The following is a 56946-nucleotide window of genomic DNA, read 5'->3' on the forward strand; positions in this document are numbered from 1 at the left end:
GCCGCCCTGGCCTTCAGTCGGGAACAGGCCCTGCTCCGCCGCCACGGGCCGGGCCGCTGGCTGGCCCGGAGCCAGGCGTGGCTGTTCTTCCCGATGCTGCTTCTGGAGGCCTTCCACCTGCACGTCGCCTCGGTGCGCTGGGTCGTGAAGGGCACCGGTCCATCCGTGAGGACCCGGATCGTGGAGGGGGTGCTGCTGGCGCTGCACCTCGGCGGCTACCTGACGATCGTCCTGATGACCCTCACCCCGCTTCAGGCGCTGTGCTTCGTGCTGGTGCACCAGGGGGTGTTCGGCCTGTACATGGGATGCTCCTTCGCCCCGAACCACAAGGGCATGCCGGTGTTGGCGGAGGAGGCCAAGGCGGGGTTCCTTCAACGTCAGGTCCTCACGTCCCGCAACGTGCGGGGCGGGCCGGCGGTCGACCTGCTGCTGGGCGGACTGAACTACCAGATCGAGCACCACCTGTTCCCCTCGATGCCCCGCCCCAACCTGCGGCACGCCCAGCCGCTGGTGCGGGCCGCGTGCGAGCGGGTCGGGCTGGCGTACTACGAGACGGGGTTGCTGCGGTCCTACGCCGAGGTGCTGGGTCACCTGCACCGGGTGGGCGGACCACTGCGCCCGGAACTCGAATACTGAGGCACTGAGGCCCGGCGACCCCCTCAGCCGACGCGCCTGGCGAGGACCTGACCGTGCCAGTCGCCGACGGTGAAGGTCTCGGTGGGGGTGAAGCCCTGGCGGGTGTAGTAGGCGACCAGGCGGCCCTCGTTCCCGGCGAAACAGTCCACGCGGAGCAGATCGACGTTTCGGCGGCGGACCTCCTCGGCGGCGTGCGCCAGGAGGGCCGCCCCCACGCCGTGGCCGGCGAAGCGGCGGTCGGTGACCAGCAGGCGCACGTACACCTCGGGTTCGTCGACGGGCGGGATCCCGGGGCCGGGGGCGGTGTCGAGGACGAGGGCACCGACGGGCTCGCCGTCGAGTTCCGCGACCCAGGGCTCCGAGTCGGTGAGCAGCTTCTCGACCCGTGCGACGGCCTTGGGTCGAGAGGACCAGGATTCGGTGCCCCACTGTCCGGTGCGGCCGTGGGACACGAGCCATTCGACGGCGGAGTCGAGCATGCCGAGGACGGTGGAGAGGTCGTCGGGGCCGCCTGGTCTGATCTTCATCCCGGAACCCTAGACGGGGCCGGACACGGCGATCAACGCCGTTTCGCTCTCCGACGAGCAGTCGCCCCGGCCCCGGATGAATGCGGGAGGCCCCGACCAGTTGAACTGCTCCCTGGTCGATGGAACTGGATTTCCAGTCCAACTTCCAGGGAGCAGTTCACGCAGTCGGGGCCTTTCTGTTCGTTCTATCCGTCTCTGCGGACAGATGAGATCAGGCCGGCCCACTCGCCCTGCGCGAACATCAGGTGCCCTGCCTCGCGGTTCTGGGTGTCTCGAATGGCCGATCCACCTGGCAGGTCGGCGACCTCAACGCAGTTCTGAGGCTGTGAGTGGCTGCTCTTGCGGAACAGCTCGTCGGAAATCGTGGGAACTGAACGGGCGTCCATGTCAGATGGTCATTTCTCGTAGGTGGACAAGAGTCTCCTCGGGCAGGAGCGCCGCGAGGCGTAGGTGGTCGAACAAGCGGCGGTAGCGAGCGACTTCTTCGGCCTCTTCCAGGTAGAGGCCATCGGTGTCGGTCTCCAGGTAGACCACCGAGGGGTCGACTGTGTTCGGGAAATCCATGATCACGAAGGGGCCACCGGTACCAGGGTGGAGACGGTCGTACGGGACGATCTGGATGGTGATCCTCGGATCGTCGGCAGCCTCAATGAGGTTCGCGATCTGCGCGCGCAGCACCTCGGGGTGGTGGCGCAGGCGGACCAGCGCGATTTCGTCGAACACGAACCAGATGTCCGGGGGCTGCGGGTCCTCGAACATCACACGCTGTCGTTTGATCCGGGCATCGACCACTCGGGCCACGTCCTTGGGGTTGCGGACGAGCGCGGTCTGGGTGATCAGTTCGGTGTACGCCGGTACCTGGAGCAGGCCCGGCACCACGGCCAACTCCCAGTTGTAGATGGTGCTGGCCTCTGCCTCGAAGCCGACGAACTTGCTGGACAGCACGTCGCGGTAGCGCACCCACCAGCCGCGCTCGCGGGATTGGCGGCACAGGTCGAGGACGGCTTCGCGGGTGTCGTGGTCGGTCACGCCGTAGGTGTCGAGGAGGGTGCGGATCTCTGTGACCTGGGGCCGTTGTCTCTCTCCGCTCTCGATATTGCCCAGCTTCCCGCGCGACCACTCGGTGGCTTTGACGACGTCATCGAGGGTCATGCGTGCGTCGTGGCGCAGTCGGCGCAGCTCTTCGGAGAGTCGCCGTCGGCGCACGGTGGGAGAGTATCGCTCGCTCATCTGATGCTCCTGGTGTGCCGGTGCCCCCTGATCGTACGGCTGAGGCCAGGGAAACAGACAAATATGGAATACATGGACTGGATTCCTTGAAAGACTTGAAAACATGGAATACATGTTTGAGGATAGGGGCACGTTCAACTCCCCGCTGGGCCTCCCACCCGGCACCCTGACCGGAGGTGTGCGCTTATGGCGCGATACCGCTACCTGAACTGCTCCGAACTGGTCGCCGCCCGCCGGCCGGCCACCGAAGTCCTTCGCCGGCGGCGACCCCGCCGAGCGTCCCGGGCCCGCATGTACGTCACCCACCCGGGGCGCGACCTGGCCCCGCTCGCCCTGGCGGTGCGGCAACTGCTCGGTCACACCACCACCCCGGACCCGGCACCGATGCCGGCCGCCGTTCCGGCACCGGCCGCGAACCCGCCCCAGGCCCCGGCCGCAGCCTCGGACCAGGCCCCGCACCCGGTCGTGGCTCCGACCTCGGCACCGACCCCGGTCCCGGCCTCCGGTTCGGGGTTCGCCGCAGCGGTGGCGTCCCGGCCGCGCATCCAGGCCCTTCGTGAGGGGACCCGCTCCCGTAGGGAGCCCGTCCCGACCACGGGCAAGGCCCCCGCGCGGTTGCGGGCCCGGACGGCCGCGTTCCAGAGCACCGCCCACCTGGTGGCCGACCGCTCCGCTCTGTGGCGCGACGAGCTGGCGGCCTCGCGGATCGTGGCCTGGAATCTCGGGAGGGCGGCGTGATGCGGCGCATCTGCGATATCCGCGAGTTCCCCTCGATCCAGACCCTGGGGTTCTGGGCCAACGTCCACCGGGTTCCGCTGCGCTACCTCGGACCCACCCTGGAAGGTCGCGCGGTCTACGCGGCCACGCACGGCACGGCGACCCGGGTCGCGGTCACCTCCGGACGCGACCCCCACCCGCTGCCGCTGGTGTGGCGCAGCCCGTTGGAGGTGCTGTGACCAACGATGTTCCGGATCCGATGGTGCGGGTGCTGGACGACCTCATTCAAGGACGCTGGGTCCTCACCCTCGAACCCACCCCGAACGGCGGCACGGAGGTCGTCGCCTACCGGCCGATCGGCTGGACCGGCCCGGGAGATCCGCACGAGCGCCTGGCCGCACCCGACCACGCCGCCATGCGCGACCTCCTGGCCCGCCACCACACCACAGAAACGGCCACGGAGCAGGACATGGGCGAGAAACACCGGTGCACCGACCCGGCCGCCGACCCGATCCCGGACGATCTCACCCCCGAGGAGCGGGCAGCGGTGATCCGCCAGGGCGAGGTCATCGTCGACCAGCGCGCGGCAGGCGCCCCGCTGATCGGCGAGCAGCGCCGCAGATACGCCCACGGCGACTGACCGCCCACTCCGCTTCCAAAGCCCCCGCGCGCCCGGACCCCATCCTCTTCCCCGGGCGCGCGGGCCACGGCCAGGCCGCATCCATGCTTCGACGCACCGGTCGTCGGCGAGAACCGGACAGGGGGTGATGCCGATGGGAGAACCAGAGCACGTTTCCCAGATCGAGTCCAGGTACGACGGGGCGGTGGAGCGCACCGCCCATGTCCAGGAGAACGGTTTCACCGTGGACCGGCCCCTGCGGGACCGCGATGCCGCCAAGTGCACCTCGTGCGCCTCAGGGCCGAACGGTCACTGACCAACCGGACGGCTGAACCACGAGGCCGACACCTGTGAAGGTGTCGGCCTTTTCCGTTGTTCCCCTGCCGTCCCGCCGCCGCGTGGCTACCGTGGTGCGGGTCCTGTCAGACGAAGCCACAAGGACCAAACCATGGCCGATCCGACCACGGACATCCCCAGCTACTGGGACCGGTACATCCAGGGCATCACCCCGCAGGAGCCGGAGGAAGTATCGCCCCCGGCTCTGGAGTGGACCCAGTACCCGGGGCACGGGCCCGGCCCCGAACTCCTCGGTGAACCCTCCACAGCCCTGGAGTTGGGATTCGGTCGGGGCAGCGCGGTTGCCGCGCTGGCCTGCCGCGGGATAAATGCCACGGGGGTGGACGTGTCCCCGGTGGCGGTGCGCACCGCACGGGAGCGGTGGGAGCATCTGGGCGCGGAGTTCCATCACGCGGACGTCGTCGAGTTCCTGGCGAGCACCACACGGCGGTGGGAGGCGATCCACTCGATCTGGGGGGCGGCGTGGTTCACCGATCCGGCAGTGTTGTTCCCGCTGGTGTACGACCGGTTGGAGCCCGGGGGGCGGTTCGTGTTCTCCCACGCCCCTGCGGTTCCGGGATCGTACGGGGTGCAGGGCATGTACGGGGCCGGGTTCAACGGCCGCCGGGTGTGGGTGTACCGGTGGGCCCACGAACCCGAGGAGTGGGAGGACATCCTGATCGGGCACGGGTTCGCCCGGGTGCGGGTGTGGGAAGAGGCGGCACCGGAGCCCGATCATGTGGGAACGGTGATCGGGGTCGCCGGCAGGTAGGTGCGGGTGTCCGCGTGCGCTGGGTTCAGGCCGGCCGCCCTTCGGTCCATACCCGCGTGCGCGGGGCTCAGGGAGACGCTTGGGGCGGAACCCCCGCCTACGGCTTCTTCTGCCCGCACGACCAGCAGTTCGGGCGGCCCCGCGCGTTGTTGTCCGCGCCGCACCGGTCGCACATCCACCGCAGAACCGGGTCTACGACCCGCCGCAGCCAGCTACGGTGGGTTTCATGGCCGATCATGATCTCGCCTCCAAGCACCCCGACGTGTCATTCACTCCCTTGCGTCCCGGCGAGCACAGCGGGGGCGCGATATGGCGCCTGCGGCCCAGGTCGGGCGGGACGCCCATCATGTGGGCCCGCACCGATGAGGACGCCGACCGGTACGCCGAGACCATCGCCAGGATCGCACGACGGTAGTCGGCCTACACGGGGAACGCTGGAGGTGTCCGTTTCCGGACACGAGGAAGGCCCCGCAACGGGGCCTTCTCGGTTTCCCGGAGGGGTCAGGCCGGGGTGATCTTCACGGTGTACGCGGTCTGGTGGTCCTCGTGGATCCAGTAGTCGTCCAGGGTCTCCTCCTGCACGACCTCGGCCGGTCCATCCCCGCGTGCGCGGGGCTCAGGGGCACCTGGACCGCGCCGACCTGCCCCCGGTCGGTCCATCCCCGCGTGCGCGGGGCTCAGGGTCTCTTCGACGGACGCAATCTCGGTGTCGGCGGTCCATCCCCGCGTGCGCGGGGCTCAGGGACCGCTGGTAGGCGGCGACGAGCCCGTCGTCGGTCCATCCCCGCGTGCGCGGGGCTCAGGCTTAACGACCTGGGCGAACGCGGAGTGTTATCTCCGCGTTATGTGCTCTCGGCGGTGTGAAGGACTTCCGCCTTCGGCCACTCTGGCACGAGGATCGGCACGGTTTCAAGGCTTGCTTCCACCGGTGCCCCCGCGACCGGGAGTGCTCGGCAGGAGTGCGGCTTTCACCCCCTTCGCCCCCGGGACGGGGTCGCGGTGCCCCGTCCCGTCACGGGCCTCAGACCGGGGTGACGCCGCGCGGCGGCTCGAAGGCGCGGACCGGGGGCGGCGTCCCGTCGAACCGTTCGACGCGCACCCGGGTGAGCTGCCCCGTGCAGCCCTGGCTCAGCGACGACGTGCCCTCGTCGACCGTCAGCGCGTTCGGATTGCCGTGTACGCACGTCGCCTCCGCCGCCGACGGGTCGTACCAGGCGCCCGTCGACAGCTGTGCCACCCCCGGCCGCAGCGACTCGTCGACCACCGCGCCCGCCAGGCACGAACCCCGCTCGCCGACCACGCGCACGATGTCGCCGTCGGTCACGCCGTGGGCCGCCGCGTCGTCCGGGTGCAGGCGCAACGGCGCTCGGCCGTGGACCTTCTGCCGCATGCTGTGCGCGCCCATGTCCTGCTGGCCGTGCAACCGCCCCGTCGGCTGGTTGGCCACCAGCACCAGTGGGAACTCCCCCTCGTGGTCCGACAGCACCGGCCCCGCCAGCCACACCGGGTGCCCCGGGCAGTCCTCGTACCCGAACGACGCGATCGTCTCCGAGAACAGCTCGATCCGCCCGCTCGGCGTCCGCAGCGCGTGCCCCTCGGGGTCGGCGCGGAACTCGCCGAGCAGCGCCTCGTCCTCGACCCGACCCGGCATCTCCACCCGGCCGGCGGCCCAGAACTCCTCGAACCCCGGCACTTCCAGCCCGCGCCGCGCCACCAGCGACCACCACCGGTGGTAGATGACCCGCATCCACTCACCGCTCGTGCGTCCCTCGGTGAACTCCTCCCGCACCCCCAGGCGTTCCGCCAGGTCGGCGTAGGTGTCGTACTCGTCGCGGGCCTCGCCGTGCGGCGACACCGCCCGGGGCATCGCCCGTACGCTCAGGTCCCCCTGGCTCGCCGTCAGGTCGTCCCGCTCCAGCACGGTCGTGGACGGGATGACGATGTCGGCGTGCCTGGCCGTCGCGGTCCAGTGCGTCTCGTGTACCACCACGGTCTCCGGTCGGCCGAACGCCCTGGTCAGCCGGGCCAGGTCCTGATGGTGGTGGAACGGGTTGCCGCCCGCCCAATAGACGAGCCGGATGTCCGGGTAACGCCGTTCCCCACCGTCGTAGTGGTAGGCCTCGCCCGGGTGCAGCAGCATGTCGGCGACCCGCGCCACCGGGATGAAGTCCTTCACGGCGTTGTCGCCCTGCGGCAGTCGCGGCAGCCCCAGCGGGGTGGAACCGCCGCCGTAGTTGCCCATCGACCCGTACCCCGACGCGAACCCGCCGCCGGGCAGGCCCACCTGTCCCAGGCAGCACGCCAGCGCCAGCCCCGCCCACAACGGCTGCTCACCGTACCGGGCCCGCTGCACCGACCAGCCCACGTTGACCAGGGTCCGCCCCCGCGCCATCCGCCGCGCCAGCGCGCGCAGTTCGGCGGCGGGCACCCCGCTGATCCGCTCCGCCCACTCCGGGGTGCGCGCCGTCCCCGGCCGCCGCCCGCCCTCGTCGTGCTCGCCCAGCACGTAGGAGCGCACCGTGTCGGCGCCCACCGTGTACCGGTCCAGGAAGTCCGTGTCGGCCAGGCCCTCGGTGAACAGCACGTGCATGAGCGCCAGCAGCACCGCCGTGTCCGTGCCCGGCCTCAGGGAGAGCCACTCGGCCTTGACGTCGTCGGGGGTGTCGTCGCGCAACGGTGACACCGACACGAACTCCACCCCCTCGTCGGAGGCCGCCCGCATCGCCGGCCCGGCGGTCTGCGCGGCCCGACCGCCCGAGGCCGTCCACGTGTTGGACACCCGCAGCCCGCCGAACGTCACCAGCAGGTCGGTGTGCTGGCGGACCGCCTCCCACGACGGGGCCCGGTGCAGCAGCCGGTTCGTCGCCGGGGTGCCGATGAGGCGCGGGAACAGCGTCTCGACCGCTCCGTGACTGTAGGTCGTGCGCGAGCGCGTGTAACCGCCGATGGTGTTGAGGAACCGGTGCAGCTGGCTCTGCGCGTGGTGCACCCGCCCGGCACTGCCCCAACCGTACGAACCGCCGTAGATCGCGGCGTTCCCGTGGGCGGTGCGCACCCGGTCCAGCTCCCCGGCGAGCAGGTCCAGTGCCCGCGACCACTCCACCTCGACGTACTCGTCGTCCGGGGCGCCCCGCCGCGGATCCGGTCCCGGACCCCGCTCCAACCACCGCCGCCGCACCGCCGGCCGCGCCACCCGCGAGGCGTGGTGCTGGGCGATCGGCGTGTTCTCCATGATGGGGGACGGCGCCGGGTCCTCGGGGTCCGGCCGCACCCCCACCACCCGGTCGTCGCGGACCAGGACCCGGTAACCGCCCCAGTGGGCGCTGGTCGGGTACGACGTGGTGGACATCGGCGGTTCCTTCCGGCTCTCACGGCCCCACGAGGGCCCGAATCCCACTCTATGTACCGTCGAATGCGATGATGGGCCGCGCGTCCCACGCGGGCCGCGTCGCACAGGTCACAGGGAAACGGGAGCGAAGTCGGATGGGCGGACTCAGGTCGCGACGGTCGGTGCTCGCGGTGCCGGGCTCCAATCCCCGGTTCGTGGAGAAGGCGCGGGGGCTGGACGTGGACGCCTTCTTCCTGGACCTGGAGGACGCTGTCGCGCCCTCCGAGAAGGAGGCCGCCCGCGCCACCGTCGTCGCCGCGCTCAACGACGGCGGCTGGGGCGACAAGGTCCGCACGGTCCGCGTCAACGACGTGACCACGGCCTGGGCCTACCGCGACGTCATCACCGTCGTGGAGGGCGCCGGCGCCGAGCTCGACGCCCTGGTCCTGCCCAAGGTCACCGCCGCCCGCGACGTCCAATGGCTCGACACCCTCCTCACCCAGATCGAACGCGCCGTCGGCCTGCCCGTCGGCCGCATCGGCATCGAGGCGCAGATCGAGGACGCCAAGGGCCTCGTCGCCGTGGACTCGATCGCCGCCGCCTCCCCGCGCCTGGAGACCCTGGTGTACGGGCCCGCCGACTTCATGGCCTCCCTCAACATGAAGAGCCTCGTCGTCGGTGAACAACCCCCCGGCTACGACACCGGTGACGCCTACCACCACGTGCTCATGCGGATCCTCACCGCCGCCCGCGCCCACGACCTCCAGGCCATCGACGGCCCCTACCTCCAGATCCGCGACGTCGACGCGTTCCGCCGCGCCGCCGGCCGTACCGCCGCGCTGGGCTACGACGGCAAGTGGGTGCTGCACCCCCTCCAGGTCGAGGCCGCAAACGAGGTCTTCGCCCCCTCCCAGGAGGACTACGACCACGCCGAACTCATCCTCGACGCCTACGCCCACGCCACCGGGGTCGACCGGCGCGGCGCCGTGATGCTCGGCGAGGAGATGCTCGACGAGGCCTCGCGCAAGATGGCCCTGGTCATCGCGGGCAAGGGCCGGGCGGCCGGGTTGCGGCGCACCCGCGCGTTCACACCCGACGCCTGAGCGGGGAGGGGGCGCGACCGGCTCTGACACGCGCCCCACCCGCCTCTTACCGACCTCTCACCCGGATGAGGCAGCATGTGGGCCATGGACGCCACCACCGCCACCGTGCTGGTCGCCGATGACGACCGCGCCATCAGGGAGTCGCTGGAACGCGCCCTCCAACTGGAGGGGTACGCGGTCCGGACCGTCGCCGACGGGGTTCAGGCGCTCGCCTCCGTTCACTCCGACCCCGCCGACCTGCTCATCCTCGACGTGATGATGCCGGGCGTCGACGGTCTGGGCGTGGCCCGGGTGCTGCGGGCCGAGAACGACCGCACGCCCATCCTCATGCTCACCGCCCGCGTCGAGACCCCCGACCGGGTCGCCGGACTCGACGCCGGGGCCGACGACTATCTCGCCAAGCCCTTCGAGCTGGACGAACTCCTGGCCCGGCTGCGCGCCCTGCTGCGCCGGGCCGCCCCCGGGCCCGAGGGGGTCGAGGAGGGGCCGCTGCGCGTCGGCGAACTCAGCCTCGACCCGCGCGCCCGCCGGGTCTGGCGCGGCGAACGCGAGGTCGAGCTGTCCAAGACCGAGTTCGACCTGCTCGAACTCCTGGTCCGCAACGCCGGGATCGTGCTGGACCACGCCACCATCTACGACCGCATCTGGGGCTACGACTTCGGCCCCGACTCCAAGAACCTGGCGGTCTACATCAGCTACCTGCGCCGCAAACTGGAGGACGGCGGGCAACCGCTCATCCAGACCGTGCGCGGTGTCGGGTACACGCTCCGCCCGCAGGGGTGATCACCGTGTCGGACGAGCGCATCCGGGGCGGCGTGCTGTTCCACCCGAGCGGATGGCGCCTGGGCACCCGTTTCGCCGTGATGTTCGCACTGGTCGTCGCGGTCACCATCGCCCTGGTCGGCACCCTGGCCTACACCACGGCGGCCGCGCTCATCCGCGCCGACGCGCGTGAGGACTTCAGCCGGGTCGTCACCGCACTGTCCGACCAGATCGTCTCCCTGTACGAGAACCAGGACGGCACGCTCTCCTCGGACCGGGGGCCGGTCCTGGCGGGCAAGGACCTCCAGATCCACCACATCCTCCCGGACGGCCGCCGTCAGGTCGCCGTCGCCGACGGAGCCTCCGAGGTGGCGCTCTTCGCGCCGACCGCCGAGGACATGGAACTCGCGACCGCCGGTGAGCCGGGTGAGGCCCTCACCCGCGAACAGACCGTGCAGGGCCAGGCCTACCGGGTGGCGACGGTGTCCCTGGGCGACGGCGCGGGGGCCCTCCAGGTCATCCAGCAGATGTCGCCCACCGAGCGGATGCTCGGTCGGCTCGCCACCCAGATCCTGTGGGTGGGCGTGCTGGTCGCCCTGGGCGCGGCCTGCGTCGGGTGGCTCATCGGCCACCGCACCACGGGCCGGCTGGCCCGTCTCACCGACGCCGCCGAGTACGTCAGCTCCACCGGTCGGCTCGACCCGCTCGCCGGGCGCCCGGACACACCGGTGGGGGAGGCCGGGCATGACGAGGTGGGTCGGCTCGGCGACGCCTTCAACGCGATGCTGGCCCGTCTGGCCCGTTCCCAGGAGGAACAGCGACGGCTGGTCCAGGACGCCGCCCACGAGCTGCGCACCCCGCTGACCAGCCTGTACACCAACATCCAGGTCCTGGGCCGGGCCGACCGGCTCACCCCGGAGGCCAGGGGCAGCCTCATCGAGGACCTGCGCGGGGAGACCCGGGAGCTGACGTCCCTGGTCAACGAACTGGTCGGGTTGGCCACCGGCGACCACGAGGACGAGACCCCCTCCCGCGTGGTGTTGGCCGACGTCGCGGAGAAGGTCGCCGCGCGCACCCGGCGGCGGACCGGCCGCGAGATCGTCGTCGACGCCGACGACAGCGCCGTCCACGGGCGCCCCGGGGCGCTGGAGCGCGCCATGGCCAACCCGGTGGAGAACTCCGCCAAGTTCGACCCGGACGGCACCGCGCCCATCGAGATCCGGATCCGGCGCGGCACCGTCGAGGTCCTGGACCGGGGGCCGGGCATCGATCCCGAGGAGGCCGGCCGGGTCTTCGAACGCTTCTACCGCGCCACCTCCGCACGCGGACTGCCCGGATCCGGGCTGGGCCTGTCCATGGTCCGGGAGATCGCCCGCGCCCACGACGGGGAGGTGTTCGCCCGCAACCGGGAGGGCGGAGGCGCCGTCATCGGGTTCACCCTCCCCGAGATCACCCCCGCCGATCCGCCCTCGGACGGGCCCGCCTAGGGAACCTGCGCCCTTCGGGCTGTCTCGCACGAACCCGAGCGGAGGTGCGAGGAAACGCGGTCCATCACCGGTGGGAGAACCCGCCGACGGGCGGTGCCACGCCCTCCGCCGCCGCCTCCCGATAGATCCGTTCGAACCTGGCGAGGGAGTGCTCCAGACGGTGGGGCAGGGACATCTCCCGACTGCGCGCGCCCATGGCCCGCCGCCGCGACTCGTCGGCCACCACCTCGTCGACCCGGCCCGCCAGTTCCTCGGGGGAGCCCGGCCGGTACAGGTACCCGTTGACGCCCACCTCCACCAGGTGGGGCAGGGCCATGGCGTCCGCCGCCACCACCGGCAGCCCCGAGGCCATCGCCTCCAAGGTGGCGATGCTCTGGAGTTCGGCGATGCCCGCGATGGTGAACACGTCGGCCGCCCGGTACACGTCCGGCAGGTCCTCGTGGGAGACGAACCCCAGGAACACCACCCGGTCGGCGACCCCCTCGGCGACGGCCAGCTCCTCCAGTCTCGTGCGGTAGGCGCCGTGCCCGGCCAGCACCAACTGGACCCCTCCGGAGGTGCGCGCCACCGCCCGGATCAGCTCGTCCGCCCGCTTCTCCTCGTCCAGCCGCCCCACGAACAGCATCGTCGTCCGGTCGGGGACGCCCAGCCTGGCCCGGATGCGCCGCCGCCCCTCGACGTCGTCCGGTGCGGGCCGGAACCGCACCAGGTCGATCCCGCACGAGACCGGCTCCACAGGTCGGCCGAACCCCTGTTCCCACAGCAGCCGGGCGGCCGCCGGGGTCGGCGTGGTGACGTGGTCCACCCGGGACAGCACCGCGCCCAGGTCCCGCCAGGCCAGCCGGGCGGCGTGGGGGCGCAACGGTGCCGGGACGTGCACGTAGTCGAAGAGGTTCTCCGGCATGAAGTGGTTCGTGGCCACCACGGGGATGCCGTGCGCACGGGCCGCGCCCGCCAGCACCCGACCGATGAGGAAGTGGTTCTGGATGTGGACGGCGTCCGGACGCAGCCGCTCCAGCAGCCGGTCGAGGTGTCCGCGGACCCCCACCGGCAGGGCCAGCCGCACGCTCTCGTGGACCAGGGACGACATCGACCGCAACCGGTGCTCGACGACCCCGTCGCGTTCGACGACGTGCGGGCGCCCGTTCGGGGAGGCGCACACCACGTGCACCCTCACCCCGCGTGCGACCAGGCCCCGGGCCAGCCGGGCGGTGAAGTAGGCGGCCCCGTTGACGTCGGGCGGGTAGGTGTCCGTACCGATGAGCACGGTCGTACGGTCGTCGGGAGCGGCCGTCAGTACCTCGGCCGCCGGTGGTGATTCGGGAAGGAACGAGGTGGTCATATCGGGGTGTCTCCTGAGCCGGTGCGCGTCGGGTCGCCGTGTACGCACGAGTGTGGAGCACCCGCGTTGACCATCGCCGACCTCCGGGTGACGGTGTGGCGACCGGCCAGGTAGCACACGACGCGGGGAACGATACCCTGTGTGACCATTCGTGTACTCTGGCGCACCGTTCTGTTGTCGACCGGTGACTTCGTCGCCGTCGGAGCCGTCACGAGGACGCTATTCCCGTTCGCGGAACGGGGCCAGAGGGGTGGCACCCCCACGTGCGCCGGTGTCCACCACGCCCCGACGGTGGTGCCACCCCCACCTTCCACCCGCACGACGGGGGCGGGGCCGCGTCCGCGACCCCGCCCCCCGGTGACCTCGTTCCCGGTTCCCCTCCCGGGGTCCCCGAGGTCAGTCCTCCTCGGCCTCGTCCTCCACGGACGCCGCGCTCTGCTCGCCGAGCGTCACGGTCACGTCCCGTACCGAACCGGCGCCGCCGGCCCGCACCCCCAGGGTGATCTGGTCCCCCGGACGGTGCGAACGGATCTCCGCGATCAGCTGGTCCGGCGCGGTGATCGGGGTGCCGTCGATCGACACGATCACGTCGTCCTTGCCCAACCCCGCCTCGTCCGCGGCGCCGCCCTCCGTCACGTCGACGATGGTCGCCCCGCCGTCCCGGCCGCCGGTGATGGTCGCCTCGATCGCCGGGTAGCTCGCGCTGCCCTCGGTGACCAATTGCTCGGCGATGGGCTTGGCCTGGTTGACCGGGATGGCGAACCCCAGACCCACCGAGCCGCTCTCCTGGGAGAGCCCGGCGATCGCGGTGTTGATGCCGATCACCTCGCCCGCCATGTTCACCAGCGGGCCGCCCGAGTTGCCCGGGTTGATCGCCGCGTCGGTCTGGATCGCGTTGATCACCGTGGAGGTCTGCCCGTTGCCGCTCTCGGTCGCCCCCGTGTTGACCGGCCGGTTCAGGGCGCTGACCACGCCCGTGGTCACCGTTCCGGGCAGACCCAGCGGTGAACCGATCGCGACGACGTCGGCACCCACCCCGATCTGATCGGAGTCGCCCAGTACGGCGGGCTGCAGGTCGTTCTTCCCCTGGGTCTGGATGACGGCGATGTCGGACACCGGGTCCGACCCCAGGACCTCGGCGGACGCGGCGGTCCCGTCGTTGAACAGCACCTCCAGGACCCCGCCCTGGGCGGCGTCCACCACGTGCGCGTTCGTGAGGATCTGTCCGTCGGAGGAGATGACGACACCGCTGCCGCCGCCGTTGGCGGTCTGGATGGACACCACGCTCGGCAGGACCTTCTCGGCGACCTCGCCGACCTCGCCCTCGGTGGCGGTCCCGCCCTGCTCGCCGCCGAGGGAGCTGACCGGGCCGCTCAGGCCGTCGGGGAAGAGATGGGCGGTGCCCAGCGCGGCGGCCGGCCCCACGATCAGGCTGGTGACCAGGGCCGTGGCCGCGGCCACTCCCACGATCCGGCCCGAACCCCGCTTGCGTTCCGGCGGCGGACCGGCCGGGACGGCGTGCGGGTGAGGGCCGTACGGCGGCCGACCGCCGGGCGGCTGGAACGGGCCGCCGAAGGGCCCCTGGGGCCCCTGGGGTCCCTGGGGTCCCTGCGGTCCCCGTCCCTGCGGACCCTGCGGGCCTTGCGGACCCGGACCCTGTGGGCCGCCGGGTGCCCCCGGCATCGCGCCGAAGGCGCCGCCCTGCGCGGTCGCGTACGGTACCCCGCCGGGGACCGGCCCCGGGCCGGCCGGTCGCGGGCCCTCACCGCCCTCGGGCGGGAAGGAGAAGGCGACCCTGTCGGCCTCGTTGGGACCCGTCGCCCAGTGCGGCGGCTGATCGTGCGGGGCGAACCGGGGTCCGGTGCCCTCCGACGGGCCGGGAGCCCCCGCGTCCCGGCCGTCGGAGGGCACCGCGTTCTGAGAGGGGGTGTCGCGGGGAACGGTGGACCCGTATCCGTCGGAGACGCCCCCCGCGGGCCCGGCGGCGCCGGTCGCGGGGTGGGCGTCCCCGGCCACGGCTTCGGGCTCGTTACCTGGTGTGGGTTCGTTGGGGTTCAACTCATCCTCCGACTGACGGGACGATGTTCCGATCGATGTGCTCCATCATGCGGCGCATGGGTTAGAACAGGGTGAGAGCCCGATATACCAGGGTTTCGAGTCTGTTCTCCTCCGAAGAGCGGGCGCTCGGAGACCACTGTCCGTATCGATGCTCTACGTGTTCTATGCACCTAGATGTCCGGAACACTATCGCGCCGCGACCGAACCGACACAGACCGAAGGGCCGACCTTGATCAAGATCGTGCTGGCCGATGACGAGCATCTGGTCCGGGGGGCCATCGCCGCCCTCCTCGGCCTGGAGGACGACCTGGAGGTGGTGGCCGAGGTCGGGCGCGGCGACCTCGTCGTGGACGCGGTCCGGGAACACGCCGCCGACGTCGCCGTCCTGGACATCGAGATGCCCGGCGCCACCGGCCTGGAGGTCGCCGCCCGTCTCAAGGAGGCCGTACCGGCCTGCGGCGTCGTCATCCTCACCAGCTTCGGCCGCCCGGGCTACCTGCGCCGCGCCCTGTCCGCCGGGGCCCGCGGATTCCTCGCCAAGGACGCGCCCGTCGAACAGCTCGCCGGTGCCGTCCGCCGCGTCCACGGCGGCGGACGCTACATCGACACCGACCTGGCCGCCGCCGCCATGGTCGGCGGCGAGAGCCCCCTCACCGACCGCGAGACCGAGGTGCTGCGCGCCGCCGCCGACGGCGCCACGGTCGCCCGTATCGCCGCGACCCTCCACCTCACCGAGGGCACCGTCCGCAACTACCTGTCCAACGCCATCGGCAAGACCGGAGCCGCCAACCGCATGGCCGCCATCCGCACCGCCCAGGACATGGGCTGGCTCTGACCCGGCGGCACCTCTTCGCCGAGCCTCCGCTCCGCCGACCCCCGGAACCCCGCGGAAGCCCTCGCGGGGCCGTGTCCCGGTGTCAGAGGAAGCGCAGCACCAGCATCGCGGTGTCGTCGGTGTGGCCGCCCGGGGCGTACTCCTCCAGCTCCCGGTCGATCCGGCTGATCACGGCCTGCGCCGACAGCCCGGCGCAGCCGGAGAAGATCCTCTCCAGGCCCGTGTCCCCGAGCATGTCGGAGTTGCTGCGCCGCTCCGTCACCCCGTCGGTCACCGCCAGCACCACCTCGCCGGGACGGATGTCCACGTTCTCGGTGGTGAAACCGACGTCCTCGAACGCCCCCAGCAGCGGCTGCGAGGCGCCGAACTGCTCCACCCCGCCCTTGGGGCTCAACCGCAACGGCAGCGGATGCCCGGCGCACACCATGCGCACTCGCATCCCGCCCCCGCCGTCGGTCGCCGGGGTCATCTCCCCGTACAGCATCGTCAGGAACCGGGTCGAGGTGTTCTCGTCCAGGATCGCCATGTTCAGCCGTTGCATGATGTGCGAGGGCGTGAACCCCTCCTTGGCCAGCGCGCGCAGCGTGTGCCGGGCCAGACCCGTCACCGCCGCCGCCTCCGGGCCGGTCCCGCACACGTCGCCGATGGCGAAGCACCACCGGCCGCTGGCCGCGAACACGTCGTAGAAGTCGCCGCCGACCACGTTCTTCTCGTCCGCCGGACGGTAGAACACCGCGTGGTCCACGTCCGGGATGACCGGTTCCTTCTCCCTGGCGGGCAGCAGACTGCGCTGCAACGCCACGCTCATCGCCGCCTGCCGCTCGTGCAGACGGGCGTTCTCCATCGCCGACGCCACCCGGCGGCTCAGGTCGTCGGAGACGTCCACCTCCTCCCGGGTGAAGTCGTCCGACTCGTTCTTGCCGATGGTCATCCGGCCCAGCTCGCGCCCGTGCGCCACGAGCGGGATGCTGATCGCCGGCCCGCGCACCAGTTCGCGCACCAGACCGTCGTCGATCTCCCCCTCGCCCAGATCGGTCGGACCCCACAACGGCCGGGGGTCGCGCTGCTCGCGCGGCGGCGCCCCCGACAGCAGTTCGCGCAGCACGTCGTTGTAGTTCTCGTTGCCGTGCATGACGTGGGTCAGCCGCGACACGCCCAGCTCGTTGATGGTGTGGATGGCGCACCAGCGGCCCAGCCGCGACGTGATCAACTGGGCGGCCAGCGCCCCCGTCATCCGCTCGTCCAACGTGCCCGCCAGCAGGTCGCTGGCCTCGGCCAGGAAACTGAGCGAGGCCCGTCGGCTGAGCTCCACCTCGGCCAGGCGCGCGCGTTCCACGGGCAGCGCGATGAGGTCGGCGCCCTCCTGGAGGCGCCGGGCGGCGGCCGGGGCGAAGTGCCGGGCCCGACGCGACGCCACCCCGAGCAGACCGGTGACCCGGCCGTCGACGATGAGCGGCGCCGTCACCAGCGACCGCATCCCGGCGCGCGACAACCGGCCCCGGTGGGCGCGCGCGATCATCAGGTCGTCGTTGATCATCGCGCCCGCCTCCGGCGCCGCCGACGGGAACGCCTCCTCGGTGCGGATGCGCAACGGTCGCCAGTGCGCGCCGCCGGAGGTGAGTCCCACGGCCGCGCGCACCTCCCACATGGTCTCGTCGGAGGTGGCCAGGGCGATGTAGGCGGCGTCACCGCCCAGCGCGGTGGCGGAGTACTCCACCGTCCGCTCCAACAACTGGGGCAGGGACAACCGGGAGCCCAGTGCGGCGTCCAGCGACGACCAGGGCGTGGGCCGGGCGGTCCGGTTCGGGGAGCGGCGCGGCACGGTCGGTGCCTCCAGCGACGCGACTCCGTCGCCGGCGTCGTCGATGCGGAACCACACCGCCTTGTCGTCGCGCCCGTAGCTCACCCCCCAACTCGACGCGATCGCCGATGCCAGGGCCAACCCCAGACCGCCGCTGCGTTCATCGCCGCGGGAGGGGGAGGTGTCCACGGACAGCGGACCCGCCTGGGGGACCGCTCTCTCGGGGGCCGTGTCGCTCACCATCACCTCGGTGGCCCCCTCCAGGCGGCGCACCGTCACCTCCAGGGGCGAGCGGGCGTGGATGACCGCGTTGGTGACCAGTTCGCTGACCAACAGGATCACGTCGTCGAACGGGTCGGGCACACCCCAGGACAGCAGGGTGTCGTGGACGAACTCGCGGGCCCCCGCCGCCGTCTCGGGCGCGGGCGGGAACTCTCGTCGAGCGACCTTCAAGGTGTCATGTGCCGGCAAACCGTCGGGTCCTTCATCTGGATACGGACTCGGGAGAGGTGTGGACACTGACACGATACGCGGACCCGGGGGACCGGTCCGGTCCGTACGGCCCCGGGACGGGGCGGGTCGACAGAGGGAATCGACATGCCGGACCCACCTGTGCCGGTCGGCGCGGGCGGTTAGTGTGAGTCGACACGTCCGCACAGCCCGGTGGTGATCGATGGCACGGTCACGGAGGAGGGGTTCGATGCCCGAGGCGGTCGGTGAAGTGGCCGACGACCAGCTGGACGAGATCCTGCGCGCGCTCTACCGGATGCGCGACGGGGACTTCAGTGTGCGCTTGCGCAAACGCGGCAGCGGCACGATCAGGGAGATCGCCTCGGTGTTCAACGAGGTGGTCGACCACAGCGAACAGCTCAGCAGCGAACTCAAGCGCGTCGGCGGGGTCGTCCGCAACGAGGGTCGCCTCAACGAGCGCATCAACGTCAACCCCTCCCGGGGCGCGTGGGCCGAGAGCGCCACCGCCCTCAACACCCTGCTGGACGAGGTCGCCGAACCCGTCACCGAGGTGGCCAGGGTCCTGGACGCGGTCGCCGAGGGCCAACTGACCCTGCGCGCCTCCACCCAGGGGCGGCGCGGCGAGCTCAAGGGCGACCTGCTGCGCCTGGCCACCACCGTGAACCGGATGGCCGACCAGATGAGCGGCTTCACCCAGGAGGTCACCCGGGTGGCCCGCGAGGTGGGCACCGAGGGCAAACTGGGCGGCAGCGCCCGGGTCGAGGGCGTCTCCGGCGCCTGGCGCGAGGTGACCGAGGCGGTCAACCAGATGGCCTCCCGGCTCACCCTCCAGGTGCGCGACATCTCCGAGGTCACCACCGCGGTCGCCCGCGGCGATCTGAGCAAGAAGATCACCATCGACGTCCAGGGCGAGATGCTGGAGCTGAAGGACACCGTCAACACGATGGTGGACCAGCTCTCCACGTTCGGTGACGAGGTGACCCGGGTGGCCCGCGAGGTGGGCACCGAGGGCAAGCTGGGCGGTCTCGCCAACGTGCGCGGTGTCCAGGGCATCTGGAAGGACCTGACCGACAACGTCAACTCCATGGCGGACAACCTCACCAACCAGGTGCGGGACATCTCCCAGGTGACGACGGCGGTGGCCCGCGGCGACCTGACCCAGAAGGTCCAGGTCGACGTGCAGGGCGAGATGCTCGCCCTGAAGAACACCGTGAACACCATGGTCGACCAGCTCGACTCCTTCGCCGACGAGGTGACCCGGGTGGCCCGTGAGGTGGGCACCGAGGGCAAGCTGGGCGGTCGCGCGAACGTCAAGGGCGTCTCGGGCATCTGGAAGGACCTCACCGACAACGTCAACTCGATGGCCAACAGCCTCACCTATCAGGTGCGCAACATCTCGCAGGTGACGACGGCGGTGGCCGCCGGTGACCTCACCAAGAAGATCACCGTGGACGCCCAGGGCGAGATGCTGGAGCTGAAGGACACCATCAACAAGATGGTGGACCAGCTGTCGGCGTTCGCCGACGAGGTGACCCGGGTGGCCCGCGAGGTGGGCACCGAGGGCAAGCTGGCCGGACAGGCCCATGTCCGCGACGTCTCCGGGGTCTGGAAGGACCTCACCGACAACGTCAACTCCATGGCCAACAACCTCACCTACCAGGTACGGCAGATCTCCATGGTCACGCGCGCCGTCGCGGCGGGCGACCTGACCAAGAAGGTCACGGTCAACGCCAAGGGCGAGATCCTGGAGCTCAAGGAGACCATCAACGTGATGGTCGACCAGCTGTCGGCGTTCGCCGACGAGGTGACCCGGGTGGCCCGTGAGGTGGGGACCGAGGGCAAGCTGGGCGGTCGCGCCGACGTCAAGGGCGTCTCGGGCATCTGGAACGACCTCACCGAGAACGTCAACTCGATGTCGCACAACCTCACCACCCAGGTGCGCAACATCTCCGAGGTCACCACCGCGGTCGCCGCCGGTGACCTCACCAAGAAGATCGACGTCAACGCCCAGGGCGAGATCCTGGAGGTGAAGACGACGGTCAACACGATGGTGGACCAGCTGTCGGCGTTCGCCACCGAGGTCACCCGCGTCGCCCACGAGGTGGGCAGCCAGGGGCAGCTGGGCGGCCAGGCCAAGGTCGAGGGGGTCTCCGGCACCTGGAAGCAGCTCACCGACAGTGTGAACGGCCTGGCCGGAAACCTCACCACGCAGGTGCGCGCCATCGCCGAGGTCGCCAACGCCGTCGCCAAGGGCGACCTGACCCGCAACATCCAGGTCGACGCCCGCGGTGAGATGGAACAGCTCAAGGACAACATCAACCTGATGGTGTCCAACCTGCGCGAGACCACCGCCACCCAGCGCGACGCCGACTGGCTCAAGTCCAACCTGGCCCGCATCTCCGGGCACATCCAGGGACACCGCGACCTGCACGAGCTGGCACGCCTCATCATGAACGAGGTGACGCCGCTCATGGACGCCCAGCACGGCGCCTGCTACCTGCCCGAGGACATGGACGACGAGGAGGTGTTCCTCCTCTACTCCGGGTTCGGGTTCGACCCGCAGGAGGAACGCAGCCGCGTCCGCAAGGGCGTGGGCCTGGCCGGGGAGGCGCTGGCCCAGCAGGCCGAGTTCCAGGTCGGGAACCTCCCCGAGGGGTACGTCACCATCTCCTCCGGCCTGGGCGGCGCCCAACCGCGCCACCTGTACATCCTGCCGATCCTGTCCGAGGAGCGGGCCCTGGGAGTCCTGGAGTTCGCCTCCTTCGACGAGTTCCGGGAGATCCACAAGAACTTCCTGCGCCAGCTGGTCTCCCTGCTGGGCACCACGATCAACACGATCCTGGCCAACAAGCGCACCGAGGACCTCCTCGAACAGTCCCAGCAGCTCACCAACCAGCTGCGCGAGCGCTCCAACGAGCTCCAGCGCCAGCAGGAGGAGCTGCGCAACAAGAACGCCGAACTGCGCCAGAAGGCCACCCAGCTGGCCAACCAGAACCGGGCGATCGAACTCCAGAACCAGCAGATCCAGCGGTCCCGCAACGCCCTGGAGGAGCGCGCCCACCAGCTCCAGGTCTCCTCCAAGTACAAGTCGGAGTTCCTGGCGAACATGTCGCACGAGCTGCGCACGCCGCTCAACAGCCTGCTCATCCTGGCCAGGCTGCTCGCCGACAACGCCGAACAGAACCTCACGCCCAAGCAGGTCGAGTTCGCCCAGACCATCCACAAGGCCGGCAGCGACCTGCTGCTGCTCATCGACGAGATCCTGGACCTGTCCAAGGTCGAGGCGGGCCGTGCCGAGGTCCAGCCCAGCGACGTCTCCATCGACCAGCTCGTCGACTACGTCGAGGCGACGTTCCGACCGGTCACCGGCGACCAGGGACTGGCGTTCGCGGTGGACGTCTCCCCGGACATCCCCGACACCCTGTGGACCGACGAGCAGCGGCTCCAGCAGATCCTGCGCAACCTGTTGTCCAACGCGGTCAAGTTCACCCCGCAGGGCGAGGTGCGGCTGCTCATCGAACCCGCGTGGGCGCTCGACGACGCCGACCTGGAGATGTTCGTCGAGAACGAGGAGATCATCGCGTTCACCGTCGCCGACACCGGCATCGGGATCGCCGAGGACAAACTCCAGGTGATCTTCGAGGCCTTCCACCAGGGCGACGGCGGCACCTCGCGCCGCTTCGGCGGCACCGGGCTGGGGCTGTCGATCAGCCGGAACTTCGCCCGTCTGCTCGGCGGCGAGATCCGGGTGCAGAGCGTGCCCCGGCAGGGGTCGACCTTCACCCTGCTGCTGCCGGTCCGCCTGCCCGACGACGCCGCCGAGCGCGCCGGCGAGGACAGGGGGCTGGACTCGCTGCCCGCCCTGGAGTCGGGCCGCGACGAGGATTTCGGGATGCCCTCGGAGGAGTTCGACGCGGCGGTGGCGGCGCTGACCGATCCGGGCGTCGAGCCGCTGCCCACCGTGCCCGTGCTCAAGGTGATCGAGACCGTCGCGGAGAGCGGTGGCGAACCCGAGGCGGAACGGGACGGGGAGCCCCGCACCGACCCCGAACGCCGGGCGGTCCTGACCGGGCGCAGGGTCCTCATCGTCGACGACGACGTGCGCAACGTGTTCGCCCTCACCAGCGCCCTGGAGGCCCAGGGCCTGGAGGTCCTGTACGCCGACAACGGCCACGAGGGCATCGCGAAGCTGGAGGCCAACGAGGACATCTCCCTGGTCCTGATGGACGTGATGATGCCCGACCTGGACGGCAACCAGACCACCGAGCGCATCCGGCAGATGCCCCAGTTCGCCGAACTCCCCATCATCTCGCTCACGGCCAAGGCGATGCAGGGCGACCGCGAACGCAGCCTGGCGGCCGGCGCCACCGACTACGTCACCAAGCCGGTGGACCTCGACCACCTGCTCGACGTCATGCGCCACTGGCTCGTCGCCGACCCGGCGGTGACCGCGGCCGGATCGGCGACGGACCCCGGGGGCGCGGGCACGATCGGCTCCGGAAACCGGCACAATGGCGCGGAAGGAGACAGCACCCGCATCATTCGCGTGGATGACACCGGCCCCAAGGGGAACACCGGCAACGACGACCCGACCGAAGACCTGGAGTGACCGCCGTGACCCAGAAGGCCAACATCCTCCTCGTGGACGACCGCGACGAGAACCTCATCGCGTTGGAGGCGGCCCTCACGTCCCTGGATCAGAACCTGATCCGTGCCGGTTCCGGGGAGGAGGCGCTCAAACACCTTCTGGGCACGGACTTCGCGGTCATCCTCCTGGACGTGGTCATGCCCGGGATGGACGGCTTCGAGACGGCCGCGCACATCAAACAGCGCGAGAAGACCAAGGACGTGCCGATCATCTTCCTGACCGCCCAGGAGATCGATCGGCACCAGGTCTTCCGCGGGTACGCCTCGCGCGCGGTCGACTTCCTGCTCAAGCCGTTCGACCCGTGGGTGCTGCGCTCCAAGGTCGAGGTGTTCGTCGAACTCCACCAGCTCAAGGCGCAGATGCGCGAACAGGCCCGCGCCCTCCAGCGCGACCTCGGCCAGGAGACCGGAGAGCCCGGCAAGGTGCTGGCCGAGCAGCTCGCCCAGGGGTCCGGGCAGGTGCGGGAGGAACTGGCCGAACTGCGCCGTCACATCGTCGACGCCTACCAGGACACCGATCAGCCCCTGGTCGAAGGGGTACGCCGGGTGGACCGGGCGTTCTCCCGCCTGTCCACCCTCATCGACACCCTCCACGGCCCCGAGGACTGACGGCGAGGCCCGCCGAGCGGATCACGACGACACGGGGTCCCGGAGTCGAGGGCGGAGACGTCGCAGGGGACCGTCGGCCGTGGCCCGCCCCCGCGAGGCGGCGGTGGTCGACGGGCCGGTCGAAGCGGAGCGCGGACCCCAGGGGCGGGGTTCATTCGGGGCGGGGCGGCAGGGCCAGACCGATGTGCTCCCCGATCTCCTCGATCAACCCGAGGTCGGCGAGCCGGAAGCTGCCCCGGTTGCTGCGCCGGATCAGGGTGAGCGCCCCGCGCACCCCCCGGCTGCCGCGCAACGGAACCGACAGCAGCGACCCGGCGCCGAGCATCGCCAACAGCGGCGCGCCCGAGGAGGCGCGGCCCAGCACGCCCTCCTCCTCGATCAACGGGAACAGCAGTGACTGTCCCCGGCCGAGCACCTCGCCGGGGATGTCGGCGTCCTCCGTCGCGGCACCGGCGACCTCCTCCCGCTGCTCGTCGGTGGCGTCGTGGGGGGCGGCCACCACGGCTCGGCGTGCCGCCCGCGGATCCTCGGGCAGGTCGCACACGTCCACGATCACCCAGTCGGCGTAGGAGTCGGCGAGCAGTTCCGCGGCGTCGACCAACGCCAGCGGTTCCCCCGCCCCGCCCGGTCCGGCCGAGCGGAGCAGCAGCCGTGTCATCCGGGTCAGCACGTCCAACCGGCGGGCGGCCAGGACCACCACCTGGTCCTCCACCTCCGGCTCCAACGGGGCGGGACCCTCCTCCTCGCCGCCGTTCATCGGCGGCGACATCGCCACCAGCACCAGCGGATTCGGTTCGGTGGGCAGCTCCAACCGGGTCAGGGCCAGATGCACGTCCTCGGCCCAGCCGCGCTGGGCCAGCCGCGACTCCAGGTCGGCGTCGCCGTCACCGCGCAGCACCGCCGCCAGCCACGACCGCATCGCCGCCCGCCGGCGCAGATCCACGAAGTGCACGAACGGTTTCCCGGTCAGGTACCCCGGACCACTGCCCAGCCGGGAGGCCCCGGCGTTGTTGATCCGTCGGATGTAACCCTCGTGGTCGAGCAGCACCACGGGAACGCTCAGTTCGGTGAACATCGCCCGCAACAGGACCCGGTCCCCGTCGTCGCCCTGGCGACGCTGGTCGGGCGCTTCGGCGTGGGCCCGCGCCAGCTGCGCCCCGGCCTCGCCGAGCAGCCGTTCGGCGTACTCCAGTTCGGCGAGCGCGGCCTCGGCCGTGCTCTGGCCGTCGTCCGGGTACATCGTGTGCGTATCGCGCAGGGCCGCGATGCGCTCGCCCAGAGCGGTGATCTCTCGTTGCAGCTCCGCCAGGTGCACGCGGGCTCTCCCTGTCATCGCGGTCGGCTTGACCTCCCTGACGCTAACGGATGTGCGCCCCCGCGTCGCCACGGGGCTACCGTGGTCCTGGAGAGCAAGGAGGCCGGATCGTGTGGATCGAGCGCCTGGCCCGTGACATCGGTGCGCTGGGGCGGAGCGAGAACACCACCCTCGAACGCGCCCTCGACCAGATGGGTCGGGCGGCGGCACAGGGCGTCCCCGGATGTTCGGCGGCGCTCGTGGTCGTCTGGCGCGAGGTGGAGGGGTCCGACGGCTCCCCCCGACACGTCGTCACCGACTACGGGGCCTCCCATGCCGACCTGGCCGCCGCCTTCGAGCACCAGTACACCACCGACCAGGGGCCGGCGGTGGAGGCGGTGCGCGAGATGCGCCAGGTGCGGGTCGGCGACGTCCTGCGCGAGTCCACCCGGTGGCCGCGCTACACCAGCATGGCCGTGCAGTGCGGGGACCGCTCCTCCCTCACGCTGCCCAGCCCGCTGCCCGGGGTCGGGGCGGACAACGACCGGGTGATCACCTTCGGGGTGCACTCGGTGCGCCCCGACGCCTTCGACGACGACGCGGTCGCGCCCCTCACCGCCGTGCTCGCCGAACACGCGGCCGCCTCCCTGGTCAACGTCGGCCGACGCACCGACGAGGCCAGGCAGAGCGCGCACATGCGCCGCGCCATGTCCGCGCGCACCCTGATCGACCAGGCCAAGGGCATCATCATGCACGCGCGCGGCTGCGACGCGGACACCGCGTTCGAGGCCCTGCGCGAGGTCGCCCAGCGCAATCGCAAAAGGGTCGTGGACGTGGCCCGCGACCTCGTCGCCGAGAACACCGGGCTGCGCCCCGGGACCTCCGGAGGGTGACCCCGGCCCACCCGGGGTGAGGGGGCGGCGGGCCCGCGCCGAGGGCGTTCGTGAGAAGGGCGACGTCGGCGGGCGGGCGATGAGTCCCGAGTGTGACCGAAAGGCGCGATGATGGGCACGGGTCGATCCGACAGCGGCAAGGAGTGGCGAGCGTGACGTCATCAGACATCTCGATCCGTCGCGAGGACGACGTCGTCGTCGTCACCCCCGCGGGGGAGATGGACGCGGTGACCTCACCGGCCCTCGCGAAGGCGTTGGACGCGATCCTGTCCCACCCGCCCCACGGGGTGGTCGTCGACCTCACCAAGGTCGGTTTCTGCGACTCCCGATGCATCGGGGTCCTCGTCTCCGCCTACCGGCAGGCCCGCGACCTCGGCGTCGGACTGGTGGTCGCCGAACCCCAACGGCAGGTGATGCGCCTGTTCATGATCGCCGGCATCGACCAGGTCATCCCGATCATCGAGACCGTGGGCGGGGCCGTCGACGGACTCAAGGGCTGAACGGCCGACCGTCGTCGAACCGGAGGCCCTCCACCCTGCGGTCCAGGAAGTGCAGTCGCATCAGCGATCCCTCCCCACCGCCGCTGATCTCCAGGAAGTCGCAGATCTGCCGGGTGATCCACAACCCGTAACCCCGGGGCCGCAGATCATCGGAGGGCCGGTATCCGGTCAAGGGGTCGATCGGGCCCCCGCTCTCGTCCGACACGTCGCACACCCACCGGTCCGCCGCTCGCCACACGTGCACGCCGCCCTTGCCCGCGCCGTGCTCCAGCACGTTCGCGGCCAACTCGTTGACCGCCGTCACCATTCGCTCCACCTGTTCGAAGGGCAGTCCGGCCGCCTCGACCAGGGCGGTCAGCTCGCGGCGCAGCCGCGGCAGCGACGGGCCGATCTCCAACCGGTGGACGGGGCCCTTCACCGCGAGCGGTTCGGGCGCGGCGGGCCGGGCCCCGAACGCGGCGGCGCCCAGGTAGGACGGGTTCGGGTAGGGGCCGTCGGCGCCGACGAGCATCGGGTGGGTGGCGATCACCGCCGCCCGCTCGCGCGCCGACAGGGACCGCTCGTCGTGCACGCACATCAGGCGCATCCGCGTCGGCGCCAGCGCCGTGCACAGCACCGACTCCCAGCGTCGCCATTCGCGGGCCTCCAGGGAGCCCTCGGGCGGCGACGGCGGCTCCGCGACGACCAGGACCGGCTCGTCGGACCGGTTCGCCGCCAACCGGTGCAACGACGCCAGGGCACGGCCGGGGGAGGCGTAGAGGCGTTCGCGCTCCACGACGCGCACGCGCGCGCCCTCGGCCTCCGACAGAGCGGACACGAGCCCGTCGACGCGTTCGTCCGACACCGCGAGAACGGTGTACAGGTCCGCGTCCAACGCGGCGCGCAGCGTCCCGGTGACCCTTTCGTCGGGCCACCGGTCGTGGCGGAAGATCAGGCCCTGATGTTCGAAGGTCATGGATCCGTGGTCGGCGGGACGGTGCCCGGGTCGGGTGTCACGGCGCCCGGTCCCGGGCGCCACCCTCCGAGGTGTACCCGGTGCGCCCCCCGGTGTTCCCACCGGGGGGCCTCCGACAGGGACGCGGAGGAGATCCACGAGGGTCAGCGCGTGGCCCCGGACAGCACGAGGCCGTCCGTCTCCTCATCGAGTTCGTCGCGTCCGGCCTGTTGGGGCCGGGCGCGCTCATAGGCGATCTCGGTCTCGATCGCGATCCGCTGCCAGGTGAACCGGGAGCGGGCTCGGTCCACCGCGGCGATGCCGTACGCGGAGCTCATCGTGGTGGCGCCGAGCACGGCGCGCACGGAACGCGCGACCTCGTCGGGGTGGCCGAACCGCATCAGCACGCCGCTGGTGCGGTGCAGGACGGCGCCGAGGATCGCCCCGGTCGCCTTGGCCACCACGGGCAGGCCGCACGCCATGGCCTCCAGCACGGCCCCGCCGTAGGGGTCGTAGGAGGCGGCGGACACGTACACGTCCGCCGAGCGCAGGAGGCGCGGGAGTTCCTTGCGCTCCACCGGGCCGACCAGGTGCAGGCGATCGTCGACGCCCGCCTCCTTGGCCCGGAGCTGGACGCGAAGGGCGTCCTCGTCGAGGGAGACGTCCTTCCGTTCGGAGGTGGAGACCAGGAGCAGCTCGGCCTCGGGCAGCCGCAGCAGGGAGTCCACGAGGCGGTCGGCGCCGCCGCTGGGGTCCAGGGAGGTGACCGAGACCAGACGGGGGCGCTCGCCGCGGGCGGCGCGCCAGTGCTCGGAGGACACCCCGCCCTCCATCGTGAAGTGCTCGGTGTCCACACCGAAGGGCACGACGCTCACGTGGTGCCGGGGGACCCCCAGCCGGGCCAGTTCGCCCTGTTGGTCGGTGGACCCCACCAGGACCCGATCGGCACGACCGGCCAGGATCGACTCCATGCGGGCGCGCTGGGGGGCCCGGTCGAGCCCGGAGCGCTGCTCCGCGGCGTTGAGCGAGTGGAAGGTCTGCACCAGGGGGATCGCGCTCTGGTCGCGTTCGCTGTGCGCCTGGGCGTGCAGGGCGGCCAGGCCGCTGGTCCAGCCGATGGCGTGCAGGACGTCGGGACGGTCCTCGTCGAGGACGGCGGCGAGGGCCGTCCCGAAGACGCCCGTGTGCTCGGCGTGCTCGTCCTCGGACAGCGGCCTGGCGGGCCCCGCGTCGAGATGGGTCACGGAGACGCCGCGCGCCATCCGGGTGCGGCCCTCGGGCTGCTCCGGGTCGCTGCGGCGGACGTAGACGGCCACCTTGTGGCCGCGCTTGGCGAGTTGTCGGGAGAGGGCGCACAGGTGCAGGCTCGCGGGGCAGGCCGGTTCGCCCCGGTGGGCGGGGAGGGGGTTGGCGTGTTCGGCGATGATCGCGATCTTCACTGGACTGAGCTCCTTGGACACGAGCGGGTGTCCGTCGAGGTGCCCGGGGGACTCCGGAGCGGGGTCGGAGTCCCCAGGGCGGGCGGATGGTTCAGGGGACGAACGGTTCACCTGGAGCGGAACCGACGGCGGGTACGCCGAAGGAGGGCGCTCGGCGGTGAATGCGAAGCGACCCGGAGAACGGGCGCGCAGAGCCCCCGTGGGGTGAAAAGGAGAGAAGAGAGAATCAACGAGGGCAGACGCACGGGAACCACACCAGACGACCTGTTCGAAGGGCTAACATTCGCCACCGTGCGTAACCGGCAAAGGTTGCACGGCAGTGGTCGTGTGTGTCTGCGTCTTAGACACCCAACGCCGCCATTGTGTCAGACATGTCCCTCACTGACAACCGGTCGACGATGTTTCGACCGGGTCCGGACATCGTGAACCGGATGTTCGGGGCCACCCGTAAAGCAGGGTGCCGGGGGGCCTGCCGGATGCTCCGCACGGCCGCTACTGTCGAGGCGGAGCAACACGTACTCCGGGCAGCACTTTTCGGCACTCGAATCCCGTGCGGGAACTGCATATCCGGGTGTTTTCCGTCATGATGTACGCGGATTTTGACCGACTCCGGCAGGGGGTCGGTACGGTTGCAGAATCCAGACGTTGAACGGGATTCGACCAATGGTCCGGCGCACGTGTCGGGCAGCGGCCACGGCCGACGAAACGGGAGGAAGGGCGTATGGGTGTCGCTGGTGGGGAAGTCATCGTCACGGCCCTCACGCACCGGGGCGCTATCCGTCCCGCCAATGAGGACGCCATCGTCATGGGCGCTCTGACCGTCGCCAGTGCCAACATGACCTCTCCGGTCCGTTGTGTACTGCCGGTCGGCGAACCCGTCATCCTGGCGGTCGCCGACGGCATCGGTGGCCAGGCCGCCGGTGAGATCGCCTCCGAGCACGCCGTGCACCGCATGGCGGAGATGGGACCCAGGCTCGGTGGGACGGACGAGATCGCCCAACTGTTGAGCAACATCGATGAGGAGATCAAGGACCACGCGCTCCAGCACAGCGAGTTCGCCGGGATGGGGACCACCGTCGCCGGGGTCCTGCTCAACAACGACGGCAACTTCTGGTTCAACGTCGGCGACTCCCGTACCTACCGCCTGGACGGCCGCCGCCTGATCCAACTCTCCGAGGACGACTCCCCGGCGCTGCCTCCTTCCGAGGACGGTCGCCCCGTCACCACGAACTTCATCACCCAGTCCCTGGGCGGCAGTTCCGGCGGCAGCATGGTCCCCCACGTGGGCCGGGACGACGCCGCCGACCCCAGCGCCTGGCTGATGTGCAGCGACGGCCTCTCCGACCTGGTGCTGCCCGAGGAGATGGAACGCATGATCGCCGAGGCCGGCAGTGACGAGGCCGCCGTCCACGCCCTGTGGCAGGCCGCCATGGAGGCCGGCGGCAAGGACAACATCAGCATCCTGCTCGCCCGCCGCGTCTGACGACCGCGACACCCACCCGATCCAGGGGATACCGGCCCGTTCCGTACGAGGGGCCCGCGCACCGGAAGGCGCGCGGGCCCCTCGTCCTCTCGGCCGGTCCCCGTGACTACTCGGTGGGGGAGCCCTTGCGGAGCCGGACGGCCACGATCGCGATGGCGGCCAGGGCGATCACGCCCACCACCACGAGCACGATGACCCCCACGGGCAGCCCGCCCTCCTCCTCGGCGGCGGCCTCGGAGGCCTCGACCTCCTCCGCGGGGGCGCTCTCGGCGGCCGTCTCCTCGGCGACCCCGCCCGGCTCCGCCGACTCCTCGGGAGCGGCGGCGGCCACGGCCTCCTCCGTCACCGTGAACGTCAGGCTGTCCTGGATCGGATGTCCGTCGGAGGACACCACCCGGAAGCCGATCGTGTACTCGCCGGCCTCCTCCAACGGCAGCAGGCCCACCGAGACGTCCAGCCCGTCGAAGGCGGGCTCGCCGTCCTCGTAGGTGGTCTCCCCGTCCGGCCCGGTGACGACGACGGCGCTGCCGGAGCCGCCCGTCATGGGCTCGTTGTTGAAGGAGAGCACGACCTCCTCCGGGACGGTGTCCAGGGTGGCGCCGTCCTTCGGGTTCGAACCGGTCAGGACGTCGTGCGCCAGGGCCGGGGCGGGCGCAGCCATCAGGGCGGCGGCCACCAGCACGGCCGGGACGAGGGCGCGCCGCAGGGGGGAGGCGTGGGTACGGGTCATTCTTCTCTTCTTCTCTCGGGCTCGGTCCGCACCGGGAACGCCGTCGGCCGATCCCGGTCTCATCGCGTGCGCCGCTCAGGCGGCGAGGGCGATGGGGGGCGGGCCGCGCGGTCGGTGCGCCGAGAGGGCCGGTGCCGTCGGGACCGCAGGGGCGACGGTCGCGGCGATCCCCGGGGTCGGCGGGAGGGGGAGGGCGCGGGCGCGCGCGGGAGGCAGCGCCCGGGACAGCAGGGCGGCCAGGGACCACAGCGCCGACTCCCCGTACGCCAACAGCGCCGAGGCCAGCAGGGCGGCCCACAGGTGGGCCAAGAGCATGCCGGGGGCGAACCCGACCGCGTGCGCGAGCACCCCGTGGCCGGAGTGGTCGACACCGGTGTCGAAGGTCGCGAAGGCGGGGTCGGCCGACCCCTGGAGGATCAGGTGCAGGATCACCTGGAGGGTGGCCATGACGGCGAAGATGTCGCCGAAACCGCGCATGACGCGGGTGAAGTGCCACAGCACGGGCGCGAGCACGACCGTGGCCAGGACGAATCCTCCCGGGCCGGCCGGTCCGCCGGCCCACGGATCGTGTCCGACCCAGGCCAGACCCGTGCACGCGGCGGCCAGTGACGCCGTGCGCAGGAGGCGGAGTGTGCCGTGAGCGGGTCGCACGTGAGAAAACCTAGATCCTGTCCGGTGGGCCCGCAAGGGCGCGAAGAGGCCGTCGGGTGCGATCCCCCGCGCACCCGACGGCCACATCGGTTTCCGGGCCGACCGTTCCCTTCCACGCGGGCCCGCCCGTCCGGGGACGGGTCCTCTTCCCGGTCCTACACCGCGGGAGCCAGCTCGCGACGCATGTAGCGACGCTCCTCCGGGGTGGTGCCACCCCAGACTCCGTGGGCCTCCCCGGACCGCAACGCCCACCGCAGGCACTCCGGGCGAACAGTACAGCCGCGGCAGACGGCGAGGGCCTGTTCGGTGTCGGCCCTGCCGATCCCGGTGCTGCTCACCGGGAAGAAGATCTCGGGGTCGTACGCACGGCAACTCCCCTGCGTGACCCAGTCCTCGCTCTCGTGGTACAGGCGGTTCACGTGGTGCCTCCGATCCGTGGCTGTGTGTCCCTGGCCGGTGGCCCGCACCGTGTCCCCCACGGCCGGGTCGGCGGAAGTCGTCGCGCCCCGCCGCGGCCCGAGCCCTCGGTGGAGGGCCGGTGGGGTGACCGTAGGGTTGTCCGGTCGCCCGGAACTGCGGCGAAGCGATGCGACTAAGTGTAGTACTACATCGGGTCGTACTACACGGGGTCTGCTTGGAAACCCGCCCGATTCCCAGGGACTTTCGTCGGTTTTCGAGTCCCGTGCGCCCCATCGGGGGTCGGGGACGCGGCGCGCGCGGGCCGCGCCGGGCCGGGGGTCGGGGACGGCCGGAGCCCTTGCGTGGAGCGGCTTTCGTCGAGGCCGGGAGGGGTTCGAGGGCATTCGCGCGGCGGGGGCGCGGCACCTCGGCGCCACGGGGCCGCCGCGAGCATGGCGTTATGTCGCGAGGTTTCCACCGAATTGATGTGACTTAACGCACGCTTAATATTGCTCGTTCAGGCTCTATGTTTGACCCCGACACCCGTGGCCCGCATTCTCGCGCCGAGGGTGCCGCCGCGTCATCACGACACGCGGCCCCACCTCGGGCCCGACGCCGAATCCCCTGATGGGCAGGGCGTGCGCCACTCCATCGATCGTCGCGCGGCGGGGTGCGAGAGCCCTGGTCACGGGCTTGGAACGGGACTAAAGAAACAAGCCCTACCCGATCACCTTCCCGCGAAACATCCGCGAGGATTCCCTCGGTAATCCCATTGACCTTCGTTCGCTATTTTCGTTCGACGTGCCGCATCTACGAACGAATCTCCAAGCCCGCGACCGTATCGACAACGGAGCGCGCGGCTCCGCACATCGTGCCGGTGCCGCGAGCCCTGGGGACGTGCGCCTGGCACATCCCGAACCCGAGGACGGCCCGCACCTGTGGTCCCTGGCCCGGACCACGGGTATGGACCTGAACTCTCCGTACGCTTACACACTCTGGTGCCGTGACTTCGCGGCGACGAGCGTCGTCGCCCGTGACGACACCGGCCGACCGATCGCTTACCTCACCGGTTACGTGCGACCCGACAGCCCGGACACCTACTTCCTCTGGCAGGTCGCCGTCGACCCGGCCCATCGGGGCCGCCGCCTGGCCCGGTACATGCTCGACTTCATCGGTGATCGGATCGTCGAACGAGGGATCGAGCACCTGGAGGCGACCGTCACCCCGGACAACACCGCGTCGCGTGCGCTGTTCGCATCGTTCGCACGCGATCGCGGGGCACGGATCACCTGGACCGCACTCTTCTCCGAGGAGCACTTTCCGAAGGAGGACGGGGAATCCCACGAGCCCGAAGACCTCGTGCGCATCGGCCCCCTGGGGCTCCCCGACGAAGAGCAGGCGTGAGTGCCACCGGCCACCCGCACCGGATCGATCGCTTCGGCGATCGGACATACCCTGAGCCCGAGAACCTGGGGAAAGGAACCGAGGAACCCACGATGGAGACCTTCGAGCGCCTGGAATCCGAAGTCCGCGGATACTGCCGGAACTGGCCGGTGGTCTTCGACCGTGCCGTCGGAAGCCATGTCTATGACGAGACGGGCCGTCCCTACCTGGACTTCTTCGCGGGAGCCGGATCCCTCAACTACGGGCACAACAACCCGGAGCTGAAGTCCGCGCTCATCCGCTACCTCACCGACGACCGCATCGTCCACAGCCTGGACGCCTACAGCGTCGCCAAACGCGACTTCCTGTCGACCTTCGAGGAGATCGTCCTCAAACCGCGAGGGCTGGACTACAAGGTCCAGTTCCCCGGCCCGGCGGGCAACAACGCCGTCGAGGCCGCACTCAAGCTGGCCCGCAAGTACACCGGCCGCGAGACGATCGTCAACTTCACCAACGGCTTCCACGGCATGACCCTGGGCGCGCTGGCCGTCACCGGCAACTCGATGAAGCGCGGGGGCGCGGGCGTGCCCCTGGGCCACGTCGCCACCATGCCGTTCGACAACTACATGGACGGGCGCACCCCGGACTTCCTCTGGCTGCGCAGCCTCCTGGAGGACAGCGGCAGCGGACTGGACAAGCCGGCGGCCGTCATCGTCGAGTCGATCCAGGGCGAGGGCGGCATCAACGTCGCCGGCGCCCAGTGGCTGCGCGAGCTGTCCGAGCTGTGCCGTGAGTACGGCATCCTCATGATCGTCGACGACATCCAGATGGGCTGCGGCCGTACCGGCGACTTCTTCAGCTTCGAAGAGGCCGGTATCGTTCCGGACATCGTCACCCTGTCGAAGTCGATCAGCGGCTACGGTCTTCCCATGGCACTGACCCTGTTCAAGCGCGAACTGGACGTGTGGGAGCCCGGGGAGCACAACGGGACCTTCCGCGGCTTCAACCCCGCCATGGTCACCGCCACCGAGGCGCTGCGCCGTTACTGGACGGACGACGCCTTCGCCAACGCGACCAAGGCCAAGGGCGACCTCGTGGCCGCCCGCCTGGACGAGATGGCCGCCGAGCACGCCGAGTTCGGCGCCCACGTGCGCGGTCGGGGCCTGGCCCGCGGGCTGGCCTTCACCGACACCGACCTGGCCAAGAAGGTCGCCGCCGAGTCCTTCGACCGAGGGTTGCTCCTGGAGACCTCCGGTCCCGAGGACGAGGTGGCCAAACTCCTGCCGCCGCTCACCATGACGGACGAGGAGCTCACGGCCGGCCTCGACATCATGGCCGACGCGGCGCGCGCGGCGGCCAAGGTGGCCCAACCCGCGTAAGTCCGCCGTTCGTCACCTTCGGTACCGCAGGAGGTCGCGAGGCGCCGGCGGGGTTCTGGAGGCCCGGAGCGAACGTCCGAGGAGCGAGGATGTTCGCGTAGTGGCCGAGGGTCCCCGCCTTCCGAGGCGCCGAGTACGAACCGAAGCGGAGCGGGGGTCCGAAGCGGCATCGCGGGGTCGGTCGGTCACCCGTTCGGGGCGGCCGACCGGCCCCGCGTCGTTCACACCGGTAGTCACGTGCGCACGAGCGCACCAACGAGGAGGAACCCTGTGATCGTTCGCAGCCTGGACGAGATCACCGACACCGAGGCCGACATCAAGACGGAGAACTGGCGCAGCCGCCGGATCGTCCTGGCCAAGGAGAAGGTGGGCTTCTCCTTCCACGAGACCGTCCTGTACGCGGGCACCGAGTCGACGTTCTGGTACGCCAACCACGTCGAGCTGGTGCACTGCGTCGAGGGCGAGGCGGAACTGACCAACGAGGAGACGGGGGAGAAGCACATCATCACCCCGGGCACGCTCTACCTCCTCAACGGCCACGAGCGGCACACCGTCCGGCCCAAGACCGACTTCCGCGTCCTGTGCGTGTTCAACCCGCCGGTCACCGGTCGAGAGGTCCACGACGAGAACGGCGTCTACCCGCTGGTCGTCGAAGAGGACGGCGCCCCCGCCTAGGCACCCGCACGCCGGGGCGTCCACCCCGTCCGGCGGATCACCACCGGAGAAGACGTCTCCGCGAAGGGGCACCGGCGCGCGCTCCGCGCCCGACGGTGCCCCTTCGCGTGGGCCGGGAACCGGCGGGCATCGGGCCTCCGGGCGAACCCGGACGGGCCCGCCCTCGCCTCAATCGCGCACTCAGAGTGATGAACTCTGCACTCAGGGGTATATATCGGCGTGAGAACGGATGCTTTTCCGTCCTCGGATAACCAGTACATAACGGACCCTTGGGGTCTCGTTACCTCCGTGGGGCGTCGGGGAGGGAGAACCCCGTACCCGGGGCCCGAGTACGTCGTCGACCGACGTCGGCGCGGGTCGGGGCCGCTCCGAGCGGTCTCCGGCCGCCGGGTCTCCTTCTGCGCGGCGCCCCCCGGGGTCACCCGGGGGCGCGAAGGATCGCGCGAGTGATGCGAGGAGTGAGAGCGAAGATGCAGGTACCAGCGAACAGGCGGAGTCGTTTCGGTCGCAGGGACGCGTTCCGTCTGGCCGGTGCGGGGGCCGTCACCCTCGGGCTCGCCGCGTGTACGCGCGTCGATCAGGGCGGCAACGGCGAAGAGGGAGGCGCCTCCACACTGGAGCGACTCTGGGAACAGGGTTTCGTGTCCGTCGGGTTGTCCAACGAGATCCCGTTCGGGTTCGTCGACGGTTCGGGTGAACCCGCCGGGCAGTCCCCGGCCGTGGCCCAGGCCGTCTTCGAGGAACTGGGCGTCCCCGAGATCCAGGCGTCCCCGGTCTCCTGGGACGGGCTCATTCCGGGGCTTCAGGCCAACCGGTTCGACGTCATCGCCGCGGGCATGTTCATCACTCCGGACCGTTGCGAACAGGTGGCCTTCACCGAGCCCACCGCGACCTCGCCCGAGGCGTTCCTGGTCGCCGAGGGCAATCCGCACGACATTCAGCACTTCACGGACTTCGCCGATAACCCGGACATCACCCTGGCGGTGCTCAACGCCTCGGTGGAGCAGACCTACGCCGAGCACTTCGGAGTCCCCACGGACCAGATGCGGCTGATCCCCGACCAGACCACCGGCTACGAGCTGCTGGACTCCGGCCGGGTGGACGCCGTCTCCATGCTCAAGGTCTCCCACGAGTACCTGCTTCTGGAGCGCGGCGGCGACTTCGAGGTCACCGAGGCGTTCTTCCCCGAGATCGACGGTCGTGAGGAGAAGGGCTGGGGCGCTCTGTGCGTGCGCCCCGCGGACAGCGCGCTCCTGGAGGAGATGAACCGGGTCATCGCCGAGTTCACCGAGAGCGGTCGCCTGCTGGAACTGGGCGAGGAGTGGGGCTTCACCGAGGCCGACCTACCCGACGGCACCACCACCGACGAGCTCTGCGGGGACTGATCCCGCCGTGGAGTTCCTCATCGACCGCTTACCGCTCTATCTGGGCGGCGCGTGGGTCACCGTCCAGCTGACCGTCGGCGGTATCGCGCTGGCGTTCGTCCTGGCCATGTTCTTCGGCGTCCTGGGGACCGCGCGCAGCGGGCTGCTCCGTGCCGTGTCCACGGTCTACGTCGAGGTCTTCCGCGGGATCGCCGCGCTGGTCCTGATGTTCTGGATGGCCTACGCGCTGCCCCTCCTGACGGGGTTCCAGCTGGACGGCCGATTCGCCGCGATCCTCGCCGTGGGCCTCAACGTCGGGGCCTACGGCGCCGAGGTGGTGCGCGGTGCGATCAACGCCGTGCCCCGTGCCCAGACCGAGGCGACCATCGCGCTCGACATGTCCTGGGCCCAGCGGATGCGCCTGGTGATCCTGCCGCAGGCCTGGGCGCAGATGCTGCCGACCTTCGGCAACCTGTCCATCGAGCTGATGAAGGCCACCGCCGTCGCCTTCCTGATCGGCGTCGCCGACATCACCGCCGTCGCCGAACAGATGCGCCAGGCCACCGGCGAGACGGTACTGGCCTTCAGCGGTGCCCTGATCCTGTACTTCCTCATCGCCCAGGTGCTCATCTTCGGCGTGCGCCTCCTGGAACGGCGTGCCAACCGCAGACTCGGTCGCACACCTCCGGGCGGCCGGGGGCTCCTCGCCCTGCTGCGGCCGCCGGCGCTCACCACATCGGGGGGTGCGAAGTAGATGATCTGGGATTTCGAATGGACCTGGCAGGTGATGCCGGACCTCATGCAGGGGCTGGCGGTCACCGTCCAGGCGACCGTGTTCGGGTACCTCATCGCCCTGGTGCTGGGCCTGGCCATCGCGATGGTCCGGCGTGTTCCGGTGATCGGCACGATCGTGCACGCGGTCATGGAGTTCATCCGCACCACCCCGTTGCTGGTCCAGCTGGTGTTCGTGTTCGCGTTGGCGCCTTCCACCGTGTCGGCGCTGACCGTCGGCATCGTCGTGCTGGGCGTGCACTACTCGGCCTACACCGCCGAGGTGTACCGGTCCGGCATCGAGGGGGTGCCCAAGGGCCAGTGGGAGGCCGCCCGGGCGCTGAGCCTGCCCGCTGGGCGCACCTGGGGCGCCGTGGTGCTGCCCCAGGCGATCCGCAAGGTCATCCCCGCGCTGGGCAACTACCTCATCGCCATGTTCAAGGACACCCCGCTGCTGCTGGCGATCACCGTCACCGAACTGCTCGCCACGGCCCGCCAGGTCGGCAGCGCCGGCTTCCGCATCGTGGAGGCCTACACCGTGGTCGGATTCCTCTTCCTCCTGGTGAGCATCCCCTCCGCGATCCTCATCCGACGACTGGAGCGACGCTATGCCGCCGTCTGACGCCCAGGCGCTGATCACCTTCGATCAGGTGGTCAAGCGCTTCGGTGACCTCACCGTGCTGGACCACCTGGACTTCTCCGTGGCCCCCGGCGAACGGGTCACCCTGATCGGGCCGAGCGGATCGGGCAAGACCACCATCCTGCGCCTGCTCATGACCCTGGAGAGGGTCACCGAGGGCACGATCATGGTGGAGGGGGAACCGTTCAGCCACATGCCGCGCGGCGACCGCCTGGTCCCGGCGAACGAGGCCTACCTGAGCGCTCGCCGCAAGCGCATCGGCATGGTGTTCCAGCAGTTCAACCTGTTCCCCAACATGACGGTCCGCAAGAACCTCACCGAGGCGCCGGTGCACGTCCTGAAGCTCTCCCGGGCCGAGGCCGACGCGCGCGCCGAGGAGCTGCTGGAGCTGGTGGGACTGTCGGACAAGATCGACGCCCATCCCACGCAGCTCTCGGGCGGCCAACAGCAGCGGGTGGCGATCGCCCGCGCGCTGGCGATGCGGCCGGAGATCCTGCTGCTGGACGAGGTGACCTCGGCGCTGGACCCCGAGCTGGTCGCCGGGGTGCTGGACGTACTGCGCACGATCGCCGAGACCACGGACATCACGATGCTGTGCGTGACCCACGAGATGGGGTTCGCGCGGGACGTGTCGCACCGGGTGCTCATGTTCGACGAGGGGCGCATCGCCGAGGAGGGGACGCCGGACGAGATCTTCGGCGACCCGCGGGAGGAGCGCACCAAGTCCTTCCTCAAGTCCGTGCTGGACAACGGACACTGACGTACGCGCGGCCCCGGGTGGGCGATGCCGGCTCCGGCGTCGCCCACCCTCCGACTTCGACCTGGTGACGACATACCGTAGTCGTTAAGTAGCTTTTAGTTTCCCCTTGGGCAGAATGAGTGCTCTGAGACAGGGGGGACTCTTGTGACCATGGTGCGAAGATGGGGGCTCACCGGGTGGACGGGCGCCGCCCTCCTGGTGGTGGCGGTGGCCCTGCTCATCGACCCCGCCCTGCGCAACGACATCGCCGTCGAGGGCGCGTTCCTGCTCCTGGTCTCCTGGGCGCCCATGCTCATCGGCGGCATCCTGGCCTGGGCGCTGGTCAAGGCCTTCGGGGACCGGGACGCACTGGACCGGCGCACCGCCGCCGCGATGGAGAGTCATCCCATCAATCGCGAGCTGGTGTGGCTGGCCCTGTTCGCGGTGGGATTCGTGGTGTGCATGGTCGTGCTGAGCACCATCCTGAACATGTACGGAACACAGACCGGAACCGATCTGGCCATGTCGGCCTCCCTGGTGTCCCGGCTGCTGTTCCTGTTCACCCTGCCGCTCCTGGTCATGGACCGGTCCGGTGTGGTCATCGACGGCAAGGGCACCGCCATGCCCGCCATCGCGCTCAAGGTCGACACTCCCTGGCGCTGGCTGGGAATGATCCCGGTGGCCGTGGTGCTGGGGCTCATCGGCTTCACGCTCGTCCCCTACGTGGGCCTGCCGGTCCTGTCCTTCCCGCTCATCGGGTTCGTGCTGGCGTTCGCGGTGATCTCGGTGTGCGAGGAGATCTTCTTCCGCGGCATGCTACAGACGCGCCTGGAGATGCTCATGGGGCGCTGGGGAGGGATCGTGGCCACGTCGGTGCTGTTCGCGCTCGTCTACGCGATCGTCCAGCCCTATGACGCGGTGGCCCAGCTCCCCGGGAACGGTCTGGTCTACGACATGGGACTGTCCCTGTTGACCTATGCGACCGCGGGTCTGCTCTACGGCTACCTGTGGACGTGCTTCCGCAACACCTGGCTCAACGTGATCCTGCGGATCGGGGTGTTCCTCGTGCTGATGCCCCCGGACTTGCAGACCGGGATCGTCTAGGACGATCACCAACAGGTGGCACTGAAGGTCCGACTCTCCCCTCGACGTCCCCTCGCCCCCGCCCCGCCGGCGCCCCCATTGCCGCCTCCACGAGCCGAAACCTGCGCAAACTATGCTCGATAAGTGCAGGTGTTCGTGTGCATCTGGGTACAGAAGCTCCATAGCGGTCGTGTTGCGGTCATTTTCCCCTCATGGGGTTGTCACCGGCCGGTCATGAAAAGGGGGGAGTCTGCCAGCTGTGAGCACGGAACCCGTATCGACGTCAGCCGGTCCCAGTACCGCCGAACCTCCCGAACTGCCCTCCGACAGGTTCATGGACAGGGAGGAGGGCTGGCTCCGCTTCAACCAGCGTGTCCTCGAACTGGCCGAGGACGACGACATCCCACTCCTGGAGCGCACCCGCTTCCTGGCCATCTTCTCCAGCAACCTGGACGAGTTCTTCATGGTCCGCGTCGCGGGCCTCAAACGTCGATTGGCCACCGGGCTCTCCGTCGCGTCGTCCAGCGGTCATCACCCGCGTGACCTCCTCGAACGCATCTCGGAGGTCACCCACGACCTCATGCTCCGGCACGCCTCGTGCTTCGAGCACAGCGTCGCCCCCGCCCTGCGCGAGGTCGGCGTCCGCATCGTGCGCTGGAACGACCTCGACGCCACCGAGCGGGAGTACCTGCACGGCTACTTCCGCCGGTCCATCTACCCCCTGGTCACCCCGTTCGCGGTGGACTCGGCGCATCCCTTCCCCTACATCTCCGGGCGGTCGCTCAACCTCGCCGTCACCGTTCGCGACCCGCGCGACGGGCGCCGCATGTTCGCCCGGGTCAAGGTGCCGGGCTCCCTGCCCCGGTTCATCGAACTCGGCACCAAGAGCGGTGGCCGGTTCGTGCCGGTGGAGGACGTCATCGCCGCCCACCTGCCCCAGCTCTTCGAGGGCATGGAGGTCAAGGACCACCACGCCTTCCGGGTCACCCGCAACGCCGACCTGGAGGTGGACGAGGACGAGACCGACGACCTCGTCACCTCCCTGGAGAACGAGCTGCTGCGCCGCCGCTTCGGCCCTCTGGTGCGCCTGGAGGTCGAGCAGGACATCAGCGAGGAGATGCTGTCCATCCTCGCGGACGAGCTCGGTGCCGAGGAGGAGGAGATCTACCGGGTCCCCGGCCCGCTCAACCTCGCCGGCCTGTCCCAGATCGCCGACCTGGACCGGCCCGAACTCCACTACCCGCCGATGGTGCCGGTCGAGCCGCGCGCGCTCACCTCCGGGGACCTGTTCGCCGGCATCCGCGAACGCGAGGTGCTGGTCCACCACCCCTACGAGTCGTTCGCCACCACCACCGAACGGTTCCTCGCCCTGGCCGCCGTCGACCCCAAGGTCGTCGCCATCAAGCAGACCCTGTACCGCACCAGCGGCGACTCGCCCATCGTGGAGGCGCTCATCGAGGCCGCCCGCGCGGGGAAGGAGGTCGTGGTCCTGGTCGAGATCAAGGCCCGCTTCGACGAACAGAACAACATCCAGTGGGCCCGCAAGCTCGAATACGCCGGCTGCCACGTCGTCTACGGGGTCGTCGGCCTCAAGACCCACTGCAAACTGTCCATGGTCATCCGCCAGGACGACGACGGACTGCTGCGCCGCTACTGCCACGTCGGCACCGGCAACTACAACCCCAGCACCGCCCGCATCTATGAGGACTTCGGCCTGTTCAGCGCGTCCTCCGAGGTGGGCGAGGACGTCAGCGACCTGTTCAACAGCCTCACCGGATTCTCCCGCAAGAAGCACTACCGCAGGCTCCTGGTGGCGCCCGCCGCGCTGCGCGAAGGGCTCCTGGAACAGATCGCCGCGGAGATCGACAACGCCCGCAAGGGCGAGCCCGCCCGCATCCGCATCAAGGTCAACTCCCTGGTGGACGAGGAGATCATCGACCACCTCTACCGTGCCTCGCAGGCCGGGGTCGGTGTGGACCTGTGGGTGCGCGGCAGCTGCGTCCTGCGCGCAGGGGTGCCGGGACTGTCGGAGAACATCAGGGTCCGCAGCATCCTCGGCCGTTTCCTGGAGCACTCCCGGATCTTCGTGTTCGCCAACGGGTGGCGTCCCCAGGTGTGGATCGGCAGCGCCGACCTCATGCCCCGTAACCTCGACCGCCGGGTGGAGGCCCTGGTCCGCATCTCCGACGGCGAGCAGTGCCGCCGGCTCATCGGTCTCATGGACCTGGCCATGTCCGACGGAACCTCCTCATGGCGGCTGCAAGCGGACGGGACCTGGGACCGCGTCACCCACGGTCCGGACGGTGAACCGCTCGCCGACCTCCAGGACAGTCTGAGACGCGATCGGCACCTGCGAGTGGTGGAGGGCGCATGAGCGCGGACGGGACCGAGGACCGGATCGATCCGGCGCGGGCGCACAGTGCTCCCCGCACCACCGCCGTCGGGGGCTATCTCGAACCCATCCGGGCGGGCGGCGCGCTGCTGTGGCGGGAGGGTGGGGCCGGGGTCGAGGTCGTCCTCATCCGGCGTCCCGCCCGGGACGACTGGACCCTGCCCAAGGGCAAGCTCAAGAACGGCGAGCACCCCATCATCGGGGCGGTCCGCGAGGTGCGGGAGGAGACCGGGCTGACACCCGTGCTCGGCCGCCGACTGCCCCCGCAGCGCTATCTCAAGGACGGCTGGCCCAAACAGGTCGAATGGTGGGCGGCCGCCTCCGCCGAGGCCGACGCCCCCATCGACTACCAGGCCAACGAGGAGGTCGACCGGGTCGAATGGGTCCCGATCGCCGAGGCCCGGGACCGGCTCACCTACGACCACGACGTGGAGGTCCTGGACAACTTCCGGGCCGGGCCCGTGGACACCTTCCCCGTCATCCTGCTCCGGCACCTGTCGGCGGGGGAGAAGCGCACCTGGGACGACAGCGACCTGCTGCGCCCACTGGACGAGAGCGGCCGCGCGGACGCCCTGGCCCTGCCCCGGGTGCTGGGCGCCTACGGGCGGCCCCGGGTGGTGTCGTCGGCGGCGGCGCGCTGCACCGAGTCGATGCTGCCGTACACGGTGGAGGCCGACGTGTCGATGCGCACCGAACGCGCCTTCACGGTGCGGGAGGGGGCGCCGTCCTACGACGTCACGGCCGCCCGAGAGGCGTTCGCCCGCATCCTCGACGAGGGGTGGCCGACCGTGGTGTGCACGCACGGGGAACTCGTTCCCGACCTGATGGAGGAGGCGCTCACCCGCCTGGGGGCGCCGATCACCCAACAGATGGGGTTGCGCAAGGGGTCGTTCTGGGTGATCCACGTGAGGGGGGGCGAACTCGCCGGAGTGGAACGGCACGCCGTCCGGGGGTAGTCGAGGGGCCCTTCGGGGGCGGTGTCATGATGGCGGCATGGCTGAGTACAAGGTTTCCCGGAGTGTGATCGTCGACGCCCCCGCCGCGCGGGTCTTCGGACTTCTCGCGTCGCCCGCCCTGCACCCGGAGTTCGACGGATCGGGGACCGTGCGCGGCAATCTCTTCGGTCCGGACGTCCTGACCGAGGGCGCCGAGTTCGGCATGGACATGAAGATGTTCGGGCTGCCCTACCGGATGACCAACCGGGTGGTGGAGTACGAGAGGGACCGACTCATCGCCTGGAGGCACTTCGGCCCGCACCGCTGGCGGTACGAGTTGGAGGAGTCGCCGGAGGGCGGGACCCGGGTGACCGAGACCTTCGACTACTCGAAGGGGGTACCGGCGTTCTACGTGCTCGCGGGGATACCCGCGCGCAACGCCAAGGGGATCGAGGAGACGCTGGTGCGTCTCAAAAAACTGGCGGAGCGGGGATGACGGGGCGGCGTGGCCCCGGCCGGGGGCCGGGGCCACACCGTCGTACACGGTGTGAACGCGCCGGATCAGTAGTAGCCGTGGCCCCGGCCGTCCTCGCCGCCTCGCCAGCCCCAGTCGCCGTGACCGGAGTACCCGTGGAGCGGGGAGGCGGGCTTCATCCCGTCGTGGCTGTGGTGGCCGTGGTGGCCGTGGTGGCCGTGGTGGCCGTGGTATCCGTCGTGACCACCGGCGGAGGCGGGCGCCGCGGTGAAGCCGAGGGCGGCCCCGGCGGCGAGGGTCATCAAGGCGATTCCAGCGATGCGCTTCACGAAAAAATCCTCACTCTATGTAGTTGGCTAATGACCAACGGTTGTGACTTTAGGTCGCCTCACCGTGTTTGGCCAGTTCATCGCCTTGATTCTTCGCACGTCCCCGCCGAAGCGGCACTCATGTGCCTTTTGTGGTGGTCCTGTGGTCCGACCGAACCGACACCCGCACCATGGGCTGCGGAAGGAGGATCGCCCGTCGGAGCACGTGGCCACGGGCGAGCGCGCGGAACGGGCGATGATCCGCCGGGTCGGGAGCATCCCTCTCCCCGGAGGCGATCCTCCGCCGGCGGTGTTCTCGGGCCCGTCCCGAACCACCGCCGAGGCCCGGCCATCTCACATATCCGCACCGTTCCGCGCCGTCCGGGTCCATCCCGGCGGATCGCTAGAGTTCGGACAGTGCCCCGTGTCCGTGGTGGACGCGGGGGAACCGTCGAGACGCAGTTGGGGGACCACTGGTGGAAACGACCTTCGGTGACGTCTGGCAGGAGGTGCTGACCACCCAGGCCGAACCGGAACAGTGGATCGTCATCGCCGCCGCGGCCCTGGCCTTGGCCGCCGTCCTGTTCAACCCCGTGTGGCGGGTGGGTCGCAACGTCGTCACCATCGCCCACGAGGGCGGTCACGCGCTGGTGGCCCTGCTCAGCGGCCGCCAGCTCACCGGTATCCGCCTGCACTCCGACACCTCCGGTGTCACGGTGTCGCGCGGCAAGCCGAGCGGGATCGGCATGATCCTCACCGTCTTCGCCGGGTACGTCTCCTCGTCGATCATCGGCCTGCTCGGCATCCTCGTGCTGATGACGGACCACATCACCGCGCTGCTGTGGCTGAGCCTGGTGGTCCTGGCCGCCATGCTCCTGATGATCCGCAACATCTACGGCGTGATCTCCGTGGTGGGCACCGGTGCCATCGTGTTCGCGGTCAGTTGGTTCACCCCGACGGAGGTCCAGGCGGCCTTCGCCTACCTGTTCATCTGGTTCCTGCTGTTCGCCGGCGTCCGCCCGGTGTTCGAACTCCAGCGGCAGCGCGTCCGCCAGCCCTCCCCGCACTCGGACGCCGACCAGCTGGCCCGGCTCACCGGCCTCCCGGGCACCCTGTGGGTGATGGTGTTCGCCCTGGTCAACATGGCCGTCGCCGGCCTGGGTGTGTGGCTGCTGCTCATCGCCTGACCGGCCCGGAGCCCTCGCCGGACGGAACACGGGAAAGGGGCGCGACCGCGATGGTCGTGCCCCTTCGTCGTCTTCGGTGGCCGATGGCGGCCACCGGGCTCAGCTCACGTTGCTCTTCGGCGCGGCGAGTGCCTCGGAGACGGTGCCGAACACCGGGATGCGGGTGTCGAGCGCCGTGATCCGCAGGGTCTGCATCACCCGCGGGATGGGCGAGGCGATCGCCAGCACGGCCCGCTGTTCCCGGGCGGTCTTGTGCGCGCGGATGAGCACGCGCAGCCCGCTGGAGTCGATGAAACGCAGATCGGTGCAGTCCAGGACGACACGGCCGTCCGGCTGGGTGACGAGCGCCCCGGTGACCGCGTCCTGGAAGCGGTTCTCGGTGGCCAGGTCGATCTCCCCGTCCAAGGCCAGGACCCGGCCGGCATCGTGCAGGGTGGACGAGATGGTCAGGTCGGGCATGGCGACTCCGGCGTATTCGGGGCGAGCCCGACGGGTCTGCGGGACGGGCCGTACGCCACGCCGGGCCCGGGCCTCGACCGGTACGTTCAGTGCGTTACCGCGGTAGCCAAGCTGATGGTTCATCGTGTCCTCGCGTGCTGCCCCGAATCTTCGGGGCCGGGGATGTGACGCCGTTCTCCTCCGCCTCGGGGGACTCGCGGAGCGCGTCCACCCGTGGAACGTCCGGGTGCGGTTCGGAAGTTCCTTCGTGCGGTCCGCGTGTCACCGGTATCGGAGATCGGCGGCGTGCCGCTCGGGGCGACTCCCGCACCCTTCACGACATCAAGAACCCGCCCGTCGGGGCGGTCATTCCCTCCCACGGGAGGGGCGGCGGCCGGATCGGTGGCCGGGATCTTCGGGAGACGGTGATCGTCGGGTGCCCCGCGGGGCGCCGAACGTCCCGTGCTTCGGCCGCTCAGCCTCGGACTTTACCACAGTGCCGTGGCCGTTTCGTGACGTGAGAGACGCAAGGTCGTGCTCGTTGCGGTTTGCGCATCGCGGCGTCGATGAGGTAGTCGTCACAGACACCGGGCGTTCTCGATGGGTTCGGCCTCCGGTGTCGGTCCCCCGTCCCGCTGTTGGAGCGCCCACACGCAGGCCGACAGCGTCAGGGGCACGGCCACCGTCAGCGCGATCGCGGGGATGGCCACGCCCGAGTCGTTGACGGCGAACCCCACCAGCGCGGTCACCAGGGAACCGGTCAACCCCGCCCGGAGCGTCGGCGCGTACTCGTAGGCCCGTTGCAGGGCGCCGATGCGCCAGTTGGTGGGCCGGTTGAGCACCGCGAACAGGAACACCAGCGCGCACGCCGCCAGCAGGGTCAACTGCCAGTTGCCGAGGGTGCCCAGCATCGCCCCGAGCTTGCGGGCCAGCACCGTTCCCGCCTCGCCGTTCACCACCTGGGCGGCGAAGGCACCGAAATGGCTGCGCTCCTGCGGTGGGCGCAGGTGATCGAGCCAGGCCAGCAGCGTGATCGCCGCGACGGCCGTCACGCCCACCCCCGCCAGCCGCAGGAACGTCACGCGCACGCCCGCGATCATCATCGTGGTCACCGCGAGCCCCGGGATGAGCGCGATCACCCCGCCGAAGTCGGTGCCCAGTCCGGGCCAGCCGATGATGAGCACCGACGCCGCCCCGATGGCCAGGGTCACCGGGACGGCGGCGCGCCGCCGTCCCCGCCGGATGAGCACGTGCGCGATCCCGGCCACCGTCATGAGCATGCCGGTGGCGAACGTGGCGAACGCGATGTTGCCGATCCCGTAGAACCGGCCGCCGACGATCGGGGAGTACCCGGTGGGCGAGTTCATCTGGAGATGGGCGCCGAAGCACAGGTCGACGAACAGCACCAGCGTGGTCGCCCCCGCCACCACCGTCATCGGCCCCAGGATGGTGCGCCGCCACGGGCCGGCGACGGCCAGGGCCACCACCAGCGCGTCGGCGGCCAGCACGCACCCGAGCAGTGCCACCGGCGGCGACTCGGCCGCCCACCACGGGATGAGGTTGGCCAGGTAACTGGCGACGGGGAAGGCCGCTCCCGCCAACGCCACGATCCGGGTCACCGACAGCACCAGTGCGCGTTTGCCGCGCTGCCCGTCGGAGTAGCGGTGCAACGCGTAGGCGGCCGCCGCGTAGATGAGCAACTGCACGGCCACGAGACCGCTGAAGAACCCGGGGATGGACGCCCCCACGACCACGGCGGCCGTGTTGAAGTCCACCAGCCGCTGCACGGCCCGGTCGGTGTCGGCGGTCCGCCCGGTCACGTGCCACGGTCGGCCGTTGAGCGGGACGTCCGTCCGCATCCCCAGTTCGGCCAGGACCGTGGGGGTGACGTCGGTGAGCGCGACCAGTCCCCGGCGCCGGGTGGACTCCGAGGCCAGGAACCCGATGGGCCCGGCCGGGCCCTCCTCCGCGACCTGGGCCGACAGCGCCGCGGTCAGCTGGGAGGGGCCGCTGTCCATGGACACGCCCACCACCATGAGCGACGCACCGGTGGGCAGCATCGCGATCAGGGTGCGCAGCCGTCCGTCGAGGGCGGTCAACGCCTCGTCCAGGTCCCGTTCGGGCACGTCATCACGGTCCGGGCCGTCGAGATCGCCGCTGAAGGGGTCGGCCTCCTCCACGTCGGGGTACAGCCGGGTCAGGTCGGACAGTTCCACCGCGGCGAGGGACACGCCGTCGAGGCGCTCGTCCAGGTCGCGCATGTCCGGGAGGTAATGGTCGACCCGCCCCCGACCGTCGGCGACGCCGAGCGCGGCCCCGGGGCCCACGGCGAGCGTGGTCCCCCCGTGGCGGCGCACGGTGTCGCCGAGCGATCCCGCCGGCGCGGCGAACCGCGACGCGGCGTTCTGGCGCACATAGGAGTCGAAACCGGGGATGATCGCCCCGGAGCCGGTGCGCTCCGGTTCCGGGGCCGCCTCACAGGTCCCGAAGTCCTCACGGGCGGCCAGGGCGCGCTGCCCGGCCGACACCGACAACCACCCGTCGGTGGGGCAGGTGCGGGAGGTGGCGGTGCGGATGGACACGTTGCCGATGGCCGACCGGCCCGCCATTTCCCACAGGGTGGGCGTGTGCTCGGGGGTGATGTCCTGCCACAGCAGGCCCGGCACTCCCACGAGCACCACGGGTTCCTCACGGTGTCCGGGCACGTCCGGTTGCCGTCCCGGGGTCTGAGGGGCCGCGGCCGCCCGTGTCCCGTCCGCATCCGCGGTCGGTGCCCCACCGGGATCCGCCCACGCCGCCGGGGCGGCGCACAGCAGGGCGGCGACCGCCACCGCCGACGCGCACCAGCGCGCCGGCACCGTGCCGATCGTCCCCGGACGCGCGGCCCCCGCGGCGCGGGTCCCTCGGGTCGCCGCCCGTGGGGCGTCGGCCGTCCCCCGACGCACCGACGCCGCCATGGCGAACCGTCCTGCCATCGTGGACCCCCCGTCGCACGTTCAGCCTGACTGGTCGCTCACCCTAGCGATCCCGGCGGCCCCATCGGGGGATACTCGCCCGCTCCGTCCGAATCCGGTCCGGGACCCTCGTGCGTCGGGTCGATCCGGAAAGGCCCGGTTCAGGGGGCCAGGCCCCAGCCCTTGAGCACCTCGGCGGTGTCGGGCCGCGGACGTCCCCGGGTGACCCCGCCGGGGGTACGGGAGAAGCGCGGAGCGGGGCCCGGGACGACCCGCTCGCCCTCGCGGGTCAGAGTGCCCCGGGCCCGCACGTGCGGGTGATCGGGGGCCTCCTCCAGGGACAGGATCGGCATCACGCACGCGTCCACCTCCTCGAACACCGCCGCCCACTCGTCGCGGCTCCGGGTGCGCAGGACCTCGGCGAACCGCTCGCGCAGCCGGGGCCACCCCGTCCGGTCCCACTGGTCGGGCAGTTCCTCCGCGTCGAGCCCGGTGCCTGCCAGGAACGCCGCGTAGAACTGCGGTTCGATACAGCCCACCGACACGTACCGGCCGTCGGCGCACTCGTAGACGTCGTACCAGGGGGCGCCGGTGTCCAGGTAGTTCGTCCCGCGTTCGTCGCTCCACGAATCACGGGCCCGGTCCTCGTGGACCATCGACATCAGCAGTGACGAACCGTCGATCATGGCGGCGTCCACGACCTGGCCGCGCCCGGAGGAGCCGCGTTCCACCAGGGCGGCGAGGACGCCGGTGACGGTGAACATGGTGCCGCCCGCGAAGTCGCCGAGCAGGTTGATCGGAGGGACCGGCGGGCCGTCGGCACGGCCGATGGCGTGCAGGGCGCCGTTGACGGAGATGTAGTTCATGTCGTGTCCGGCGGTCAGGGCCAGCGGGCCGTCCTGGCCCCAACCGGTGACACGGGCGTAGACCAGCCGGGGATTGAGGGCCAGGCAGGTCTCGGGACCCAGCCCCAACCGCTCCATCACCCCGGGCCGGAAACCCTCCAGTAGGACGTCGGCCCGTTCGATGAGGTCACGGGCGAGGGTCCGCCCCTCCTCGGACTTCAGGTCGGCGCCCAGGACGGCGCGGCCCTCGCTCATGTGGGGACCGGGAAAACCGGTGTTCACCGCCTCGGCGGCCTGCGGTCGGTCGAGACGGACGACGTCGGCGCCCAGGTCGGCCAACAGCATGGCGGCCATCGGCGCCGGTCCGATGCCGGTGAACTCGACGACGCGGATTCCGGTGAGGGGTCCCATGTACGCGGCCTCCAGGAAGGGGTGTGGATTAGAACGACGTTCGGTTCATTGTGCCGGGTCCGCCCTCGCGACACCAGGGAGGGGCCCGGAGGGTCATCGGGGCGAAAGTAATGAAAAGCCGCTTTTCTTTTCTCCTACCCTCCCCATTTTCGGTGAGTCCGAAAATTGAACAATGGTCCGGTGCTAATGTGTCCGATGCTCGGACGGCCGACGGCGCCCTCGCCACCTGCCACGACACGGTCGCCGAAACGACGGGGCACCGCACGGTCCCCGAACGTCCCTCTCCCAGTGGAATCGCAGGAACAGCCATGCCCCGTACCCGGACGACCACCCGACGCCGCCCCCGCGGCCGTCGCCGCGCCCGACGCCGCCTCCCCCCTCCGCTCCTGGCCGCCGTCATCGCGGCCGCCCTCGCGCTCGGCGCGGGCGGTACCGCCCTGGCCGCCCACAAGACCGTCGTCCTCGACGTCAACGGCACCGAGCGCACCGTCCACACCTTCGGCGGCACCGTCGCCGACACCCTCGACGCCGCCGACATCACCCTCGCCGACGGCGACCTGGTCGCCCCCGCCCTCGACGCCCCCATCACCTCCGGCGAACACGTCCTCGTCCGCTCCCCCCGCGACCTCACCGTCGAACTCGACGGCCACCCCCTGGCCCACAGCGTCAACGCCGCCACCCTCGGCGAGGCCCTCCGCCAGATCGGCCTGGACCCCGAGGGCGTGGCCCTCTCCACCGCCCACGACACCCCCATCCCCACCGACGGACTCACCGTCACCGCCGAACGCGCCCCGCGCATGGTCGTCCTGCGCGACACCGTCCGCACCGAGACCCGGTCCACCGGGGACACCGTCGCCGACGTCCTCGACGCCGCCCACGTCACCCTCGGCGAACACGACATCGTCACCCCCGATCCCGACACGGCCGCCGCACCCGACATGACCGTCCGCGTCGTCCCGGTCCTCGGCGAACCCGTCACCGAGGAGATCCCCATCGAGGCGGAGATCGTCGAACGCGAGAACCCCGACCTGCCCGAAGGCGAACGCGAGACCGTCACCGAACCCGAGGACGGCGTCAAGCGGGTCGTCACCGCCACCGTCCTGCACCACGGTGAGGAGGTCGAACGGGTCCTGGAGGAGGAGGTCGTGACCGCACCCGTCGAGGGCGTCGTCGACATCGGCACCAAGGCACCCGAGGGCACGCCCCCGGCCGGCGGCGGCGCGGCCGCCGACCTCAACTGGTCGGCCCTCGCCCAGTGCGAATCCGGGGGGAACCCCTCCGCCGTCAACTCCGCGGGCGGCTACCACGGCCTCTACCAGTTCAGCCCTTCCACCTGGCAGTCCGTGGGCGGCACCGGCCTGCCCTCCGAGGCCACCCCGCAGGAACAGACCCAACGCGCCCAACAGCTCTACAACGCCGTCGGCGGCGACTGGCAGAGTCAGTGGCCCCACTGCGGCGTCCACCTCTTCGACTGAGCCGCGCCCGTCCGGCCCGCGACCGACGCCGGCCCGCCTCCCGGGCACCCGCCCCGGAAGGCGGGCCGGCGGCCCACGGAAGACACCCCCGCCGGCCTCCGGAACCCCGGCCGCGCCCTCCCTCCCCGGGGATCCGCCTCCCCGGGGACCTGGCAAGATGTGGGGGTGACACAGACACCCGCACCCGACGAACGATCCCGCCTGCTCACCCCCGCCGACGTGCGGGTCCTGGCCGAGCGGCTCGGAGTACGGCCCACCAAGACCCTCGGGCAGAACTTCGTCATCGACCACGGCACCGTGCGCCGCATCGTCAGGGTCGCCGGGGTCGGCGAGGGGGACGTCGTCGTGGAGGTCGGGCCCGGCCTGGGCTCCCTCACCCTGGCGCTGCTCCCGCACGTGCGCGCGGTGACCGCCATCGAGATCGACCCGGTGCTCGCCGACGCCCTGCCCGGCACCGTCGCCGACCACGCCCCCGAACTCGCCGACCGGCTCACGGTCGTCCGCGCCGACGCCATGCGCATCGCCGAGGTCCCCGGCCCGGCCCCCACGGCGCTGGTCGCGAACCTGCCCTACAACGTGTCCGTTCCGGTCCTGCTGCACCTGCTCGAACTCCTGCCGAGCCTCGAACGGGTCCTGGTGATGGTCCAGGCGGAGGTCGCCGACCGCATCACCGCCACCCCCGGCGGCCGCATCTACGGCGTCCCCTCCGCCAAGGTCGCCTGGTACGCCGGCGCCCGCCGGGCCGGCGCCGTCGGCCGCACCGTGTTCTGGCCCGCCCCCAACGTCGACTCCGGGCTGGTCGAACTCATCCGCCGACCACGGCCCGAGACGAAGGCCACCCGCGAGGAGGTCTTCCGGGTGATCGACGCCGCCTTCGCCCAGCGGCGCAAGACCCTGCGCGCCGCCCTGGCCGGCTGGGCCGGCTCGGCCCCCGCCGCCGAGACCGCTCTGCGCGCCGCCGGGGTCGACCCGTCCGCGCGGGGCGAATCCCTGGACGTGGAACGCTTCGCCGCCATCGCCGAGCACCGCCCGGCCGACGCCCCCCGCCCCTGACGACCGGCCCGTGATCGATCCCCCGTTCGACACCCCTGAACGCACACGACGGGGGCGCGGCCCCCGTCGCGCCCCCGTCGTCGCCGATCCGGTCACTCCCCGTCGTCGGGACCCCTTGGAGCGGCGGCCCGTTCGGCCGCCACCCGCGTCCTGGCCCGCGAGCGCTGTAGCGCCCGCACCACCCCGACCGCGACCAGCCCGACGACGAGCACCGGGATCGCCCACCAGACGCCGAACTCCCAGTCTCCGGTGCCCCGCACGACGAACGCGACGGCCAGACCGAGGAACAGCACCCCCGCGAGCAGCGACCCCCAATCGGTTCTACGCTTCGCCATGCAGTACCTCCACAACCCCGACGCGCGTGTCGGTGTCGACTCTGATCAGCGGGACCTCGTCGTCCCCGGTCTCCCGGACCGGTCCGTAGTCCTCCTCGAACGTCGCGGAGAGGCCGGAGCGCTCACCCGCCGAACCCCCCTCGTCCCCGGCCGGGGCGGGACCCTGGAGCACACCCGCGCCGAACGTCGCGGTCAACTCCACCCGGGCGTCGTCGGGCAGTACCAGCAGCACCCTGCCCGCGCCGACCCCCGCCGACACGTCCACGCTCTCCCCGGGTTCCAGGTCCTCCAACGCGGTCAGGTCCACGGTCACGTCGCCCACCGTCAACCGGTGATCCCCGGCCTCGGCCGCCGCGACCGTCGTCGGCCGCCACACCTCCTCGCCGATCCGCATCCGGGTCACGTCCACCGTGGACACCGTCACCAGCGCCAGCGTCAACAGCACCCCCAAGAACCCCAGCCCGCGCGGATTGCCGACCCAGGTGCCGACCACCGCGAACAGACCGACGAGCCCCAGCCCCCCGGCCAGGAAGAACACACCCGTCTCGGGCCCCAGCAGCAACCGCGCCGTGTCGGCGCTCCACAGGGACGACGTCCTCTCGAACACGATGATCGGCGCCAGCACGGCGGCCGCGACCAGGGTCCACAACGCGCACGACCCCAACGGGAAACCCCGTCGGCACGCCTGGTCCCCGGAGGGCTCCGGCCGCCCGGCGGCGTCCCCGGGCCCCTCGTCCTCCTCGTCGCCGCCCGGACCCGGCTCGCCGCCGCGCAACGTGCGCTCCGCCACCACCGCCAGGTCCACCGGCCCCGCCGGAGCCGAGGCCCACGGCTGCGCCGGGTTGTAATACGTCGGAACCGGCCCCGGAACGGGCGGCTGCGGCGGCGGCCGCTTGGCGCGCAACTCCTCGCCCAGACCGGTGAGCGAGGTCCGCAGATCCACCCCTCGTCCGCGCGCCGCCAGTACGCCCAGCACCAGCGGCACCGCCAACACCAACGTCGACCAGCCGAACCCGCCGACCAGACTGAACGCCGTCGCCACCGCCAGACCCAACGCCAACAGCTTCAACACCGCCCGGGACGGGATGCCCCGGTCGAGCATCTGCTCGATGGTCGCCGGACCGCCCTGGGCGTCGCGCATCAACATCCACGCGGAGAGGTACAACAGCACACCCGTGCCCCCGGCGAACGCGGTCAGCGCGAACGCCGCACGCCACACCACGGGGTCGACATCGGTGTAGTGCCCCAGACCCGCGCACACACCGGCGAGGACCCGATCACCGTCCGCCTTGCGCAACTCCCGGACGGGCGTCGGGTCCGCGCTCGGCCCCGGCGCACCGGAGCCCTGGGGGACAGGTCCCTCACTCATGGTCACTCACCGCACTCTCCTCACACACCCATGGTCACCCGAAGCGTCGACCAGGGGAATCCGGGACGACCCTGACACCACCCTGACCACGGACCAGGGCACGTCCGGGGGGCGCACCCCGATGTCCGCCGCCCGCCGCCCGGTGCATGCTGGTACGGCGGGGGCACCCGTGCGCCCCGCACACCATCACGCGCACGGACGGAAGTCATGGACAACGGAAGCGGTGATCGGCCGGTGACGAGCACGGTCGCGGACACCCCGCGACTCACCCGCGCGGTCGACGGACGACTCCTCGGCGGTGTCGCGGCGGGCCTGGCCCGCCACCTGGGCCTGGATCCCATCGTCGTCCGGCTCGCCTTCATGGCCCTGGCCGTCGGCGGTATCGGCATCGCCGTCTACGTCGCCCTGTTCTTCTTCGTTCCCGCCGAGACCGCCGAACGGGAGAGCGACCCCGAGGCCAGGACCGCCGACAACCGGCGCAAGGGCCGCGACATCTCCCAGCTCGTCGCCTACCTGGGCCTGGCCGCCGGGCTCGGCTTCCTCTTCCTGCTCTTCGGCGGCGTCTTCGACCCGCTCCTGTGGTTCGTCGTGTTCGGCACCCTGGGCGGCGTCATCCTGTGGCAGCAGGCCAACCCCAACCAGCGCGACGAATGGATGACCAGCACCGTCGGCCGGGGCGGCGGCAAGGGACTCATGCGGGCCGGCGCCGGAGTGCTCCTCGTCGTCATCGGCGTCATCGGGTTCCTGATCTTCCAGGAACAACTCCAGAACGCCCGCGCCGGCCTGACCTTCGCGTTCACCCTGCTCGCCGGCGTCTCGCTCATCGTCGCCCCCTGGATCATCGGCCTCATCCGCGAACGCGACGCCGAACGCCGCGAACGCATCCGCAACGCCGAACGCGCCGAGCTCGCCGCCCACATCCACGACTCCGTCCTGCACACCCTCACCCTCATCCAGCGCCGCGCCGATGACGCCCGCGAGGTCCAACGCCTCGCCCGGGTCCAGGAACGCGCCCTGCGCAGCTGGCTCTACCAGCGACCCGCCGACGCCGAGACCACCGTCTCCCCGGCCCTGGAACGCGTCGCCGCCGAGGTCGAGGAGGAGCACGGCGTACCCATCGACGTGGTGTGCGTGGGCGACTGTCCGGTCGACGACGGACTGCACGCCATGCTCCGCGCCGCCCGCGAGGCCATGGTCAACGCCTCCAAGTACGCCGGCACCGACACCATCTCCGTGTTCGGCGAGGTCGAACCGGAGGAGGTCCTGGTGTTCGTGCGCGACCGGGGCGCCGGATTCGACCTCGACGACGTCCCCGAGGACCGCATGGGCGTGCGCGGCTCCATCCTGGGCCGGATGGACCGCCACGGCGGATCCGCGCGCATCCGCACCGCTCCCGGCGAGGGCACCGAGGTGCAGTTGCGCATGCCCCGCATTCCCCAGATGTAGAGGTGCCCGAGCCATGGGTAGAGTTCCCGTTGTGGGAGACGACAGCAGCACGACCTTCAATGACGGTGACGCGGTTCCCCGCGTCGTGATCGTGGACGACCACCGCCTGTTCCGCAGTGGCGTCCGTGGCGAACTCGGAGACTCCGTCGAGGTGATCGGAGAGGCCGGAGACGTCGACAGCGCGGTGCACGTGATCGAACAGGCCCGGCCCGACCTGGTCCTGCTCGACGTGCACCTTCCCGGCGGCGGCGGGGTCGAGGTGCTACGCCGTGTTCTGGCCCGCCACCCGCAGATCCGCTTCCTGGCCCTGTCGGTCTCCGACGCCGCCGAGGACGTCATCGGCGTGGTCCGCGGCGGTGCCCGCGGTTACGTCACCAAGACCATCTCCGGCAAGGAACTGGCCGACGCCATCGTGCGGGTGGCCGACGGCGACGCCGTGTTCTCCCCGCGCCTGGCCGGGTTCGTCCTGGACGCCTTCTCGGCGACCGACGCCCCGCCTGTGGACCCCGAACTGGACCGCCTCACCCAGCGCGAACGCGAGGTGCTGCGGCACATCGCCCGGGGCTACGCCTACAAGGAGGTCGCCAAGGAGCTGTTCATCTCCGTCAAGACGGTGGAGACCCACGTCTCGTCGGTGCTGCGCAAGCTCCAGCTCTCCAACCGGCACGAACTCAGCCGGTGGGCGACCGCCCGCAGACTCGTCTGAGCCCCCCGGGGCCCGCGGGCCCCGGGGAGGCCGGTCCGCGCGGTCAGCGCAGCGAGTCGAGCATCCGGCCCAGGAACTCCTCCTCGGCCACGCCCGTGATCACCCGCGCCGGACGCCGTTCGTCCCCACCGGGACGCAGCCGCAGATCCGCGACGGTCATCCCGCGCGTCAGCGCGCCGGCCAGTTCCACCCGTACCGGGGCCTCGAAGGCCTCCGTCACCAGGGACGGGTCCACCAGCACCGCCGCGGCCAACGGATCGTGCATCGCGCACTGACGCACACCGAAGATCCCCTTGTAGAAGTCGGCGTAGAAGTCCAGGAACTCCGAGGTGCGCCCGGCCTTCTCACCCGGCACCCCCTTCAGCTCCTCCAGCCACTCCGTGGTCGCCACCGTCTTCATGGTGATGTCCAACGCCACGAGGTCCAGGTCGAACCCCGCGGCGAACACCGCCTCCGCGGCCTCCGGGTCGTTGGCGATGTTGGCCTCGGCGTGCGAGGACACGTTGCCGGGCACCCGCACCGCGCCGCCCATCACGACCAGCTTGCGCACCAGACCCGGCAGTCCCGGCTCCAGCCCCAGCGCGATCGCCAGGTTGGTCAACGGGCCCACCGCCAGCACGTCCAGCTCGCCGGGGTACTCCCGGGCCAGCCGTACCAGCAGCTCCGCCGCGCTCTCCGCCACCGGCCCACCGGTGGGCGCGGGCAGTTCCACCCCGCCCAGACCGTTGTCACCGTGGACGTGCGGGGCCAACCGGGGCGACTGCACCAGCGGCCGGGACGCGCCCACCGCCACCGGGACGCCCGGTCGCCCGTACAGCTCCAAGAGCCGCAGGGCGTTGTCCGCCGTCACGTCGACGCCGCCGTTGCCGAACACCGCGCCGATGCCCACGATCTCGACCTCGGGTCGTGCGGCGAGATAGGCGAGGGCGACGGCGTCATCGATCCCCGGATCGCAGTCGACGAACACGCGCATGATGTGG

52 protein-coding genes (1 of these 52 cut by a window edge) are annotated in these 56946 nt (G+C 71.0%); 32 read left to right on the top strand and 20 right to left on the bottom strand.

The features are described 5' to 3' along the window. On the top strand, positions 1 to 636 hold the 3' portion of the coding sequence (locus PWG71_RS23595) for a fatty acid desaturase family protein (RefSeq protein ID WP_274812157.1). Its footprint begins 414 nt before the window's first position; only the last 636 of its 1050 coding nucleotides appear in the window; the start codon falls outside the window, past its left edge; the stop codon is at positions 634 to 636. 23 nt (positions 637 to 659) lie between these two features. Here PWG71_RS23595 and PWG71_RS23600 read toward each other — a convergent pair whose 3' ends face one another. The 3 genes from PWG71_RS23600 to PWG71_RS23610 all read right to left on the bottom strand — a co-directional run bounded on the left by PWG71_RS23600 (position 660) and on the right by PWG71_RS23610 (position 2393). Continuing rightward, positions 660 to 1163, bottom strand: a complete 504-nt coding sequence (locus PWG71_RS23600; RefSeq protein WP_274812158.1) for a GNAT family N-acetyltransferase — start codon at positions 1161 to 1163, stop codon at positions 660 to 662. Between the two features lie 185 nt (positions 1164 to 1348). Next, positions 1349 to 1549 (bottom strand): DUF397 domain-containing protein, encoded by a 201-nt coding sequence (locus PWG71_RS23605; protein WP_274812159.1) that lies wholly within the window; start codon positions 1547 to 1549, stop codon positions 1349 to 1351. A 1-nt stretch (position 1550) separates the two neighbouring features. Further along, positions 1551 to 2393, bottom strand: coding sequence for a helix-turn-helix domain-containing protein (locus PWG71_RS23610; RefSeq protein ID WP_274812160.1), 843 nt, complete (start codon positions 2391 to 2393; stop codon positions 1551 to 1553). 186 nt (positions 2394 to 2579) lie between these two features. Between PWG71_RS23610 and PWG71_RS23615 the strand changes: the two genes are divergently transcribed. The 6 genes from PWG71_RS23615 (at position 2580) to PWG71_RS23640 (ending at position 5252) form a co-directional block, all read left to right on the top strand. After that, positions 2580 to 3131, top strand: a complete 552-nt coding sequence (locus PWG71_RS23615; RefSeq protein WP_274812161.1) for a hypothetical protein — start codon at positions 2580 to 2582, stop codon at positions 3129 to 3131. After that, complete coding sequence (locus PWG71_RS23620; RefSeq protein ID WP_274812211.1) at positions 3131 to 3349, top strand: hypothetical protein; 219 nt, start codon at positions 3131 to 3133, stop codon at positions 3347 to 3349. Before PWG71_RS23615 ends, PWG71_RS23620 begins: the two co-directional genes overlap by 1 nt. Then, a complete protein-coding gene (locus PWG71_RS23625; RefSeq protein ID WP_274812163.1) occupies positions 3346 to 3750 on the top strand; it encodes a hypothetical protein in 405 nt (134 codons plus the stop codon). Before PWG71_RS23620 ends, PWG71_RS23625 begins: the two co-directional genes overlap by 4 nt. Before the next feature lie 133 nt (positions 3751 to 3883). Then, positions 3884 to 4045, top strand: a complete 162-nt coding sequence (locus PWG71_RS23630) for a hypothetical protein (RefSeq protein WP_274812164.1) — start codon at positions 3884 to 3886, stop codon at positions 4043 to 4045. Between the two features lie 132 nt (positions 4046 to 4177). After that, positions 4178 to 4837: a class I SAM-dependent methyltransferase gene (locus PWG71_RS23635; protein ID WP_274812165.1), complete on the top strand. Its 660-nt coding sequence runs from the start codon at positions 4178 to 4180 to the stop codon at positions 4835 to 4837. 226 nt (positions 4838 to 5063) lie between these two features. Further along, positions 5064 to 5252: a hypothetical protein gene (locus PWG71_RS23640; RefSeq protein ID WP_274812166.1), complete on the top strand. Its 189-nt coding sequence runs from the start codon at positions 5064 to 5066 to the stop codon at positions 5250 to 5252. Positions 5253 to 5858: 606 nt separating this feature from the next. Here PWG71_RS23640 and PWG71_RS23645 read toward each other — a convergent pair. Further along, entirely contained in the window at positions 5859 to 8186 is a 2328-nt protein-coding gene (locus tag PWG71_RS23645) for a molybdopterin-dependent oxidoreductase (protein WP_274812167.1), read from the bottom strand. Positions 8187 to 8320: 134 nt separating this feature from the next. On the opposite strand from PWG71_RS23645, the gene PWG71_RS23650 reads away from it, so the two are divergent. The 3 genes from PWG71_RS23650 (at position 8321) to PWG71_RS23660 (ending at position 11517) form a co-directional block, all read left to right on the top strand. Continuing rightward, a complete protein-coding gene (locus PWG71_RS23650; RefSeq protein WP_274812168.1) occupies positions 8321 to 9268 on the top strand; it encodes an HpcH/HpaI aldolase/citrate lyase family protein in 948 nt (315 codons plus the stop codon). Between the two features lie 75 nt (positions 9269 to 9343). After that, positions 9344 to 10051 (top strand): response regulator transcription factor, encoded by a 708-nt coding sequence (locus PWG71_RS23655; protein WP_446725088.1) that lies wholly within the window; start codon positions 9344 to 9346, stop codon positions 10049 to 10051. 5 nt (positions 10052 to 10056) lie between these two features. Then, positions 10057 to 11517, top strand: a complete 1461-nt coding sequence (locus PWG71_RS23660) for a sensor histidine kinase (RefSeq protein ID WP_274812171.1) — start codon at positions 10057 to 10059, stop codon at positions 11515 to 11517. Positions 11518 to 11581: 64 nt separating this feature from the next. Here PWG71_RS23660 and PWG71_RS23665 read toward each other — a convergent pair whose 3' ends face one another. Together PWG71_RS23665 and PWG71_RS23670 are read right to left on the bottom strand one after the other, a co-directional pair. Next, positions 11582 to 12859 (bottom strand): glycosyltransferase, encoded by a 1278-nt coding sequence (locus PWG71_RS23665; protein WP_274812172.1) that lies wholly within the window; start codon positions 12857 to 12859, stop codon positions 11582 to 11584. Positions 12860 to 13255: 396 nt separating this feature from the next. Continuing rightward, positions 13256 to 14917, bottom strand: a complete 1662-nt coding sequence (locus tag PWG71_RS23670) for a S1C family serine protease (RefSeq protein ID WP_274812173.1) — start codon at positions 14915 to 14917, stop codon at positions 13256 to 13258. A 229-nt stretch (positions 14918 to 15146) separates the two neighbouring features. Here PWG71_RS23670 and PWG71_RS23675 point away from each other — a divergent pair, with 229 nt between their 5' ends. After that, entirely contained in the window at positions 15147 to 15752 is a 606-nt protein-coding gene (locus tag PWG71_RS23675) for a response regulator transcription factor (RefSeq protein ID WP_274812174.1), read from the top strand. Between the two features lie 82 nt (positions 15753 to 15834). Here PWG71_RS23675 and PWG71_RS23680 read toward each other — a convergent pair whose 3' ends face one another. Then, positions 15835 to 18006, bottom strand: a complete 2172-nt coding sequence (locus tag PWG71_RS23680) for a SpoIIE family protein phosphatase (RefSeq protein WP_274812175.1) — start codon at positions 18004 to 18006, stop codon at positions 15835 to 15837. Positions 18007 to 18253: 247 nt separating this feature from the next. Between PWG71_RS23680 and PWG71_RS23685 the strand changes: the two genes are divergently transcribed. Beyond that, positions 18254 to 22633: a HAMP domain-containing protein gene (locus PWG71_RS23685; protein WP_274812177.1), complete on the top strand. Its 4380-nt coding sequence runs from the start codon at positions 18254 to 18256 to the stop codon at positions 22631 to 22633. A 5-nt stretch (positions 22634 to 22638) separates the two neighbouring features. Further along, the gene (locus PWG71_RS23690) at positions 22639 to 23280 is read left to right on the top strand and encodes a response regulator (RefSeq protein ID WP_274812213.1); all 642 of its coding nucleotides are present in this window, start codon (positions 22639 to 22641) and stop codon (positions 23278 to 23280) included. Positions 23281 to 23431: 151 nt separating this feature from the next. Here PWG71_RS23690 and PWG71_RS23695 read toward each other — a convergent pair whose 3' ends face one another. Further along, positions 23432 to 24520 carry a GAF domain-containing protein gene (locus PWG71_RS23695; protein ID WP_274812214.1) on the bottom strand — a complete coding sequence of 363 codons (1089 nt, stop codon included), beginning with the start codon at positions 24518 to 24520 and terminating at the stop codon, positions 23432 to 23434. Between the two features lie 185 nt (positions 24521 to 24705). Between PWG71_RS23695 and PWG71_RS23700 the strand changes: the two genes are divergently transcribed. Together PWG71_RS23700 and PWG71_RS23705 are read left to right on the top strand one after the other, a co-directional pair. Beyond that, entirely contained in the window at positions 24706 to 25467 is a 762-nt protein-coding gene (locus PWG71_RS23700) for a GAF and ANTAR domain-containing protein (RefSeq protein WP_274812178.1), read from the top strand. 152 nt (positions 25468 to 25619) lie between these two features. Next, on the top strand, positions 25620 to 25967 hold the full coding sequence (locus PWG71_RS23705; protein ID WP_274812179.1) for an STAS domain-containing protein: 348 nt from the start codon (positions 25620 to 25622) through the stop codon (positions 25965 to 25967). Here the strand turns inward: PWG71_RS23705 and PWG71_RS23710 are convergent. Further along, the gene (locus tag PWG71_RS23710) at positions 25957 to 26922 is read right to left on the bottom strand and encodes an anti-sigma factor RsbA family regulatory protein (RefSeq protein WP_274812180.1); all 966 of its coding nucleotides are present in this window, start codon (positions 26920 to 26922) and stop codon (positions 25957 to 25959) included. The two genes, PWG71_RS23705 and PWG71_RS23710, sit on opposite strands and share 11 nt — an antisense overlap. Positions 26923 to 27065: 143 nt before the next feature. Then, the gene (locus PWG71_RS23715) at positions 27066 to 28340 is read right to left on the bottom strand and encodes a glycosyltransferase (RefSeq protein ID WP_274812181.1); all 1275 of its coding nucleotides are present in this window, start codon (positions 28338 to 28340) and stop codon (positions 27066 to 27068) included. A gap of 721 nt (positions 28341 to 29061) precedes the next feature. Between PWG71_RS23715 and PWG71_RS23720 the strand changes: the two genes are divergently transcribed. Next, positions 29062 to 29823, top strand: coding sequence for a PP2C family protein-serine/threonine phosphatase (locus PWG71_RS23720; RefSeq protein ID WP_274812182.1), 762 nt, complete (start codon positions 29062 to 29064; stop codon positions 29821 to 29823). 106 nt (positions 29824 to 29929) lie between these two features. On the opposite strand, the gene PWG71_RS23725 is transcribed toward PWG71_RS23720, so the two are convergent. The 3 genes from PWG71_RS23725 to PWG71_RS23735 form a co-directional block, all read right to left on the bottom strand. Continuing rightward, on the bottom strand, positions 29930 to 30553 hold the full coding sequence (locus PWG71_RS23725; RefSeq protein WP_274812183.1) for a copper resistance CopC family protein: 624 nt from the start codon (positions 30551 to 30553) through the stop codon (positions 29930 to 29932). Between the two features lie 75 nt (positions 30554 to 30628). Beyond that, entirely contained in the window at positions 30629 to 31204 is a 576-nt protein-coding gene (locus tag PWG71_RS23730; protein WP_274812184.1) for a copper resistance protein, read from the bottom strand. A gap of 155 nt (positions 31205 to 31359) precedes the next feature. Beyond that, positions 31360 to 31623, bottom strand: a complete 264-nt coding sequence (locus PWG71_RS23735) for a WhiB family transcriptional regulator (protein WP_274812185.1) — start codon at positions 31621 to 31623, stop codon at positions 31360 to 31362. Positions 31624 to 32500: 877 nt separating this feature from the next. On the opposite strand from PWG71_RS23735, the gene ectA reads away from it, so the two are divergent. From ectA to PWG71_RS23790, 11 genes are all read left to right on the top strand, one after another. Then, positions 32501 to 33007 (top strand): diaminobutyrate acetyltransferase, encoded by a 507-nt coding sequence (gene ectA / locus PWG71_RS23740; protein ID WP_274812186.1) that lies wholly within the window; start codon positions 32501 to 32503, stop codon positions 33005 to 33007. A 92-nt stretch (positions 33008 to 33099) separates the two neighbouring features. Next, positions 33100 to 34365 carry a diaminobutyrate--2-oxoglutarate transaminase gene (gene ectB / locus PWG71_RS23745; RefSeq protein WP_274812187.1) on the top strand — a complete coding sequence of 422 codons (1266 nt, stop codon included), beginning with the start codon at positions 33100 to 33102 and terminating at the stop codon, positions 34363 to 34365. 270 nt (positions 34366 to 34635) lie between these two features. Next, complete coding sequence (locus tag PWG71_RS23750) at positions 34636 to 35040, top strand: ectoine synthase (RefSeq protein ID WP_274812188.1); 405 nt, start codon at positions 34636 to 34638, stop codon at positions 35038 to 35040. A gap of 470 nt (positions 35041 to 35510) precedes the next feature. Continuing rightward, positions 35511 to 36425: an ectoine/hydroxyectoine ABC transporter substrate-binding protein EhuB gene (gene ehuB, locus PWG71_RS23755; RefSeq protein ID WP_274812189.1), complete on the top strand. Its 915-nt coding sequence runs from the start codon at positions 35511 to 35513 to the stop codon at positions 36423 to 36425. Between the two features lie 7 nt (positions 36426 to 36432). After that, entirely contained in the window at positions 36433 to 37158 is a 726-nt protein-coding gene (gene ehuC / locus PWG71_RS23760; protein ID WP_274812190.1) for an ectoine/hydroxyectoine ABC transporter permease subunit EhuC, read from the top strand. Next, complete coding sequence (gene ehuD / locus PWG71_RS23765) at positions 37159 to 37797, top strand: ectoine/hydroxyectoine ABC transporter permease subunit EhuD (RefSeq protein ID WP_274812192.1); 639 nt, start codon at positions 37159 to 37161, stop codon at positions 37795 to 37797. After that, positions 37784 to 38575, top strand: a complete 792-nt coding sequence (gene ehuA / locus PWG71_RS23770) for an ectoine/hydroxyectoine ABC transporter ATP-binding protein EhuA (RefSeq protein WP_274812193.1) — start codon at positions 37784 to 37786, stop codon at positions 38573 to 38575. The genes ehuD and ehuA overlap by 14 nt, the downstream gene beginning before the upstream one ends. Positions 38576 to 38725: 150 nt before the next feature. Further along, positions 38726 to 39658, top strand: coding sequence for a CPBP family intramembrane glutamic endopeptidase (locus PWG71_RS23775; protein WP_274812194.1), 933 nt, complete (start codon positions 38726 to 38728; stop codon positions 39656 to 39658). Between the two features lie 238 nt (positions 39659 to 39896). After that, the gene (locus tag PWG71_RS23780; RefSeq protein WP_274812195.1) at positions 39897 to 42011 is read left to right on the top strand and encodes an RNA degradosome polyphosphate kinase; all 2115 of its coding nucleotides are present in this window, start codon (positions 39897 to 39899) and stop codon (positions 42009 to 42011) included. Continuing rightward, on the top strand, positions 42008 to 42985 hold the full coding sequence (locus PWG71_RS23785) for an NUDIX hydrolase (protein ID WP_274812196.1): 978 nt from the start codon (positions 42008 to 42010) through the stop codon (positions 42983 to 42985). The genes PWG71_RS23780 and PWG71_RS23785 overlap by 4 nt, the downstream gene beginning before the upstream one ends. 37 nt (positions 42986 to 43022) lie before the next feature. Next, positions 43023 to 43460, top strand: coding sequence for an SRPBCC family protein (locus PWG71_RS23790; RefSeq protein WP_274812197.1), 438 nt, complete (start codon positions 43023 to 43025; stop codon positions 43458 to 43460). A 65-nt stretch (positions 43461 to 43525) separates the two neighbouring features. Here PWG71_RS23790 and PWG71_RS23795 read toward each other — a convergent pair whose 3' ends face one another. After that, the gene (locus tag PWG71_RS23795; RefSeq protein ID WP_274812198.1) at positions 43526 to 43768 is read right to left on the bottom strand and encodes a hypothetical protein; all 243 of its coding nucleotides are present in this window, start codon (positions 43766 to 43768) and stop codon (positions 43526 to 43528) included. 455 nt (positions 43769 to 44223) lie between these two features. On the opposite strand from PWG71_RS23795, the gene PWG71_RS23800 reads away from it, so the two are divergent. Then, positions 44224 to 44934, top strand: a complete 711-nt coding sequence (locus PWG71_RS23800) for a M50 family metallopeptidase (protein WP_274812199.1) — start codon at positions 44224 to 44226, stop codon at positions 44932 to 44934. 99 nt (positions 44935 to 45033) lie between these two features. Here PWG71_RS23800 and PWG71_RS23805 read toward each other — a convergent pair whose 3' ends face one another. From PWG71_RS23805 to PWG71_RS23815, 3 genes are all read right to left on the bottom strand, one after another. Beyond that, positions 45034 to 45393 carry an STAS domain-containing protein gene (locus PWG71_RS23805; RefSeq protein WP_274812215.1) on the bottom strand — a complete coding sequence of 120 codons (360 nt, stop codon included), beginning with the start codon at positions 45391 to 45393 and terminating at the stop codon, positions 45034 to 45036. A 557-nt stretch (positions 45394 to 45950) separates the two neighbouring features. Next, positions 45951 to 48347: a hypothetical protein gene (locus tag PWG71_RS23810; RefSeq protein ID WP_274812200.1), complete on the bottom strand. Its 2397-nt coding sequence runs from the start codon at positions 48345 to 48347 to the stop codon at positions 45951 to 45953. A 140-nt stretch (positions 48348 to 48487) separates the two neighbouring features. Then, positions 48488 to 49582, bottom strand: coding sequence for a CaiB/BaiF CoA transferase family protein (locus PWG71_RS23815; RefSeq protein ID WP_274812201.1), 1095 nt, complete (start codon positions 49580 to 49582; stop codon positions 48488 to 48490). Positions 49583 to 49890: 308 nt separating this feature from the next. On the opposite strand from PWG71_RS23815, the gene PWG71_RS23820 reads away from it, so the two are divergent. Together PWG71_RS23820 and rsmA are read left to right on the top strand one after the other, a co-directional pair. After that, positions 49891 to 51057, top strand: a complete 1167-nt coding sequence (locus tag PWG71_RS23820; protein ID WP_274812202.1) for a resuscitation-promoting factor — start codon at positions 49891 to 49893, stop codon at positions 51055 to 51057. A gap of 159 nt (positions 51058 to 51216) precedes the next feature. Continuing rightward, positions 51217 to 52110 (top strand): 16S rRNA (adenine(1518)-N(6)/adenine(1519)-N(6))-dimethyltransferase RsmA, encoded by an 894-nt coding sequence (gene rsmA, locus PWG71_RS23825; protein ID WP_274812203.1) that lies wholly within the window; start codon positions 51217 to 51219, stop codon positions 52108 to 52110. A 92-nt stretch (positions 52111 to 52202) separates the two neighbouring features. Here rsmA and PWG71_RS23830 read toward each other — a convergent pair whose 3' ends face one another. Next, a complete protein-coding gene (locus PWG71_RS23830; protein WP_274812204.1) occupies positions 52203 to 52445 on the bottom strand; it encodes a hypothetical protein in 243 nt (80 codons plus the stop codon). Continuing rightward, complete coding sequence (locus PWG71_RS23835) at positions 52432 to 53814, bottom strand: PspC domain-containing protein (protein ID WP_274812205.1); 1383 nt, start codon at positions 53812 to 53814, stop codon at positions 52432 to 52434. Before PWG71_RS23835 ends, PWG71_RS23830 begins: the two co-directional genes overlap by 14 nt. Before the next feature lie 207 nt (positions 53815 to 54021). Here PWG71_RS23835 and PWG71_RS23840 point away from each other — a divergent pair, with 207 nt between their 5' ends. Together PWG71_RS23840 and PWG71_RS23845 are read left to right on the top strand one after the other, a co-directional pair. Then, positions 54022 to 55260 (top strand): ATP-binding protein, encoded by a 1239-nt coding sequence (locus tag PWG71_RS23840; protein ID WP_274812206.1) that lies wholly within the window; start codon positions 54022 to 54024, stop codon positions 55258 to 55260. Between the two features lie 13 nt (positions 55261 to 55273). Then, positions 55274 to 55966, top strand: coding sequence for a response regulator (locus tag PWG71_RS23845; RefSeq protein ID WP_397222675.1), 693 nt, complete (start codon positions 55274 to 55276; stop codon positions 55964 to 55966). A gap of 43 nt (positions 55967 to 56009) precedes the next feature. On the opposite strand, the gene PWG71_RS23850 is transcribed toward PWG71_RS23845, so the two are convergent. Then, positions 56010 to 56939 (bottom strand): nucleoside hydrolase, encoded by a 930-nt coding sequence (locus PWG71_RS23850; RefSeq protein ID WP_274812208.1) that lies wholly within the window; start codon positions 56937 to 56939, stop codon positions 56010 to 56012. Between the last annotated feature and the right edge of the window lie 7 nt (positions 56940 to 56946).

The organism is Nocardiopsis sp. N85 (assembly GCF_028882275.1).
Lineage (GTDB): Bacteria > Actinomycetota > Actinomycetes > Streptosporangiales > Streptosporangiaceae > Nocardiopsis > Nocardiopsis lambiniae.

Bases quoted from the DNA above. Each gene is read 5' to 3' on its own strand.
- PWG71_RS23630 (WP_274812164.1), top strand. From the start codon at position 3,884: ATGGGAGAACCAGAGCACGTTTCCCAGATCGAGTCCAGGTACGACGGG.
- ectB (WP_274812187.1), top strand. From the start codon at position 33,100: ATGGAGACCTTCGAGCGCCTGGAATCCGAAGTCCGCGGATACTGCCGG.
- PWG71_RS23785 (WP_274812196.1), top strand. From the start codon at position 42,008: ATGAGCGCGGACGGGACCGAGGACCGGATCGATCCGGCGCGGGCGCAC.
- PWG71_RS23695 (WP_274812214.1), bottom strand. From the start codon at position 24,520: ATGTACCCGGACGACGGCCAGAGCACGGCCGAGGCCGCGCTCGCCGAA.
- PWG71_RS23805 (WP_274812215.1), bottom strand. From the start codon at position 45,393: ATGCCCGACCTGACCATCTCGTCCACCCTGCACGATGCCGGCCGGGTC.
- PWG71_RS23815 (WP_274812201.1), bottom strand. From the start codon at position 49,582: ATGGGACCCCTCACCGGAATCCGCGTCGTCGAGTTCACCGGCATCGGA.
- PWG71_RS23650 (WP_274812168.1), top strand. From the start codon at position 8,321: ATGGGCGGACTCAGGTCGCGACGGTCGGTGCTCGCGGTGCCGGGCTCC.
- PWG71_RS23725 (WP_274812183.1), bottom strand. From the start codon at position 30,553: ATGACCCGTACCCACGCCTCCCCCCTGCGGCGCGCCCTCGTCCCGGCC.
- PWG71_RS23605 (WP_274812159.1), bottom strand. From the start codon at position 1,549: ATGGACGCCCGTTCAGTTCCCACGATTTCCGACGAGCTGTTCCGCAAG.
- PWG71_RS23655 (WP_446725088.1), top strand. From the start codon at position 9,344: ATGTGGGCCATGGACGCCACCACCGCCACCGTGCTGGTCGCCGATGAC.
- PWG71_RS23710 (WP_274812180.1), bottom strand. From the start codon at position 26,922: ATGACCTTCGAACATCAGGGCCTGATCTTCCGCCACGACCGGTGGCCC.
- PWG71_RS23790 (WP_274812197.1), top strand. From the start codon at position 43,023: ATGGCTGAGTACAAGGTTTCCCGGAGTGTGATCGTCGACGCCCCCGCC.
- PWG71_RS23600 (WP_274812158.1), bottom strand. From the start codon at position 1,163: ATGAAGATCAGACCAGGCGGCCCCGACGACCTCTCCACCGTCCTCGGC.
- ehuB (WP_274812189.1), top strand. From the start codon at position 35,511: ATGCAGGTACCAGCGAACAGGCGGAGTCGTTTCGGTCGCAGGGACGCG.
- PWG71_RS23620 (WP_274812211.1), top strand. From the start codon at position 3,131: ATGCGGCGCATCTGCGATATCCGCGAGTTCCCCTCGATCCAGACCCTG.
- ehuA (WP_274812193.1), top strand. From the start codon at position 37,784: ATGCCGCCGTCTGACGCCCAGGCGCTGATCACCTTCGATCAGGTGGTC.
- PWG71_RS23665 (WP_274812172.1), bottom strand. From the start codon at position 12,859: ATGACCACCTCGTTCCTTCCCGAATCACCACCGGCGGCCGAGGTACTG.
- PWG71_RS23850 (WP_274812208.1), bottom strand. From the start codon at position 56,939: ATGCGCGTGTTCGTCGACTGCGATCCGGGGATCGATGACGCCGTCGCC.
- PWG71_RS23820 (WP_274812202.1), top strand. From the start codon at position 49,891: ATGCCCCGTACCCGGACGACCACCCGACGCCGCCCCCGCGGCCGTCGC.
- PWG71_RS23610 (WP_274812160.1), bottom strand. From the start codon at position 2,393: ATGAGCGAGCGATACTCTCCCACCGTGCGCCGACGGCGACTCTCCGAA.
- PWG71_RS23775 (WP_274812194.1), top strand. From the start codon at position 38,726: ATGGTGCGAAGATGGGGGCTCACCGGGTGGACGGGCGCCGCCCTCCTG.
- PWG71_RS23840 (WP_274812206.1), top strand. From the start codon at position 54,022: ATGGACAACGGAAGCGGTGATCGGCCGGTGACGAGCACGGTCGCGGAC.
- PWG71_RS23640 (WP_274812166.1), top strand. From the start codon at position 5,064: ATGGCCGATCATGATCTCGCCTCCAAGCACCCCGACGTGTCATTCACT.
- ehuD (WP_274812192.1), top strand. From the start codon at position 37,159: ATGATCTGGGATTTCGAATGGACCTGGCAGGTGATGCCGGACCTCATG.
- PWG71_RS23830 (WP_274812204.1), bottom strand. From the start codon at position 52,445: ATGGCGAAGCGTAGAACCGATTGGGGGTCGCTGCTCGCGGGGGTGCTG.
- PWG71_RS23615 (WP_274812161.1), top strand. From the start codon at position 2,580: ATGGCGCGATACCGCTACCTGAACTGCTCCGAACTGGTCGCCGCCCGC.
- PWG71_RS23685 (WP_274812177.1), top strand. From the start codon at position 18,254: ATGCCCGAGGCGGTCGGTGAAGTGGCCGACGACCAGCTGGACGAGATC.
- PWG71_RS23645 (WP_274812167.1), bottom strand. From the start codon at position 8,186: ATGTCCACCACGTCGTACCCGACCAGCGCCCACTGGGGCGGTTACCGG.
- PWG71_RS23845 (WP_397222675.1), top strand. From the start codon at position 55,274: ATGGGTAGAGTTCCCGTTGTGGGAGACGACAGCAGCACGACCTTCAAT.
- PWG71_RS23635 (WP_274812165.1), top strand. From the start codon at position 4,178: ATGGCCGATCCGACCACGGACATCCCCAGCTACTGGGACCGGTACATC.
- PWG71_RS23810 (WP_274812200.1), bottom strand. From the start codon at position 48,347: ATGGCAGGACGGTTCGCCATGGCGGCGTCGGTGCGTCGGGGGACGGCC.
- PWG71_RS23835 (WP_274812205.1), bottom strand. From the start codon at position 53,814: ATGAGTGAGGGACCTGTCCCCCAGGGCTCCGGTGCGCCGGGGCCGAGC.
- PWG71_RS23720 (WP_274812182.1), top strand. From the start codon at position 29,062: ATGGGTGTCGCTGGTGGGGAAGTCATCGTCACGGCCCTCACGCACCGG.